General features: G+C 69.8%; 41 protein-coding genes (2 of these 41 cut by a window edge). 24 read left to right on the top strand and 17 right to left on the bottom strand.

All coding sequences use genetic code 11. The annotated features are described in order from the left end of the window. The 6 genes in view from G4D83_RS24120 to G4D83_RS24095 are tightly spaced (at most 19 nt apart) and all read left to right on the top strand, a layout consistent with a single transcriptional unit that may run on beyond the window. Positions 1-430 carry the final stretch of a putative metal-binding motif-containing protein gene (locus G4D83_RS24120; protein ID WP_163867165.1) on the top strand. Its footprint begins 1532 nt before the window's first position, so 430 of the gene's 1962 nt are visible here — the last part of the coding sequence; its start codon lies off the left edge, out of view; its stop codon occupies positions 428-430. 19 nt (positions 431-449) lie between these two features. Continuing rightward, positions 450-1148 (top strand): ABC transporter ATP-binding protein, encoded by a 699-nt coding sequence (locus tag G4D83_RS24115; protein WP_163867164.1) that lies wholly within the window; start codon positions 450-452, stop codon positions 1146-1148. Beyond that, on the top strand, positions 1145-1951 hold the full coding sequence (locus G4D83_RS24110) for an MlaE family ABC transporter permease (protein ID WP_240356531.1): 807 nt from the start codon (positions 1145-1147) through the stop codon (positions 1949-1951). The genes G4D83_RS24115 and G4D83_RS24110 overlap by 4 nt, the downstream gene beginning before the upstream one ends. After that, complete coding sequence (locus G4D83_RS24105) at positions 1948-2694, top strand: MlaE family ABC transporter permease (RefSeq protein ID WP_163867163.1); 747 nt, start codon at positions 1948-1950, stop codon at positions 2692-2694. Before G4D83_RS24110 ends, G4D83_RS24105 begins: the two co-directional genes overlap by 4 nt. Continuing rightward, positions 2691-3449: an ATP-binding cassette domain-containing protein gene (locus tag G4D83_RS24100; RefSeq protein ID WP_163867162.1), complete on the top strand. Its 759-nt coding sequence runs from the start codon at positions 2691-2693 to the stop codon at positions 3447-3449. Before G4D83_RS24105 ends, G4D83_RS24100 begins: the two co-directional genes overlap by 4 nt. After that, positions 3442-4452: an MlaD family protein gene (locus G4D83_RS24095; protein ID WP_163867161.1), complete on the top strand. Its 1011-nt coding sequence runs from the start codon at positions 3442-3444 to the stop codon at positions 4450-4452. Before G4D83_RS24100 ends, G4D83_RS24095 begins: the two co-directional genes overlap by 8 nt. Here G4D83_RS24095 and G4D83_RS24090 read toward each other — a convergent pair. The 6 genes from G4D83_RS24090 to G4D83_RS24065 all read right to left on the bottom strand — a co-directional run bounded on the left by G4D83_RS24090 (position 4449) and on the right by G4D83_RS24065 (position 12002). Continuing rightward, a complete protein-coding gene (locus G4D83_RS24090; protein WP_163867160.1) occupies positions 4449-7478 on the bottom strand; it encodes an efflux RND transporter permease subunit in 3030 nt (1009 codons plus the stop codon). The genes G4D83_RS24095 and G4D83_RS24090 overlap by 4 nt on opposite strands. Further along, positions 7475-8548, bottom strand: a complete 1074-nt coding sequence (locus tag G4D83_RS24085; protein ID WP_163867159.1) for an efflux RND transporter periplasmic adaptor subunit — start codon at positions 8546-8548, stop codon at positions 7475-7477. The genes G4D83_RS24090 and G4D83_RS24085 overlap by 4 nt, the downstream gene beginning before the upstream one ends. Further along, a complete protein-coding gene (locus tag G4D83_RS24080) occupies positions 8538-9734 on the bottom strand; it encodes a TolC family protein (RefSeq protein WP_163867158.1) in 1197 nt (398 codons plus the stop codon). The genes G4D83_RS24085 and G4D83_RS24080 overlap by 11 nt, the downstream gene beginning before the upstream one ends. Positions 9735-9971: 237 nt before the next feature. Further along, positions 9972-10724, bottom strand: a complete 753-nt coding sequence (locus G4D83_RS24075; protein WP_163867157.1) for a carboxylesterase family protein — start codon at positions 10722-10724, stop codon at positions 9972-9974. Positions 10725-10852: 128 nt separating this feature from the next. Next, the gene (locus G4D83_RS46930; RefSeq protein WP_205522700.1) at positions 10853-11362 is read right to left on the bottom strand and encodes a hypothetical protein; all 510 of its coding nucleotides are present in this window, start codon (positions 11360-11362) and stop codon (positions 10853-10855) included. A gap of 139 nt (positions 11363-11501) precedes the next feature. Next, on the bottom strand, positions 11502-12002 hold the full coding sequence (locus G4D83_RS24065; protein WP_163867156.1) for a hypothetical protein: 501 nt from the start codon (positions 12000-12002) through the stop codon (positions 11502-11504). Between the two features lie 405 nt (positions 12003-12407). Between G4D83_RS24065 and G4D83_RS24060 the strand changes: the two genes are divergently transcribed. Continuing rightward, positions 12408-15164, top strand: coding sequence for a phospholipase D-like domain-containing protein (locus G4D83_RS24060; protein WP_163867155.1), 2757 nt, complete (start codon positions 12408-12410; stop codon positions 15162-15164). A 15-nt stretch (positions 15165-15179) separates the two neighbouring features. On the opposite strand, the gene G4D83_RS24055 is transcribed toward G4D83_RS24060, so the two are convergent. After that, positions 15180-16640 carry a hypothetical protein gene (locus tag G4D83_RS24055; protein WP_163867154.1) on the bottom strand — a complete coding sequence of 487 codons (1461 nt, stop codon included), beginning with the start codon at positions 16638-16640 and terminating at the stop codon, positions 15180-15182. Between the two features lie 192 nt (positions 16641-16832). Between G4D83_RS24055 and G4D83_RS24050 the strand changes: the two genes are divergently transcribed. Further along, positions 16833-17681, top strand: coding sequence for a metallophosphoesterase (locus G4D83_RS24050; protein ID WP_163867153.1), 849 nt, complete (start codon positions 16833-16835; stop codon positions 17679-17681). Between the two features lie 65 nt (positions 17682-17746). Then, positions 17747-19537: a DEAD/DEAH box helicase gene (locus tag G4D83_RS24045; protein ID WP_420826655.1), complete on the top strand. Its 1791-nt coding sequence runs from the start codon at positions 17747-17749 to the stop codon at positions 19535-19537. Positions 19538-19543: 6 nt separating this feature from the next. On the opposite strand, the gene G4D83_RS24040 is transcribed toward G4D83_RS24045, so the two are convergent. The 5 genes from G4D83_RS24040 to G4D83_RS24020 all read right to left on the bottom strand — a co-directional run bounded on the left by G4D83_RS24040 (position 19544) and on the right by G4D83_RS24020 (position 25798). Further along, a complete protein-coding gene (locus G4D83_RS24040) occupies positions 19544-20224 on the bottom strand; it encodes a Fe2+-dependent dioxygenase (RefSeq protein ID WP_163867151.1) in 681 nt (226 codons plus the stop codon). Between the two features lie 17 nt (positions 20225-20241). Next, the gene (locus G4D83_RS24035) at positions 20242-22548 is read right to left on the bottom strand and encodes a TonB-dependent receptor (RefSeq protein WP_163867150.1); all 2307 of its coding nucleotides are present in this window, start codon (positions 22546-22548) and stop codon (positions 20242-20244) included. Positions 22549-22684: 136 nt separating this feature from the next. Beyond that, positions 22685-24304 carry a PepSY-associated TM helix domain-containing protein gene (locus tag G4D83_RS24030; protein ID WP_163867149.1) on the bottom strand — a complete coding sequence of 540 codons (1620 nt, stop codon included), beginning with the start codon at positions 24302-24304 and terminating at the stop codon, positions 22685-22687. Positions 24305-24312: 8 nt separating this feature from the next. Next, positions 24313-25173 carry an energy transducer TonB gene (locus G4D83_RS24025; protein ID WP_163867148.1) on the bottom strand — a complete coding sequence of 287 codons (861 nt, stop codon included), beginning with the start codon at positions 25171-25173 and terminating at the stop codon, positions 24313-24315. Positions 25174-25309: 136 nt separating this feature from the next. Beyond that, the gene (locus tag G4D83_RS24020) at positions 25310-25798 is read right to left on the bottom strand and encodes an NUDIX hydrolase (protein ID WP_163867147.1); all 489 of its coding nucleotides are present in this window, start codon (positions 25796-25798) and stop codon (positions 25310-25312) included. A gap of 313 nt (positions 25799-26111) precedes the next feature. On the opposite strand from G4D83_RS24020, the gene gltB reads away from it, so the two are divergent. The 5 genes from gltB (at position 26112) to rnk (ending at position 36461) form a co-directional block, all read left to right on the top strand. Continuing rightward, entirely contained in the window at positions 26112-30671 is a 4560-nt protein-coding gene (gene gltB, locus G4D83_RS24015) for a glutamate synthase large subunit (protein ID WP_163867146.1), read from the top strand. Positions 30672-30674: 3 nt separating this feature from the next. Further along, a complete protein-coding gene (locus G4D83_RS24010) occupies positions 30675-32135 on the top strand; it encodes a glutamate synthase subunit beta (protein ID WP_163867145.1) in 1461 nt (486 codons plus the stop codon). A gap of 456 nt (positions 32136-32591) precedes the next feature. Beyond that, entirely contained in the window at positions 32592-32999 is a 408-nt protein-coding gene (locus G4D83_RS24005) for a hypothetical protein (protein ID WP_163867144.1), read from the top strand. Between the two features lie 137 nt (positions 33000-33136). Next, a complete protein-coding gene (locus G4D83_RS24000) occupies positions 33137-35941 on the top strand; it encodes an ELWxxDGT repeat protein (RefSeq protein WP_163867143.1) in 2805 nt (934 codons plus the stop codon). A 103-nt stretch (positions 35942-36044) separates the two neighbouring features. Continuing rightward, positions 36045-36461 carry a nucleoside diphosphate kinase regulator gene (rnk, locus tag G4D83_RS23995; protein ID WP_163867142.1) on the top strand — a complete coding sequence of 139 codons (417 nt, stop codon included), beginning with the start codon at positions 36045-36047 and terminating at the stop codon, positions 36459-36461. Between the two features lie 57 nt (positions 36462-36518). Here the strand turns inward: rnk and G4D83_RS23990 are convergent, their stop codons facing one another. Further along, positions 36519-37283 (bottom strand): ParA family protein, encoded by a 765-nt coding sequence (locus G4D83_RS23990; protein WP_205522699.1) that lies wholly within the window; start codon positions 37281-37283, stop codon positions 36519-36521. Between the two features lie 300 nt (positions 37284-37583). Between G4D83_RS23990 and G4D83_RS23985 the strand changes: the two genes are divergently transcribed. The 3 genes from G4D83_RS23985 to G4D83_RS23975 all read left to right on the top strand — a co-directional run bounded on the left by G4D83_RS23985 (position 37584) and on the right by G4D83_RS23975 (position 42503). Then, entirely contained in the window at positions 37584-38417 is an 834-nt protein-coding gene (locus tag G4D83_RS23985) for an MBL fold metallo-hydrolase (protein WP_163867141.1), read from the top strand. Between the two features lie 15 nt (positions 38418-38432). Continuing rightward, positions 38433-40031 carry a sigma-54-dependent Fis family transcriptional regulator gene (locus G4D83_RS23980; RefSeq protein ID WP_163867140.1) on the top strand — a complete coding sequence of 533 codons (1599 nt, stop codon included), beginning with the start codon at positions 38433-38435 and terminating at the stop codon, positions 40029-40031. Between the two features lie 138 nt (positions 40032-40169). Then, positions 40170-42503, top strand: a complete 2334-nt coding sequence (locus G4D83_RS23975; protein WP_163867139.1) for a hypothetical protein — start codon at positions 40170-40172, stop codon at positions 42501-42503. A 9-nt stretch (positions 42504-42512) separates the two neighbouring features. Here the strand turns inward: G4D83_RS23975 and G4D83_RS23970 are convergent, their stop codons facing one another. From G4D83_RS23970 to G4D83_RS23960, 3 genes are all read right to left on the bottom strand, one after another. Beyond that, positions 42513-43427: a hypothetical protein gene (locus G4D83_RS23970; protein WP_163867138.1), complete on the bottom strand. Its 915-nt coding sequence runs from the start codon at positions 43425-43427 to the stop codon at positions 42513-42515. 225 nt (positions 43428-43652) lie between these two features. Next, positions 43653-46088 carry a serine/threonine-protein kinase gene (locus tag G4D83_RS23965; protein WP_163867137.1) on the bottom strand — a complete coding sequence of 812 codons (2436 nt, stop codon included), beginning with the start codon at positions 46086-46088 and terminating at the stop codon, positions 43653-43655. Beyond that, a complete protein-coding gene (locus G4D83_RS23960; protein ID WP_176435800.1) occupies positions 46085-47746 on the bottom strand; it encodes an adenylate/guanylate cyclase domain-containing protein in 1662 nt (553 codons plus the stop codon). The genes G4D83_RS23965 and G4D83_RS23960 overlap by 4 nt, the downstream gene beginning before the upstream one ends. Before the next feature lie 207 nt (positions 47747-47953). Between G4D83_RS23960 and truD the strand changes: the two genes are divergently transcribed. From truD to G4D83_RS23925, 7 genes are all read left to right on the top strand, one after another. Then, positions 47954-49807, top strand: a complete 1854-nt coding sequence (truD, locus tag G4D83_RS23955) for a tRNA pseudouridine(13) synthase TruD (protein WP_163867136.1) — start codon at positions 47954-47956, stop codon at positions 49805-49807. A 122-nt stretch (positions 49808-49929) separates the two neighbouring features. Further along, on the top strand, positions 49930-50499 hold the full coding sequence (locus G4D83_RS23950; protein WP_176438189.1) for an RNA polymerase sigma factor: 570 nt from the start codon (positions 49930-49932) through the stop codon (positions 50497-50499). After that, entirely contained in the window at positions 50496-50999 is a 504-nt protein-coding gene (locus G4D83_RS23945) for a hypothetical protein (protein WP_163867134.1), read from the top strand. Before G4D83_RS23950 ends, G4D83_RS23945 begins: the two co-directional genes overlap by 4 nt. 7 nt (positions 51000-51006) lie before the next feature. After that, a complete protein-coding gene (locus G4D83_RS23940) occupies positions 51007-52512 on the top strand; it encodes a DUF8173 domain-containing protein (RefSeq protein WP_163867133.1) in 1506 nt (501 codons plus the stop codon). Between the two features lie 204 nt (positions 52513-52716). Continuing rightward, positions 52717-54063, top strand: a complete 1347-nt coding sequence (locus G4D83_RS23935) for a 2Fe-2S iron-sulfur cluster-binding protein (protein WP_163867132.1) — start codon at positions 52717-52719, stop codon at positions 54061-54063. Further along, a complete protein-coding gene (locus G4D83_RS23930) occupies positions 54060-55547 on the top strand; it encodes an FAD-dependent oxidoreductase (protein ID WP_163867131.1) in 1488 nt (495 codons plus the stop codon). Before G4D83_RS23935 ends, G4D83_RS23930 begins: the two co-directional genes overlap by 4 nt. 360 nt (positions 55548-55907) lie before the next feature. After that, on the top strand, positions 55908-56702 hold the full coding sequence (locus tag G4D83_RS23925; protein ID WP_163867130.1) for a trypsin-like serine peptidase: 795 nt from the start codon (positions 55908-55910) through the stop codon (positions 56700-56702). A gap of 114 nt (positions 56703-56816) precedes the next feature. Here G4D83_RS23925 and G4D83_RS23920 read toward each other — a convergent pair whose 3' ends face one another. Continuing rightward, a protein-coding gene (locus G4D83_RS23920) for an SDR family NAD(P)-dependent oxidoreductase (RefSeq protein WP_163867129.1) crosses the window boundary here: on the bottom strand, positions 56817-57671 show its 3' portion. 9 nt of this gene lie beyond the right edge of the window; only the last 855 of its 864 coding nucleotides appear in the window; its start codon lies beyond the right edge, outside the window; its stop codon occupies positions 56817-56819.

Raw genomic sequence — 57671 nt, 5'->3', positions numbered from 1 at the left:
GACGGTGAGCGGAGTGCCGCGCCCCGTGGTGTATCGCGCGTCGGCGAATGGGACGACGTGGACGAAGGAGGACCTGGGGGTGTCGAACGCCTCGGGCTTCCTCAACGGCGTCCAGGTCCTCACGCCTCGGCTGGCCTATGTGGCGGGTGACGGCGCGCTGTTGTTGGAGCACTCGCGGGACGCATGGACTCGCCTGCCGGCGCCGACGGTGGCGGGCGGGGCCACTCCCAACCTCCGAGCGCTCCGGGCCTTTGGTCGCACCGCGCTCTACGCGGTGTCGTCCGAGGTGAACGACGTGCACTTCTTCAACGGGACGACGTGGAGCACCGTCACGCCGTCTCCGGCGACGCTGAATGCGCTGGGAGGCTCGGGGCCCGGAGATGTCTGGGCCACGGGGCACCACGGCACCCTGCTTCGCTGGACGCCGTGAGACAGAGGACCCACGGCCCATGGACCTGCGCGCGGAAGCCCTGACGGTGAAGCACGGCGCGCGCACGGTCCTCGCGGACGTGCGCTGTGCGGTGCCACCGGGGACCCAGGCGCTGCTGCTGGGGCGCTCGGGCTCGGGGAAGACGACGCTGCTGAAGTCCCTGGCGGGCCTCGTCGCTCCGTTTGGCGGACAGGTGCTGTGGGATGGCCAGGACGTGGCGCGCCTGTCTCCCTCGGCGCGACGTGAGCGGCAGGCCTCGTTCGGAATGGTGTTCCAGACGGATGCGCTGTTCGACTCGATGACGGTGCGGCAGAACGTGCTCCTGCCGCTCGTCCGACGACGGGTGCCACAGGCGGAGGCCGAGGCGCGCGCGGACGAGGTGCTGCTCGCGGTGGGCCTGCGCGACGCCGCGGACACGATGCCGGAGCGACTGTCCGGGGGCATGAAGAAGCGTGCGGGCCTCGCGAGGGCGCTGGCGGCGCGGCCTTCGGTGCTGCTGGCGGATGACCCCTTCGCGGGGTTGGACCCGGGCACGGCCCGGCAGGTGGCTCGTGTGCTTCTGGAGGTCTCCCGGGGCAGTACGTTGATTGTCGCCGCGCCCGAGGCCCCGCTGGACGTTCCCCTGCCCCGCTGGCTCTATCTGCGCGGTGGGCGCTTGGTGTACGACGGGCCTCCCGCGCCGGAGTTGGAGCGCGAACAGGACGAGGTGCTCCCGTGAGCCCACCGCCGCGCGTCGCGAGCCTCGGGCTGAAGACGGTGCGCGGCGCGGGCAGCCTCGGACTGGAGGCGGTGCGAGGCACCGGGGCGCTCGCGCTGGTGGCGGCGCGCACGGTGCTCGGCCTCCCCCGACTGGAGCGGCGCGAGCTGGTGCGGGCGCTGGTGCAGTTCGGCTACGACTCGCTGCCCCTGGCCCTGGCCACGGCGGCGCTCGCGGGGGTCATCGTCGTGTTGCAGTCGGGGCTCTACATCCAGCGCTTCGGCGCGCGGGCGTTCCTCGGCTGGGCCGCGGGCTACGGGGTGCTGTGGGAGTTCGGTCCGCTGCTGCTGGGCCTCATCATGTCCGCGCGGATTGGAGCGAGGAACGCGGCGGAGCTGGCCACCATGCAGGTGGGTGGACAGATAGAGGGCCTGCGGGGCATCGGCTTGGACCCGTTCGCCATCCTCGTGGCTCCGCGCGTGGTGGCGATGGAGCTGAGCATGCTCGCGATGAGCACCTTCACGTTCCTGGTCGCCATCCTCTTCGAGTCCGTGGCGGCCCTCTTCACGCTCGGCCTGCCGCTGCGAATCTTCTTCGGCACGTTCGCACAGATGTTGAGCCCGCTCGACATCCTGGGAGGCGTGGTGAAGACGGGGGCCTTCGGCCTGGCCATCTCCCTGGTGTCCACGTCGGTGGGGCTGTCCGCGCGAGGTGGCGCCCAGGCGGTGGGGCGCGCGGCGGCGAGCGCGGTGGTGCAGGGGTGCGCCGCCATCTTCGTCATCGACTTCCTGCTCACGCTCGCGCTGGCGGGGTGGATGGCATGAACCGGGTGCTGTCGTTCTTCGGAGCCCCGGTGGTGCTCTTCGCGCGCACGGTGCGCGCCGGGGCCCGCGAGGGCGTGTCCTGGCGCGAGTGCGCGGTGCAGCTCCATGAACTGGGTGGGCGCAGCGTGTGGCTGGTGGTGTCGGGCATGGCCTTCTTCGGCGCGGTGCTGGTCACCATCGCCAACAGTCAGGCGCGGCGATTCGTGGGCAACGTGGCGGTGCTCGGGCCCGCGTACTTCGAGCTGCTGATTCGCGAGCTGGGGCCCGTGGTCTCCGCGCTGCTGACGGCCTCGCGCGCGGGAGCGGGCCACGCGGCGGAGCTGTCCACCATGAGCGTCAACGAGCAGGTGGAGGCGCTGGAGATGTCCGCTGGAGATCCATACGCGGACCTGGTGGCACCGCGCATGGTGGCGGGGCTCCTGGGCGTGCCGCTGTTGAGCACGCTGGGGACCGTGGCCGCGACGCTGTCGGCGGCGTTGGTGGCAAGCCTGGTGTTCGGCGTGGACGGAAGGGCCTTCATGGACCCCCGGTATGTGGATGGCTGGGATTTGCTGGCGGCGGGGATGAAGGCGGTGGCGTGCGGGCTGTACATTCCCCTGGCGGCGGCGGTGGCGGGCCTGAGGGCCCGGGGTGGCGCGGAGGCCGTGGGCCAGGCCACCACCGAGGGCGTCGTGGCCGCGAGCCTGGGGTGTCTGTTGATTGACTTTGGCGTCTCCCTCGCATTCCAACTGCTGCGCCTGTGAGCACGACCGACTCCCCCACGAGCCCCGAGGACACGCTCCGCTTCACGGACGTGCGGGTCGCGTTCGAGGGCGGGCGGAACGTGCTGGACGGGGTGACGGCGGAGGTGTCGACTCGTGAGCTGACGTTCATCGCGGGGGCGAGCGGCTCGGGCAAGAGCGTGCTGTGTCGGATGGCGGTGGGCCTGTTGAAGCCAGACGCGGGCAGCGTGGAGTTGTGGGGCGAGCGGGTGGACACGCAGCCTGAGCGCGAGCTGGTGCGCCTGCGCCGTCGCGCGCCCTATCTGGTGCAGGGCCCTGCGCTGCTCGACTGGCGGACGCTGCGGGAGAACGTGCGTCTGGCGGACCCGAAGGCGCCAGAGGACGCGGTGGACTCCGCGCTGGCGCAGGTGGGGTTGTTGGAGTGGGCGGACCGGCTGCCACCGGAGCTGGGGCCTGGGGCGAAGAAGCGAGCCGCCATTGCCCGGGCGCTGGTGTTGAAGCCGCGATATCTGCTGCTGGACGAGCCGACCACGGGGTTGGACCGGCGGGCGGCGACGCAGGTGGAAGAGGTCATCGCGTCGCTGCGGACGCGGGGACTGGGAGGGTTGGTGGTGACGCATGACTATCGACAGCTCAAGGGGTTGGCGGACCGGGTGTTGGTGGTGGCGCGAGGCCGGTGTGCGTACCTGGGGCCTCCGGCGGGTTTCCTGGAGTCCTCCGCGCCAGAGCTGCGGGTGTTGACGGCGCCGTTCATGGAGGGTGCGACGGATGGATGAGCGACGGCTGGAATTGAAGGTGGGCGCCCTGGTGTTGGCGGCGGTGGTGGGCGTGCTGGTGTTGCTGTGGTTGATGGGGGAGCTGTCATTGGGCTCGTCCACGGTGCTGCCGGTGGACTTCGGGCACACGGGCAACGTGGTGGAGGGCGCGCCGGTGAAGCTGGGCGGCGTCCAGGTGGGACGGGTTCAGGCGATTCGACTGCAGCCGGAGCGCAGGGATGCCCGTGGACAGCCCTTGCCCGTGCGCATGGAGCTGGCGGTGACGCCGGAGTCGCTGGCGGCGCTGCGCTCGGATGCTCGGGTGACGGTGGCCTCGGTGGGCCTGTTGGGCGAGCCCTATCTGGAATTGAATCCCGGGGTTCAGCCGGGGCCCTGGCCCGCGGGAGAGGCCTTGCGGGGAACGGATGCTCCGCGTCTGGATTTGCTGGCGGAGCACCTGTCCAAGTTCGTGGAGACGATGTCTGGGATGTTGGAGAAGGACCCGGAGGCGGTGACGGGGCTGGTGACGAATATCTCCCGGCTGTCCAGGACGCTGGATGAGCTGCTCACGGAGAACAAGGGCGACGTGAAGGTGCTCATGTCGGAGCTGGCCGCGGCGTCGAAGGACATGCGGCAGCTTGCGCAGCTCGCGAGGGAGTCACTCCAGCCGGGAGGCAAGGCGGCGCGGTTGTTGGACGACGCGGCGGCCTCGGCGGCGGTGCTGCGCAGCGAATTGCCCGGGCTGACGAAGTCGGCGGGGACGACGCTGGATGGACTGGCGGCCGTCACGGGCGAGCTGGGCCCGGAGGATGGAAAGCGCGTGAAGCTGGCCCTGGAGAGGCTCACGACCGCCGTGGGGCAACTCGACAGCATCGCGGCCCGAGCGGACCGCGTGCTGGCGAAGATTGAGGCCGGCGAGGGCACCGTGGGCGCGGTGCTCAAGGACCCGACCCTCTACAACGAGCTGCGCACCCTGGTGACGGACCTGCGCAAGCATCCGTGGAAGATGCTGTGGAAGGACTAGCGTGGCGCAGGGGGAGTCGCGGGCCGGCGCACCAGCACATACGCGGCCGGGAGCCCCACCAGGACCATCAACGTGGAGAGGGACAACCCTCCCAGCACGGTGATGGCCAGCGGGCGTTGCAACTCCCCGCCCTCTCCCAGGCCTAGCGCGAGCGGACCGAGCCCCAGCAACGTCGCGAGTGTCGTCATCAGGATGGGGCGCAGGCGAACCGCGGCGGCGCGCGCGATGGCCTCGGCGGGGGCCAGCCCCTCGGCACGGCCCACTTCCGCGCGGTCCAGCAGGAGGATGCCGTTCTTCACCACGAGCCCCACCAGCAGGATGCAGCCCATCAGGGACGAGACATTGAGTGGCGTGCCGGTGAGTCGCAGGCTCGCGACCCCCGCGGCGAGGGACACGGGGACCGCTCCCAGGATGAGCAGCGGCAACACGACGCCATGAAAGTGGAAGGTCAGCACCAGGAAGACCCCCAACGTGGCCAGCACCAACACGAGCACCAGGGCCTGGAAGGACTGACGCTGGCTCTCGCGCTGTCCTCCCAACCGCACCTCCACCCCCGCGGGCGGGCTCAGCGTGGCGAGCTTTGCCTGGACATCCGCCGTCACGCTGCCCAGGTCCCTCGCCTCCAACCGTCCCGTCACCGCCACGAGCGGACGCAGGTCGTCGGACACCAGCTCCGCGGGCTGGCACTCCTGGCGCAGGCGCACCACCTGCATCAGTGGCACTACCTGCCCCGAGGCGGTCCGCAAGCGCAGGTGCTGGAGGACCTGGGAGTCCAGGCGGTCGGCATCGCGAAACCGCACGCGGACGTCCATCTGTCGCCCCGCGCGAGGAATGGCGCCGACGACCTCCCCCAGCAGGGCCGTCCGGACCTGCGTCGCCACGTCGCGTGGCGTGAAGCCCAAACGTCCCGCGCGCACCAGGTCCACGTCCAGGTGGGCTTCCGGTGTGCATCCCGCGACGCCGTCGAACAGGTCCACGAGGCCTGGGATGTCTTGAAGCCGCTCGGCCACCCGTGGCGCGAAGTCGCGCAGCACCTGGACATCCTGCCCCAGGAGTTTGACCTCGACGGGGTCCGGAGAGCCTTCGAGGTCTGAGAGCACGTCCTGGAGCAGCTCGATGAACTCCAGTCGCACGCCCGGAAGCGCGGACTCGGCCCGCACCCGCGTCTCCTCGATGATGACATGACCGTGACGCTTTCGCAGCGGCGACAGCGACACGGTGATGTCGCCGCGCGAGGACTCCGTGGCCGCCGGGGGCCCCAGCTCCGCGCCCAGACGCCGGCTGGTGCCGACCACCTCGGGGACCTCCGCGAGCAACGACTCCAGCGACCTGCCCAGGCGGTCCGCCTCGCTGACGGAGGTGCCCGTCGGCGTGAAGTAGTCCACGACGAAGGCGCCTTCATCCAACTCGGGCAGGAACCCCGTGGCGACGCCGCGCCCCAGCAGCGCCAGCACCACGGTGACCAGCGCCACGCCCGCGACGAGCACACCGGGCCTCCGATGCCACAGCGTCCACAAGCGCCGTGGAACGCGCGGCTCTGGCGCATGATGGGCACCGCGCGCGACGAGCAGCCACCCACACAAGAGGGGCGTCAACGTGACGGCCAGCAGCAGGGAGAACAACACGGCGGAGCACAGCGTGAAGGCGAGCGCGGAGAAGAACTGGCCGGACACTCCTGGCAGCAACGACAGTGGCGCGAAGACGACCACCGTGGTCAGCGTGGAGTTCGTCACGGGCCAGGCAACCTCCCCGAGGGCCTCCGCGGTCGCCTGCCACCGTTCCACTCCCGCCGCGACCCTGCGGTACACCGCCTCCACCACGACCACGGCGTCATCCACCACCAACCCGATGGCGACCGCCATCCCGCCCAGCGACATGAGGTTGAGCGTTCCCCCTGTGAGCCAGAGCGCGCCGAAGGTCATCGCCAGCGCGGCGGGGAGCACCAGGGCGGCGGCGACCATGGCCCGCCAGGAGCGCAGGAAGAGGCCCACCACCACGAGCGTGAGCAGGCCGCCCAGGACGACCTCGTCGCGCACATGCGCCACGGACCGGGCGATGAGTCCCGCCTGGTCATACGACAGCTCGACGTCGATGCCCGGCGGCGCACCGGCACGGACCTGGTCCAATGCAAGTTGGATGTCCCGGGCCAGCGTGACGGCATCCGCCTGCGGTCTGCGGCCGATGTTGACGAGCACCGCGGGCCGGCCATTCGCGTACGTCAGCGACAGCCGGTCCGCATGGCCCTCCTCGATTTTCGCGACGTCGCCCAGGCGCACGGGAGCATCGGGCGTCCCGCCCACCACGAGCGCGGCCAGTTGGTCCGGGGAATCCACCGGCCCCTGCACCACCACCAGCTCCTGCTGGTAATGAATGTCCACCCTGCCCGAGGGCTCGAGCACGAGCGCGCTGCCCACCGCGGTGGCGAGCGCGGACAGGTCCAGCTTCGCCTGCTCCAGTCGCCGTGCGTCGACGGTGATGGTCAGCTCACGCACGTCCCCGCCCACCACATCCACCCGTCCCACGCCCGCCAGGCTCGCGAGCGCTGGACGAAGCGTCGACAGGGCGAAGTCGCGCAGCCGCGTTGGCTCCACCGTCCCGGTGACGGCGAGTGTCTGGATGGGAAAGGACGACGGAGTCAGCCGCTCCGCGGTGAGCACCACGTCCGGTGGCAGCGCGGCGCGCACTTCGCCGAGCCGGGAATTCACCAGCCCCAGGGCCCGCTCCATGTCCGTGCGCGAGTCGAACCAGAGCGAGATTTCGCACGCCGCGCGGATGGTGCGGGAGCGCACCTGTCGCACGCCGATGACGGTGGAGAGGCCTTCCTCCACCGGGCGCGTCACGGACAACTGCATCGTCTGCGCGCTGGCGCCATTCAGCGTCGCGGCGACGACGATGCGCGGAAACGTCACCTCCGGATAGAGCCCGCCAGGGAGCTTCGTCGCCCCGTAGACTCCCGCCAGTGACAGGGCCAACAGGAGCACCACCACTCCGGGCGCGTTGCGCCGCAGCAGTGCGAGCCACGTCACTTCAGGACCTCCACCCCGGCGTCGTCAGGCAGCGAGTAGCCACCCTCCACGACGACGGACTCCCCCACCGCGAGCGGGCCCTGGATGACCGCGCGGCCCTGGTCCTCGGACGCGACGTGGACGGGCACGGTGTGGACGCGGCCCTCCACGACCCGCGCGACGGCCACACCCCCATCTTCCAGTGGCAGGAGCGCGGAGGAAGGCACGGCCAATGCGGGGCCCAGGTCCTCCAGGACGACGTGGGCTCGCGCGGCCGCCCCCAGTCGCAGCTCTCCCTTCGGGTTGGCGAAGCGCAGGCGGACCGACACGTTTCCGTTCTGCGAGTCGACGGAGGGGGCCACCGCGACGACCTCGCCGTCACGCGTTCCCTCCAGGCCGTCGACCGTGAGGCTCGCGCGCTGGCCCGCGTGGAGCGACGCGGCTTCTTCCTGGGTGACGAACGCGCGCAGCTCCAGCGGGTCCGTCGCCGAGACCTGGACCACGCCCGGCGCGGTCCCATCCACCATCTCCCCCTGTCTCACCCACACCGTCGTCACGACGCCATCAAAGGGAGCCTGGAGCGACGTGCGCCCCACGCCACGCTGGGCCAGGTCCAGGGCACTCCTGGCCCGCGCCCGGGCCGCGCGCGCGGCTGCCTCCGCGCTGTGGTCCTGCTCCGACTCCTGGCGGGCCGCCACCCCGCGCTCGACGAGGAGGTCCGTGCGCTCCCGCTTCTCCCGCGCGGCCGCGAGCGCTGAAGTGGCCTCGCGAAGGGTGGCCTCCGCTTGTTGGAGTTCGGCGGTGGCGGGGCCCGTGTCCACCTGCGCGAGGACCTGTCCAGCACGCACCCGGTCGCCCTCCGAGACATTCAACAGCGACAGTCGACCGGGCGCCGGAGGCGCGAGCCTCACCTCTCTCCCAGGCAGAGCTGACAGCAGGCCCGTGACGCGCAGCCCGCGCACGGCCTGCCCTTGGGCCACGGGGGCCACCCGGACGCGTGGGAGTGGTGGCGCGCTGTTCTCGGGCGGCGTCCGCCAACATCCCGCGCCGATGGCCAGCAGACAGGAGAGCAGCGCGAGTCTAGGGCTCATCCAGCGGACCTCCCACGGCGAGTTCGAGGTCGGCGAAGGCGGACTGGGCGGCGAAGGTGGCCTCGATGGCCTGGGTGCGTGTATCGGCCGCCGCCTGGAGAGCGGCGGTGAGCGCGACCAGGGGACTGCGACCCGCGCGATAGGACTCCAGGGCCATGCGCTCCGTCCGCGCCACGTCGGGGAGGATCTGCTTCGAGTAGAGCGCGGCGCCCGCGAGCGCGGCGGCCAACCGGGCATGGGAGGAGACGACCTGTGTCTGTCGGGAGCGTCGGTCCTCGTTCTGGGCCGCGAGCGCGACCTCGCGCGCGGCCGAGGCACGCACCGTCTCACCGCGTCCCAGGCCTGGCAGGGACAGGTCCAGGTCGAGCGCACCGCGGAGAAACGCCGCGCGCCCACCCGGGCCATCCCCCTCCACGGAGACGCCCACCACGGGGACAGGCCAACGCTCACGCCGCGCGGCCCGCAGCGTCGCGTCGGCCGCCTCCACGTCCGCTGTGCGTGCCTGGGCGAGTGGCGAGTGCGCGCCGCGCGCCAGCACGTCGTCCAACGAGACCAGCGGAGGAGGAGGCTCGATGGCTGGCACCAGCAATGTGCCCGGCGCCCGCCCCAGCAACAAGGCGAGCGCCGCCGACTCCGTGGTCAGCTCCGCCTGGCGTGTCAGCAGTTGGACTTCCACGGTGCCGCGCGCGATGCGGGCCTGGAGGAGGTCCAGCTCTGGAGCCGCGCCGGTCTCGAAGAGCAAGGCGGCGGCCGCCTCGGATTCACGCGCGAGCAAGAGGGCCCGCTCGGAGACTTCCACGAGCTGCCGGGCTCGCATGAGGGAGAAGTAACCGCGTCGGGTATCCGCCCGAACCGTGGCCTCGCTCGCGCGCCGTTCATCCTCGGCGCTTCGTGTCGTCAGCTCGGCGGCGAGGACGCGTGCGGCGCGGGCCCCTGGAACCGGGAGTCTCTGCGTCAGTCCCACGGCCCAGCGAGGATCATTTCCGCCGCCGGCCACCGAAAAGGTCAATGGAGCGAAGGTCCGAGTGACCTCTTCTTCTCCTCGGGCCACCGCTTCCTGTGCGCGTGCCCGTGCGAGCGCCGGAGCCTGCGTCCGCGCCTCACCGAGCGCCGCGCGCAACGTGAGCGGCTCGCCCATGGGGGCGAGTCCACGAAGCACCAACAGGGTGACGACGATGGGCGACATTCTCCTCTCGTGCGCGGCAAAGGGCGGAGATTACGGCAACCGCCATCGCCCAATGCCTCTTCGCGCACGAGGCATCCAGAAGCATGCACGGCCTTGCCATGCAGTCGTGCGGGGTGTCGGCGCGCCATCACTTCCCCATGGCATTTCCGACACAAGGCGCGACTTCGCCCTGGCCCCCCCAACCACTTCAGGTCGAGAGCCAGGGCGTGGTCATCGATTGGAGCCATCAACGACTGCTCAGAGCGAGTGGCTCAACATCCATGTGTAGATGTCATGACCCGCGGAGCCGTTGTAGGTCCGGGACCAGGAGTCATGTCCCACGCCCGGGTACAGCGTGAGCTGCGCGGGCGGATTCGCCGCCGGATTGCAGACGTTGTTCAACTTGTTGACCGGCTCGATGGACCCATACTGGGACACCGTCGCATCCACCGTGCCGTGGAAGGCCCACACCGGGACGTTCCACATGTCGCAGATGGGAAGCCCGTTGCCGTTCCCCGCGATGGGAACAATGGCGGCGATCTTCTGCGGGAACGCCACGGTGTAGGACCAGATGACGATGGCTCCCGCAGAGAGCCCCGTCAGGTACACGCGGTTCGGGTCGACGCGATAGCGCGTCTTCGCGAACCCGATGATGCCGTCGATCTCGCTGTTGCCCCACCACGCATTGAAACGCTGGGGCGAGATGAGGATGAACGGGAAGTGCCGTCCGTTCCGGATGAGTCGGGGCGGCGCGGTGACCTCCATCAGCTTCTCCAGACCCGTCGCCGAAGCCGTTCCATCACCCTCCTGCCCCAGACCGCCCAGGAAGATGACCAGCGGATGGCTCGCCTGGGAATTGTCATCGTAGTCCTGCGGCAGGTACTCCCAATAGCCGTAGTTGATGCCTGGCACCGTCGTCCTGGGACGCGCGAGAATCTGCCCCTGCGCGGCCCACGCGCCCTGCGCGAAGAGCAGGACACAACCCAACAAGATGCGCTGCGATGCCGACATGGCAACTCCTCTTCAACTTGGGGGGAGCCGATACTTTAGCCACCGAGTTGCATCACATCCAGCGTCCTCATGATTTGCAGTCTAAGCAGATAAATCAAGATCGAGACGTCACGCCTCCGTGACACGCCTCACCCTGGCCTCCATGTGGGGAGACCAGGGCAAGCGCCGTGTCTCACTGCCTGCGCAGATCGACGCACTCCATGTGGATGAAGTTGGCGCCGTTCTGGGCCGGGGCCTGCGTGTGGAAGCCCAGCTCCAGCGTGCCTCCGGTGGCAGGCCCCGGACCGCGCTCCGTTGTACGTCTCGATGAAGGCCGCCCACTCCGTGCCATTGGGGGACCACGTGGACCAGCCCGTCATGCCCGACTCGAAGCTGGGGTTGGTGAGCGGAACGGTGGTCGGCGTGGAGCCCCCGTTGAGGATGGCCTCCGCCTGGGTGACCTGGAGCGCGACCAGGTGATGGAAGGCCTGGTCCAGCTCGGCCTGCCTCGTCGCGTTGCCGGCGTGCTGCTTGCGCTGCTGGTAGAGGGGGTTGATGAGCTCCAGCTCGCGCTGCGAACAGGGCACGCCCAGCCGCTGCTGGAGCATGGTGAGGAAGCCGTAGCCGAAGGTGTGGAAGCCCGGGTAGGCCACGCCCATCGATTGGACTTCTTCTGGCGGTGTCCCTGTCCCTCAACACGACATACGTCGTCCAGGTCGCAACGCGGCAGGGGCAGAGTTCGGCAACCTCGGTCCCCTGTTCGGCACGCCTCTGGGGCAACTCCGTGATGCGGCCACGCTACTGGCAGATCACGATCAGGGATGTGATTGCCGTGCAGTATCGGGTCACGGAGAGGGGGCTCGGCTCAGAGGTGCCGGTCACCAGGCGGGTCGTGATGGGATGACTCACACCCATCCAGAGCAACGGCGGGGTCGCCATGCTCCTGAAGGAGACGCCCGAGCCCTGCGTAACGGAGTCCACGTCACAGGTGACGACATTTCCCGACACAGAACAATTTGGATCGGCGGAGGAGAGCACCCAACCCGCGGGGTAGATTGTCTCCACCTGCCCATAGAACTGCGTATCAGCCGGGAACCCCGCGTCATTCACGAACACCTCTGGCCCTACTTCGATGGCCACAATCCCCAACGCGGTAACCTCGAGCCTGACGGTCAAATCCACGACGCTCACATCAGGCACGGGGATTCGAATTCGGAGCTGAGCATGAGCCTGCGTGGACACGAGCCCCACACTCAACGCCGCCGCCAGGACAAGAACACGAACTCCAGTCGACGTCATACGATCTCCAATGCCCGCTCAGGCGAAATAAATCACAGAGAGCCGGGCAACTCCCTGGCTGAACCGTAGGAGCCTGCTCAAATCATCACAACTCAAGATTCAAGACCCCTCTGACGAGTCAACACACTCCTTGTCCCCAAGGACAATCACCCTCTCGTCCAATCCGGATGACAAGGCGATTCATGCCGACACTGAAACACCGTGCCCGCAAATCACAGACAAACCACATGCTCGATACTGATATCGGGTCCCCGCATGAGAGCACTCGCTGCGGGGCACGACGGGGACAGCCCCCATCAGGGACGCCACCCGGCCCCAACTCCGGCATGATGGTTCCCGGGTCGACCGATGGAGCCGTGAGTCGGTGAAGGCGGGCGACCGGATACTCCGGGAACCGCGCGCGCCATGTTCCGTCGTCTGATGATCGTCTTCGATGCCGGCTCGGAGTCCGAGGTGGTGCTTCACGCCGCGAGGCGGCTGAGCGCCGCGCCCGAGGCCGTCTACCTGTACGGCCTGGTCCCCGAGCGCAGCGAACTGGAAGCCCCTCCTCCCGCCAGCCTCACCGTGCTGGACCGCCTCCGGCACGCGCTTCGCGACTGGAGCCCCTCCATCGACGTTCGCGGCTCTCTCGAAACGCACCTCGACACCAGCGCCGTCGTCCAGGCCGCCACGCAGCACGGCGCCGACCTCGTTGTCCTCGGGCCCCACCTCGACACGTCCCCACGCGCCCGCGTCGGGGCCATGCTGATGCTCGCGCTGAGGGAGCACATCCCCGTGCTCTCCATCGGGCGGGTGCCCTCCGCTCCTCTGGCGACGCCGTCACGCATGGCCGTGGCCATCACCCCGGACGGGCGAGGCCTCGGCGCGATGGCCACCTTCCTCTCCCACTGCCCCCTCCCCTCCGAGCTCATCGCCCTCACCACGGGCTCGGCCCCGGAGCAGGCCTCACGCCTCCAGGCCCTCTCCCTCGCGCTGGGCATCTCCCAGACGCTTCACGTCGAAGCGCTCACCGAGAACCCCGCCGACAGCCGGGTCGAGGCCTTCGACGTCGCGGCCGTCCGCTCCGGCGCGGACCTGCTGGTCATCCCCGCCGACGCGCTCGCGGACATGGAGGCGCTGGTGCTCGGGATGCTCGGCGCCAAGGCGCTCCAGAACGCCCGCGTCCCGACGCTGCTGCTGCCCCGCACGCAGACCTCGTCCGTGTTGTTCGAGGACCACTACGCGGTCTCCGACTCCGTGGCCGTCCCTGGCCTCGCGCCCCGCTTCTCTGTCGAGCGCGTCGGCTTCATGTCGAACATCTCCGTCCCCGAGGCGGGCACGCTGTCCGTGTTCGAGGGCGGTGTCTCCCTGGGGACCACCCCACACGAAGGAGGCACCGCCGCGCTGAGCGAGTCCTGGCTCGAGCACGTGCGCGGACTCCATCCGCTCGCGTTCTCCTTCTCCGGCACCACCGCGCCCAGGGATTTGTCGCCGTGCTACGTGCTCGGGCCCGAGCAGCCGCTGCTCCTCGTGGACAGCCTGCTCGACGAGGACTCGCTCGCCGCGGCCCATGCCTTGGCGATGGACCGCTATCACCTGGTCTTCGTCCGGCTGCGCGACACGGACTCGCTCGACGCTCAGCGCGCCCACCTCCGCGAGCTGCTGCCCGAGACGCCCTGGCCCCTGCTGCTCGATGCCAGCGCATGGCTCGACGACGCTCGCGCCGATGACGTGCCCCAGCAGGTCGATGGACAGCGCCTCCTCCGAGTCGCCACGCGTCTTGCCACCGCGGGCATCGCCATCGCCGCCGTCGTGACTCGAGAGGAGCTCAAACCCGTTCACCCGCTCCTTCGCACGCTGAGTCCCCAGGAATGCCTGGCCCTGCCCAGAGCCACCCTCCTGGAGCCCCTCCCCATTCCGGATGCGCCGAACACCTGGGCTCGGGAGCTGACGCTCGCGGGATGCAGCCCTCGCCTGGAGGGGCACGACATCGACTTCGAACTCGACAACGGCCTGGCGCGCGAGTCCGTGCTCGCGGCCATCGACGCGGCGCGCACCTCAATCCATTGGCAGTGCTACATCGTCGAGGACGACAGCGTCACCGCCCGCATCACCGACGCGTTGAAGCGAGCCGCCGCGCGTGGTGTCCTGGTGCGCTTCCTCGCGGACGCGCTCTACAGCGGCCATGACTCCTTCGGCGCGCTCAACCCCGCCCTCGTGACGCTGTCCAAGACACCCAACGTCGAGGTGCGCGCCATCGCGCCCCTGGTCGGCGTGCCCAGCCTCTCCGAGCTCAAGCAGCGCAACCACCGCAAGCTGACCGTCATCGACTCCGCTCGCGCCTTTGTCTCGGGGAGAAATCTCGGCGCGCCCTACTACACGGGCTTCGACGAGGTGGGCCTGCGGCGGACCTCCCACTACCGCGACATCCCCTGGCTCGACTGTGGCGCGCGCCTGGAGGGACCGCTGGTCAGCGTCCTCGAGAGCGCGTTCCTGGCCGAGTGGACTCGCGCGGGCGGCGAGCCCTACGCCTTCCCGCCCACCGCCCCCGTGGGGACGATGGCGGCCCGCGTCGCCCTGCACGAAGGACTCAAGGACACTCACACGCTCGACACGCAGCTCGCGCTCATCCGCCATGCGCGCTCACGGCTCGTGCTGGTGAACACCTTCCCCCTGCTGCTGGAGCTTCAGAACGCGCTCATCGCCGCCGTGCGCCGAGGCGTCCGCGTGGAGGTGCTGTTCGGCAGCGTCCGGCCGCATTACGGCTCCGCGCGGACGTACTTCCCCGGTGGCGCGCTTCGGGAGGTCGCCGACCGCTACGTCCGCAGTCGGCTGGACGCCGTCATCGAGGCGGGCGGCATCGCCTACGAGTGGGCCCTGCCCGCCATGCCGGAGTGGGAGCCGGAGCTGGAGCAGCTCTTTCCCCACGTCCACGCGAAGCTGCTGGTCTGCGACACCACGGCCGTCGCCATTGGCAGCGCCAACCTGGACGTCACCGCCGCCTACTGGGAGAGCGAGGCGCTCCTCGTCGTGGAGGACGCGCCCTTCGCCGAGCGGCTGCTCACGGCCCTCGAAGGACTCTTCGCCACGTCGCGAAGAATCGACCGCGAGGACCGGAGCTGGCGCGACGAAGTCGAACAGCGCGCCTGGGTCGGCCGCAACTGGCCCTCGCTCGTCGGCTGAGCCTCGCCCGCTCGACTACCCCGTCCTCGAGATGCGGTCCGGCGCTTCCGGATGCCTCGGGGCGCGGTCCAGGTCCTTCTCCTTCACCTTCTCCTCGGGGCGGGTGTGCATGCTGTTGAGCCGGCTGAGGAACTCATCCTTCGGCATGCGCTCGGTGCGGCCCCAGGGGTTGGTGTACTCGACGAACTCGGCTCCCGTCTCCGGGTCCACGCCCGTGCCCGTCACCACCACCTGGTGGCCTCCGGTGCTCCAGGTCATTCCCACCGCCACCGTCTCACCCGCGGCCGTGCGCTCCTGGATGAGGTCCCACGCTTCCGCCTCCTCCTCGGGCCCGCCAATGCCAGACACCGTGTCGACCTTCCGGTCGAACACCGCCTCCGCGAGCCTGTCGAACTCGACCGGGTACAGGCCGCTGTGCGTCTCCTTGCCGTCGATGTAGTGGGCGTCCGGCTTGTCCTGGTAGTCCAACTCGCCACCGTTCGCGACTTCCATGAACGCCGGCGCGATCAGCTCCTGGCTCTCCGAGCGGACGTCCTCGCCATCCTTGACCTCGGCGCCCAGTTCCTCGCGCTTCATCACCGTCTTGCCGTCCGCCAGCGTCACCTCGCCCGAGGCGCTCGCCAGCCCCGCGACGAGGCGCACGTACTCCGCCGGATTCTCCAGGATGAGCTGGATGGACGCCGCGGTGGCCGCGCACGTGCCCTTGTTGCGCTGGTTGACGGACTCGGGCGTCGCCAATTCCTGCACCACGTCCGACAGCAGCGCGCCCCGGTCAATCCCCTCGCCCAGCTCCTGCGTCTGCAGCGTGTGGAGCTGATCCAGCAGATTTCCCTCTCCGCCGATCGCCTCCGCCCCCGGCAGCTTGCCCTCCAGGAGCAGCTTCTGGAGCGCGAGCGCCGCCACCGGATCGCCCGCGGGCGCCACCGCCATCAACCCGTCGCGCACCGCCTGGTACTGCTGCTGCTCCTCGGGAGAGAGGTTCTGAAGCGCCTCCTGCTCCAGGGCCGTGTTGGCTTCGACTTCGGCCAGGGCCGCCTGGTGGCGCGCCGACGTCGGGTCCGTGTCCGCCGCGTCGTTCACGTCCTTGGCGTCACGGAGGATGGTGGCCCCCTGCGCGGTCTCCCGAAAGCGCAGGAAGTCCGCGCCACCCAGGAGGCGGTCCGCGTTGGCCAGCGCGTCCTCGCGCGTGCGGGGGGTGGTCTCGCCCTCGTGGAAGCTCTTGACGTTCGACTGCTGGCGGAGCTTCTGGACGTCGAGGTCGTTGTAGACATCCCGACGCGTGGGCCCTGGAACGAACTCATCCGGGTTGATGGCCACCGCGGCTCGCTCCAGGCCCTTCTGCGTCGGACGGGAGAAGCTGTCTTGAGACGCCACCACGGCGTTGCGAACCTCCGGCTTCGGCTGCGCCACGGGGACGGACGTCTCGCTGCGGGACGCACGGGGGGGCGTGCTGCCAGTGGAGGAAATGCGCGTCATGGGAGGAGCTCCGGAGGTCTGAATGGCGGCCGGGCGCCAGGGACACCTCGGCCGCGACTTCTCAAGGGGATTATCTCCGCACCCTCGGAGAAGTTGCGAAACCCGGACAACTCCCACTCCCGGTCAGCCGTCACCCCAGGGTCACGTCGCTGCGCCACTCGACGCCAGGACGCGTCATGCTGGGAGGCGACCATGGCCCTGGGCTCCGCTGGTTTCTATTTCGCCGCCGTGGGCGACGTGCACGGACGGATGAACCGGATGGTGTCCTTCCTCCAGGCCTGGACGAAGAACGCGAACCGCCCGCTGGCCTTCGTCCTCCAGGTCGGAGACTTCGAGCCGCACCGAGACGAGGCGGACCTGGAGACCATGGCCGCTCCCGCCCGCTACAAGCACCTGGGCGACTTCGCGGACTACCACCAGCACCGCCGCCGCTTCCCGTGGCCCGTCTACTTCATCGGCGGCAACCACGAGCCGCATGGCCACCTGGACACCACCCCCGAGGGCGCCCTGGTCGCCACCAACTGCCAATACCTGGGCCGCGTGGGCGTCATCGAGCCCAGGGGGCTGCGCGTCGTCGGCGTCTCCGGCATCCACGACGAGGCCGGCTTCCAGAAGCCGCATCCGCCCCTGTCCCTGCTGGGCACTGTCTCCTCCAAGGACTTCACCTGCTTCAACGAAGAGGACATCGACCGCGCGCTGTCCCTGGAGCGGGCGGATGTCCTCCTGGTGCATGACTGGCCCTCCGGCATCATCGCCACCGAGGACCGCGGGGACTTCGAGCAGCAGCGCCGCAGTCCCAACGCGGAGGCCGTGGGCAATGACTACGCGCGGCTGGTGGCCGAAGCGCTCGAACCCCGGCTCGTCCTCTGTGGACATCTGCACAAGCGCTACCGGGGCACGCTCACCCACGCCTCGGGTCGTGTCTCCCAGGTGTGTTGTCTCGCCAGCGTCGAGCAGGGCGCGGACGGCTTCGCCGTCTTCCACGCCACCCCGACGGGGCTCCACGAGGTCACCCGGCTCGGGGCTCCGGAGCAGGGTTGAGGCCCTCGCGGGAGGGGCTGCTCGCGGCCCCGCGCACCCACCAACGCCCACCAGGGCCGCGATAGATGTGGGACAGAACGGTGATTCTTAGATCCACGAGGGTGGACGCCGGTGGTACAAGCCCCGACGTGACTTCCGCACCGCCGTCTTCGCCCCCCGTCGCCTCCTTCGAATCCCTGGGCCTCAAGCCCCAGCTCGTGGAGGCGCTCAGTGCCCTCGGATACGAGGAGCCCACGCCCATTCAGCTGGCAGCCCTTCCCCCCTTGCTCGAAGGGAAGGACCTTCTCGGTATCGCCGCCACCGGCACCGGCAAGACCGCGGCCTTCGCCCTCCCCCTCCTCCACCACCTGACGCCGGGAGAAGCCGGCCCCCACAACACCTCCGCCCTGGTGCTCGTGCCCACGCGCGAATTGGCCATGCAGGTGTCCGAGGCCATCCACCGCTACGGCCAGAAGCTCGGCGCCACCGTCCTCCCCCTGTACGGCGGTCAGGTCATCGGCCAGCAGCTGCGCGTGCTCAAGCGCGGCGTGGACGTCGTCGTCGCCACCCCGGGCCGCGCCCTGGACCACCTGCGCCGGGGCACGCTCCAACTCGAGAACGTCCGCACCGTCGTGCTCGACGAGGCCGACGAGATGCTCGACATGGGCTTCGCCGACGACCTGGAGGCCATCCTCTCCGGGACGCCCGAGAACCGTCAGACGGCCCTCTTCTCCGCCACCCTGCCTCCGCGCATCGCGAGCATCGCCGAGCGCCACCTCCACCAGCCGGTGCGCGTGCGCATCGCCAAGGAGAAGGTGGAGCCAGGTGAGCTGCCTCGCATCCGGCAGACCGCTTACGTCGTCCCGCGCTCGTTCAAGATCGCCGCGCTGGGCCGGCTCCTGGACGTGGAGTCCCCCACCGCCGCCATCATCTTCTGCCGCACCCGCACCGAGGTGGACGACCTCACCGTCTCCCTCAACGGCCGGGGCTGGCGCGCCCACGCGCTCCATGGCGGCATGACGCAGGAGCAGAGAGACCGCGTCATCAAGCAGCTCAAGTCCCATGGCACCGACCTGCTCGTCGCCACGGACGTCGCGGCGCGCGGCCTGGACATCCCCCGCCTGTCGCACGTGGTGAACTTCGACGTGCCCAACGCCCCCGAGGCGTACGTGCACCGCATCGGCCGCACCGGCCGCGCGGGTCGCGAAGGCGTGGCCATCACCCTCGTCGAGGCTCGCGAGACTCGCCTCTTGCGCAACATCGAGAAGGTCACCGGCCAGCGAATCACGGTGGCCACCATCCCCACCGTGGCGGACCTCCGGGCCCGGCGCCAGGAGCTGATGCGCGCCACGCTGCGCGAGACGCTGGTGGCCGGTGGACTGGAGTCGCTGCGCAGCACCGTGGAGGATCTGGCCGGCGAGTTCGAGCCGCTCGACATCGCCGCGGCGGCCGTGAAGCTGCTCCAGGACTCACAGGAAGAAGGCCGCGCGAAGGAAGAGGAGGAGATTCCCGCCACCGCGCCGATGACGGAGCGCAAGGAGCGGACGAGCCGCCCCGGCGGCCCCTCCAGCGGACCGGGCTCGCGTCCGGCGCGCACCGAGCGAGGCCCCAAGCGCCCCGCGGGTCCTCCGTCGTGGGACACCACCCGGCTGTGGATTGGCGCGGGCCGAGTGGCGGGCATGCGTCCCGCCGACCTGGTGGGCGCCATCGCGGGAGAGGCGGGCCTGGACTCGTCGCAGATCGGCGCCATCCAGATCACCGACGCGTTCTCGCTCGTGGAAGTCCCGGAGCCGGATGCCAACCGCGTCATCGCCGCGCTGAAGGCTGCGACGATTCGCGGTCGCAAGGTCGTGGTCCGCAAGGACCGCGGTACCTGAGGTCCGTCAGGGCTCCGCCCACTGGCGGAGCAGGTTGTGGTACACGCCCGTCAGCATGACCAGTGAGGGGCTCTTGGGCACCTCCTGGTTGAGCTGCATGATGGCGGTGTCCAGATCAAACAGCAGGGCGCGCTGGGACACGTCGCGCACCATGCTCTGAATCCAGAAGAACGAAGCCAGCCGCGCACCCCGAGTCACCGGGGTGACGTGGTGCAGGCTCGTCGACGGATAGAGGATGAGGTCCCCCGCGGGCAGCTTCACCGCGTGGTGGCCGTACGTGTCCTCGACGACGAGCTCTCCGCCGTCGTAGCTGTCCGGCTCGGAGAGGAAGAGCGTCGCGGACACGTCGGTGCGCACGCGCTGCCCCGTCCCGGGAAGGAAGCGGATGGCGCCGTCCACGTGCGAGCCGAAGGACATGCTCGTGTCGTAGCGGTTGAACAGCGGAGGAAACACGCGCTGCGGGAGCGCGGCGGAGATGAAGAGCGGCGTGCGCTCCAGCCCCGCGAGCACCAGCTCCCCCAGCTCCCGCGCGGCGGCGCCGCCCTCGGGGAGCTGGAGGTTCTTCTTCACCTGGACGGACTGGTGGCCGGCGGTGACTCTGCCGTCCGTCCAGTCCGCCTGTTCCATCACCGTGCGGCAGCGGGCGACCTCGGCCGCGGTCAGGACATTGGGAATGTGCAACATCATGACCGCGAGCCTTTCGCCTAGAAGCGGTAACGCGCCGTCAGCAGCGCCGACACCCCATCCGCGGGGACGGCGTGACCGCCGTAGTACTGGTCGTAATACAGCGTGTCGGTGAGGTTGTAGACGTTGAGCTGGACCTGTGCCTTTCCGAACGCGTAGCTGGCGAAGGCATCGAAGCGCCAGAAGTTCGGCACGTAGCTGGTGGCCGTGGTGGCCGCCGTGGGATTGCTGACGCTCGTCACGTCCTGGTAGACGGCGCCGCCGCCCACGGTGAAGTCCTTCAGCGGCGAGTACGTCGTCCACAGGGAGAGGCTGTGGCGCGGCGTGTTGGGCAGCCGCTGGCCTACGAGGAACGCGTTGGTGTGCTCCAGGATGGCGGAGTCCATCAGCGTGTAGTTGGCGAGCACCTTCCAGCGCTCGACGATGGTGCCGGCGATGCCGACGTTGAAGCCCTGCACGCGCTGCTCACCCTCGAGCACCTGCGGCGGCCCCTCCGGGTCCGTGTTGGGCACGCGCGCGTCCGTCTTGGTGATTCGGAACACCGCGCCCGTCAGCCCGAGCCGCCCGTCGAGCAGGTCCGCCTTCGCGCCCGCCTCCAGGATGGCGTTCTTCTCCGGGTCCAGGCTCACGGTGTCCGCGGACACCGAGCCCAGCTCCGCGGAGGGGCTGGAGGAGGTGCCGTACATGCCGTAGACGCTCACCTTCTCCGTCGGGTGCAGGACGGCGCCCGCGCGCCAGTTGAAGAGGTGGTCGCTGCTGCGCAGGCGCGACTTGGCGCCGGTGTTGCCCGTGGTGGAGTAGTCCGTGTTGAAGACGTCCCAGCGCAGCGAGCCCACCAGCTCCAGGTATTGACCGAGCTGCACCTGGTCCGCGGCGAAGAGGCCGAGCGTGCGCTGGATGCTCACGTTGGAGCCGGAGAACACCGGCGACACCGCGGACAGGTCCGGCTCCGCGTCTGGCTCGAACAGGTCCGCCGGGATGTTGGGACCGGTGGGCAGACCCACCGCGTTGAGGTTGTCACGGGACTGGCCGCGCTTCTCCCACGACAGCTCCACGCCCGCGTTCGCGGTGTGCTTGACGAAGCCCGTCTCCAGCTCTCCGCCCACGGTGGCCTGGTTGGAGACGAAGGAGTTGTCCGTCTCCGTCTGGAAGCGCTGCCGGCCGATGGTGGTCGGCGCGCCCGCCGGAGTGAGCCCGCGCGGCGCGGTGGGGCTGGCGAAGCGGTCCACGCGGCCGAAGCGCAGCGTGTTGGTGAACTGGAGCTGCTCGCCCAGTCCCTGGGAGAGGCGCGCCGTGGCGACGTGGGCATCCACGCGCTCGGTGTCCGCCGTCACGCCGTAGAAGTTGCCGCGCGGCACATCCAGTGTCTCCGTGACGGGCTTGCCGTTGAAGTAGGGCACGCCGTAGTCGGGCAGGCCGTCTTCACGCTGGAAGAGATAGTCCAGTTCCAGCGTGGTCTGCTCCGCCACCTTGAAGCGCAGCGAGGGCGCGAGGCCCAGCCGGTTGTCGTGAACCTCGTCACGGCCCGCCGTGTTGGCGAGCTGGCCCATGAGGTTGAGGCGCGCCTGGAAGTTCTCCGACACCGCCTCGTTGAGGTCCGCCTCGACGCGGCCCGACGGCGCGGTGCCGCCGCTCACGGCGACTTCCTGGAAGGACGTGCGCTTGGGCTTCTTCGTCACCAGGTTGATGGCGCCGCCCGTGGAGCCACGGCCGAAGAGCACGGAGGAAGGACCGAAGTACGCCTCCACGCCCTCCAGGTTGAACGTGTCGCGGGTGAACCAGCCCAAGTCCCTGGCGCCGTCACGGGAGACGTCGTTCTGCGCGGAGAAGCCACGCATGATGAAGGCGTCGCCCTGCCGGCCGCCTTCGCCGGCGCTCATCGTGATGCCGGAGACGTTGCGCAGCGCGTCCCGCACCGTGGTGGCCTGCTGCTCCTCGAGGACCTCCTCGGGAACCACCGTCACGGACTGCGCCGTGTTCACCAGCGCGCGCTGGGCGCGAGGCAGCGAGCTCTCACGGACCTGATAGCCCTCTGACTCTCCCTGGACCTGCACGGTGGGCAGCGTGAACTGTCCCTCGGTGCCCTGCGTCTCGGGGCTGGCCTGCGTGGCCTGGGGTTCCACGGGCGCGCCTTCCACCGGCGCGGCCTGCGCCTCCGCGGACACCGGAACCTGCTGCGCTGGCTGCTCCTGCGCCACCGCCCCACCGGCCGCCAGCGCCGACGCGAGACCCACGGCGGGGCCCCAGGGCTTCAGCGCGGAACGAATTCCACCGGTGTGACCCGCGCTCGTCCGGATTCCAGGGCTGCGTGACTTGATGAACGACATGACTCTCTCCAACTCCCCGGCCCCATGGGGCCCGTTCCAAGTAGATTTGCGAATGACTTCGATTTTCAAAATCAACTGAATCCAGGAGACGCCCCGAGGGCGTCGCGGGGACCTCGCCCGCCCGTTTCGAGGTGTCCTAGGCGGGGGTCTCCGACGAGCTCGCGGGCGCGGGCTCGGGTGCTGCTGACACAGGCGTCGAAGTCTCGGGCCGGCGCTTCGGGAAGAAGCGTCGCCACGACAGCGCGAGGCCAGTCCACACGAGGAAGGCACCGCCCAACGAAGCGAGGGCCGCGATGAGCTGGCCCACCCAACCGAGTGCTTCTCCGGTGTGGAGGAAGCGCAGCCAGGTCCGCAGCTTGCGTCCGGTGTTGAAGTCCGCGAAGCCCTCACGCTTCGCGACGGCGCCGGAGAACGGGTCCACCGAGAACTGCGTGGACGCGAATAACGGCCAGGCGTCCTGCTGCTTCACGGCGAAGGTGACGGCATCGACCTTGCCGTCGGAGTCGCCCTTCCCTCCGCGTGACGTGCCCTCGCCGCGACGCTCACCCTCGCCGCGACGCTCGCCTTCGGCACGAGGCGCACCCTCGGCACGGCGCTCGCCTTCAGCGGGACGCTCACCTTCGGCGCGAGGTGCACCCTCGGCACGGCGCTCGCCTTCAGCGGGACGCTCACCTTCGGCGCGAGGTGCACCCTCGGCACGGCGCTCGCCTTCAGCGCGACGCTCACCTTCGGCGCGAGGTGCACCACTCTCGACAGTGCGCTCAGCCTCACCGCGCGCGGGACGCGCCCCCTCTCCACCAGGAGTCGCGGTGCGAGAACCCGCCTCGCCCTGCCCTGCTCCCGCTGACTGCGCGGCCGGCGTCTCGGACGGCTTGCCTTGTCCACCCGGCCCACCGGCTCCTCGGGGCGGCGACGGCAGCCGATACGTGATGCTCGCCCAGTCGGGCGCCTGCGCCTGGACCGTCGCGAGGAGCACACCCAACTCCTTGCGCTGCGCTCCGCCCTCCGGCGGCGTCACCTTCACGCCAGCGGACCCCGGAGGCCCCTGCGTCGCGGGCGCCGGGCTTCCTGTCACCGTGTAGACGAAGTCCGAAGCCCACTTGTACGAGATGACCATGCCCGACGCCGTGAGCACGACCAGCACCGGCATGCTCCAGAGCCCGATGACGTTGTGCCAGTTGAAGTCGCGCGCCTTGCCCTTCAAACCACCGCGAAACCACACCACCGGGCGCACCGTCTTCAGCGTCCACTTGCGCGGCCACCACAGGTAGAGCCCCGACAACGCCAGGAAGAGGAACCCCGCGTTGGACGCACCCGTGATCGCCTTGCCCACGGGGCGACCGTCACCGCTCGTCGCGAGCCACCGGTGCCACTCCTCCATCACATGGAAGAAGTCGCGCCATCCCTTCGCCCCACCCTCCCGCACCTCGCCCGTGTACGGATTGACGAAGACGACACCACTGCGCCCCAGCGCCACCTGCGCGGCGGCCGTCGCGGACGGATACACCGTGACACCCGACACCTGGGCCTCGGGCTTCGCCTCACGTACCTTGGCCACCAGCTCCTCGATGGACAGTCGCCGCGCCTCCGCCACTGGAGCCGGCACGGTGCGAGCGTCGGACTCCGCCCACTCGAGCACCTGGGATTCGAAGGCGATGGCCACCCCCGTCACCGACATGATGGCGACGACGATGCCAACGACGACACCGACGACCAGGTGAATCCAGAAGAGCGCTTTGCGGAACGGGAGGACCATGGCCTGCTTCACTTCAAGGAGAACTGGACGGGAAGCTCGAGGATGACACGCACGGGCTTGCCGTGACGTCCGATGGCCGGCGAGAACCGCCACCGATTGACGGCCGCGATGGCCGCCGAGTCGAGCATGGGAATGGAGCGGATGATCCGCGTGTGCTCGGCCTCCACCTCACCGTCGGTGCCGACGATGATGCGGACCAGGACGAGCCCCTGGACGCCGTCGACGCGAGCCCGTCGGGGGTACTCCGGCGTGAGCTGCTTCAGGACGGACGGAGGCCGCAGCACCAACCCCAACCCCACCGCCTCCCCCATGCCACCCGGCGCGCCCACGATGCCGCCCTGCGTGCCACCCGCCACGCCCCCAGCGACACCACCCGGCACGCTCGGCGCCGAGGCGTCCTCGGAAGTCGACTCCGCGGCGGCCTCGGGCTCGCTCGTCGGCTCAGGTGCGGCGGGAGTCTCCTCGGGCGGCGTGGGCTCGACGACCTCGGGCTTCGGCGCCGGTGGTACCAGGGCCCGAGGAGCCATCACCGGACGCGACATGCGAGGACGGGCCTGTCGCGAGGCCCGCTCGGCCGAGGCGGGGCGGGACGGGCCTCCCGGCGCGGGAGGCGGAGGCGCGAAGGAGAGGAACACCAACTCCGGCTCTTCCTCCACCGGGGCCTTCTCCGCGCGCGCGGGCAGGGCCAGCCCCACCGCGACTCCACCCACGTGCACCACCGCCGCCGCGACGAGCGCCCAGCCCCAGCGCACCCAGAGACCTTCTCTTTCCGACGACTCGCCCAGACGGAACAACCGCCCGGACGACTCCGCGCTCCGCTCGGCCGGCGGGCCACCCTCCACGGAAGGCGTATCGAAACTGAGAATCATTCTCATATTCGGATGCACCTAGAACTACGCCGACAAGCCAGGGCTCGTCAACGCGCACGGTCAACCCGAGCACATTGTTTTCATCACAGTCTCAAATACACGCACTGTCCGCGCGGCAACCCAGACACCACGTGATTCAGAGTCGCGTGTAATTCCAGCTCAACGCGCGTCCCCCGGAATACGGCATGACGCCGTGAAACGGCCGGGGGTCCTCGTCGAACACGAGCGGCAGGAAGTGCCTGTCTCCGTCCCACATGGGCAGGTGGGGCAGCTCGGTGAGCGGCACCCAGGACAGCGAGCCCTCCGCGTTGCGCTCCAGCGGCGTGCCCTCGAAGGCGTCGATGCGGAAGACGAAGCCGAGCCAGTCCTCCCCGTGTTTGCCGAAGCCGGGCCAGGACAGCGTGCCGCGGAGGACCATGCGGGTGCATTCAATGCCCGCCTCCTCGCGAATCTCGCGGCGCATGCATGCCGCCACGTCCTCGTCGCGCTCCATCTTCCCGCCCAGCCCGTTGTACTTGCCCAGGTGCGCATCCTCGGGCCTGGCGTTGCGGTGGATGAGCAGCACCCGCTGCCGGTCCGGCGACATCACGTAGCCCAGGGTGCCGATGATGGGGGTGTAGGGCATGGCGCGGTCCTCATGACGCCGTGCGAGAGAAGCTCGCGCGGGCGCCGCTTCATAGCGAATCCCGGCCGCGCCCTGTCTACCCACCACGGCGGGCTCCTCCCAAGACATGTCGAGGCAGCCCCTCCCTCGAGGGCAATCGACTGCCCACCCATTGACGAAAGCCTCCGGCTTGGGGGTGGCCGGCAAGGCCCCTCGGTCCACCGCCCGACCACCGGCCCCTCGCCCGCGACTTCTTTACGGGAGTCAACGCGTCGCGTTAGCGTGTAGCGACAACAGCGACGACATCCCGCGTCACGCGGGAAAGGGGAAGTTGATGACCGCGACCCTCCCCCCTGGCCGGTACGGCCTCTATGAGCCTGAGACCGAACACGACGCCTGCGGAGTGGGCTTCGTGGCTCACCTGCGAGGTGAGCGCTCTCGAGGCATCGTCGAGGACGCCCTGGAGCTGCTCAACCGTCTGAGTCACCGGGCGGCGGCGGGGAAGGACCCTCGGACGGGAGACGGCGCGGGCATCCTCGTGCAGCTCCCGCACCGCTTCTTCGAGCACGAGGCGCCGGAGCTGGGCTTCGAGCTGCCTCCGCGCCGGCAGTACGGCGTGGCGCAGGTATTTCTTCCGCAGGAAGTGGAGGCGCGGGCCGCGTGCGAGGCGGTGCTGGAGGAGGTCGTCACCGAGGAGGGTCAGCGCGTGCTCGGCTGGCGCGACGTCCCGGTGGCGCCGGAGCACCTGGGGCCGGTGGCTCGCGAGGCCGCGCCCGTCATCCGCCAGTTGTTCATCGCGCGGAGACGCGTGGTGCCCAGCGCCTTCGAGCGCAAGCTGTACCGCATCCGCAAGCTGACGGAGAACCGCGTGCTGGCGCGCGGCGTGGACCCGAAGGGCCGCTTCCACCTGGCGAGCCTCTCCTCGGAGACGCTCGTCTACAAGGGCCTCTTGCTCCCCGCGGACCTGCCGCGCTTCTACCCGGACCTCCAGCACACGGAGTTCGTCAGCGCGCTGGGGCTGGTGCACTCGCGCTTCTCCACCAACACGTTCCCCACGTGGGAGCTGGCGCAACCGTTCCGCTTCATCGCGCACAACGGCGAAATCAATACCCTGCGTGGCAATCGCAACTGGATGACGGCTCGGCGTGGGCTGCTCCAGACGGCGCGACTGGGCGGGAGCCTGGAGCCGCTGTGGCCCATCATCGTCCCGGGCAAGAGCGACTCCGCCCAGTTCGACAACATGGTGGAGCTGCTCTACCTGGGCGGCCGCACCCTGCCCCACGCGATGATGATGATGATTCCGGAGGCGTGGGAGGGCGACGCGCACATGGCGGACGAGAAGCGCGCGTTCTACGAATACTCCTCCGCGCTGCTGGAGCCGTGGGACGGGCCCGCGGCCATCGCCTTCACGGACGGGCAGCTCATCGGCGCGACGTTGGACCGCAACGGCCTGCGTCCGGCGCGCTACCTCGTCACGGAGGATGACCGCATCATCCTCGCCTCGGAGACGGGCGTCATCGACGTGCCGCCCTCGCAGGTGCGCCGCAAGGGTCGCCTGACGCCGGGCCGCATGCTGCTGGTGGACACCACCGAGGGACGCATCCTGGAGGACGAGGAGGTGAAGCGCGACATCAGCACGCGCTGGCCCTACCGTCGCTGGCTTCAACGCAACGTCTTCACCTTCGATGACTTGCCCACCGTCGCCGCGCCGGAGCGACTGCGCGGCGATGAGCTGACGCGGCTGCAGGGCGCGTTCGGCTACACGGTGGAGGACATCCGCTCGGTCATCACCCCGATGGCGGAGACGGGCAAGGAGCCGGTGGGCTCCATGGGCACGGACACGCCGCTCGCGGTGCTCAGCGACCAGGCCCCCAGCCTCTTCTCGTACTTCCACCAGCTCTTCGCGCAGGTGACCAACCCGCCCATCGATCCGCTGCGCGAGTCGCTGGTGATGACGCTGGCGACGGCGCTGGGCCCGGAGAGCAACACCTTCGAGGAGACGCCGGAGCAGTGCCACCGGCTCTCGCTGCCGGGCCCCATCCTCACCAACGGACAGCTCGCGCGGCTCGCGTCCATCCACGGCGAGGGTCTGTTCGAGACGAAGCGCGTGTCGCTGCTCTATCCGCTCAACGGCGGCGAGGGCGCGCTGGAAGTCGCGGTGGAGAAGCTGTGCGCGGCGGCCGTGGACGCGGTGGATGCGGGCGCGAGCATCCTACTCTTGAGTGACAGAGGCGTGGACGCCGCGCACGGGGCCATCCCCGCGCTGCTGGCCATGTCGGCGGTGCACCAGCGCCTGGTCCGCGACGGCATCCGCATGTACACGGGCCTGCTCTTGGAGACAGCGGAAGCGCGCGAGGTGCACCACTTCGCCTGCCTCTTCAGCTACGGCGCGGCGGCGGTGAATCCGTACCTGGCGCTCGACACGGTGAGGGCACTGGCGGACGGGGGCGAGCTGGGCGTGGACGCGGAGAAGGCGCAGGAGCGCTTCATCCACGCCGTGGAGGAAGGGCTGATGAAGGTGATGTCCAAGATGGGCATCTCCACGCTCCAGTCCTACCGGGGCTCCCAACTGTTCGAGGCGGTGGGGCTTCAGCGCGGCCTGATTGAGCGCCACTTCACCGGCACGTCCTCCCGCGTGGAGGGCGTGGGCCTGCCCGAGCTGGGACGCGAAGTCGCCGAACGCCACGCGCGAGGCTTCGAGGCGGCGGAGGGTCAGGTCCCCGTGGGTGGCCAGTACCGCTGGCGGAGGCAGGGCGAGCGACACAAGTGGAACCCGGCGACGATTGCCAAGCTCCAGGCGGCGGTGCGTGGCAACGACGCGGCGCAGTTCGAGGAGTACTCAAAGCTGGCGGATGACGAGACGCACGAGCACTGCAACCTGCGCGGTCTCCTGGAGGTCGTCACCGAGGGTTGTCGTCCCATCCCGGTGGAGGAGGTAGAGCCGGCACTGTCCCTGGCGCGCCGCTTCGTCACGGGCGCCATGTCCTTCGGCTCCATCAGCGCGGAGGCCCACGAGACGCTGGCCATCGCGATGAACCGGCTGGGTGGCAGGTCCAACAGCGGAGAAGGCGGCGAGGAGTCGCGGCGCTACCAGCCGGACGAGCACGGTGACTTGCGCCGCAGCGCCATCAAACAGGTGGCGAGCGCGCGCTTCGGCGTCACCACGGAGTACCTGGTCAACGCGGACGAACTGCAGATCAAGGTCGCCCAGGGCGCCAAGCCCGGCGAGGGCGGACAACTGCCGGGTCACAAGGTGGACGAGCGCATCGCCAAGGTCCGCTGGTCCACGCCGGGCGTGACGCTCATCTCCCCTCCCCCGCACCACGACATCTACTCCATCGAGGACCTGGCGCAGCTCATCTACGACCTCCAGTCCACCAACCCGAAGGCCCGGGTGAGCGTGAAGCTGGTGAGCGAGGTGGGCGTGGGCACCATCGCCGCGGGCGTGGCGAAGGCGGGCGCGGGCTGCGTCGTCATCTCCGGCTATGAGGGCGGCACGGGAGCGTCCCCCATCTCCAGCATCCACCACGCGGGCCTGCCGTGGGAGCTGGGGCTCGCGGAGACGCAGCAGGTGCTGGTGCACAACGGGCTGCGCGAGCGAATCCGCGTACAGGCGGACGGAGGCCTGCGCACCGCGCGCGACGTGCTGGTGGCCGCGCTGCTGGGCGCCGAGGAGTTCGGCATGGCCACCGCGAGCCTCGTGGCCGTGGGCTGCGTGATGCTGCGCAAGTGCCACCTCAACACGTGCTCGGCCGGCATCGCCACGCAGGACCCCGCGCTGCGCGCGCGCTTCCAGGGCAAGCCGGAGGACGTGGTGAACTTCTTCCTGCTCATCGCGGAGGACCTGCGGCGCAAGATGGCGGCGCTGGGTGCCCGGACGTTGGAGGAGTTGGTAGGCCGGGTGGACCTGCTGCGCCAACGCGCGGCGGTGGACCACTGGAAGGCGCGCCGCGTGGACCTGTCCGCGCTCCTGGCCGCACCCGCTGCGCCGGAGAGCGAGCCGCGCCACTGCAAGGTGCCCCGCTCCAAGGATGTGTCGGACCACCTGGACCACGAGCTGCTTCGCGACGCGAAGGCGGTGCTGGACGGTGGTCCCCCCATGCTGTTGACACGGCCGGTGAGCAACACGCACCGCGCGGTGGGCGCCATGCTCTCGGGCGAGATTGCCAAGAGGCACGGCGCGCGAGGGCTTCCGGATGGACGGCTGCACATCCGGATGAAGGGCTCGGCGGGCCAGAGCTTCGGCGCGTTCCTCGTCTCGGGCGTGACGCTGGAGCTGGAGGGCGATGCCAACGACTACGTGGGCAAGGGCCTCTCCGGCGGACGCATCATCGTCTACCCGCACCAGTCCAGCCGCTTCGTGGCGGAGGAGAACGTGCTGGTGGGCAACACGGCCCTCTACGGCGCCACGGCCGGCGAGGTGTACCTGCGCGGACTCGCGGGCGAGCGCTTCGCGGTGCGCAACAGCGGCGCGCAGGCGGTGGTGGAAGGCGTGGGAGACCACGGCTGCGAGTACATGACGGGCGGCGTGGTGGTGGTGCTGGGCGCCACGGGCCGCAACTTCGCGGCGGGCATGAGTGGCGGCACCGCGTACGTGTTGGACCGGGAGACGACGTTCCGGCAGCGGTGCAATCTGGAGATGGTGGAGCTGGAGTCGCTGGTGGACGAGTCGGAGATCTGGCTCGTGCACGGGATGATTGAGCGACACCAGCGGCACACGCACAGCGCGCTGGCTCGGCGGATCCTGGACAACTGGGAGCTGATGGTGCCCCGGTTCGTGAAGGTGATGCCGACGGACTACAAGCGCGTGTTGCAGGCGCGACGCGCGGCGAAGAAGCCACCGGAGACCCAGGTGGGGGCGCAGCTCCAACACGTCGTCGGCGGGAGGGGCTGAACCATGGGCAAGCCGACCGGATTCATGGAGTGGGACCGCGTCCACCCGCACAAGCGCGAGAAGCAGGAGCGGCTGGGCGACTATCGCGAGTACGCCCTGCCCCTCGCGCCCGAGGAGGCGAAGCGACAGGCCGGACGCTGCATGGACTGTGGCGTCCCCTTCTGTCACCAGGGATGTCCCCTGGGAAACCTCATCCCGGACTTCAACGAGGCCGTGTATCGGGGCCGCTGGCGCGAGGCATACGACATCCTCTCGCGCACCAACGGCTTCCCGGAGATGACGGGCCGGCTGTGCCCCGCGCCGTGCGAGGCCGCGTGCGTGCTGGCCATCGACAGCGACGCGGTGACCATCGAGCAGATGGAGAAGGAGATCTCCGAGCGCGCCTTCGCGGAGGGCTGGGTGAAGCCCCGGCCTCCCACGCGGCGCACGGGGCGCACCGTGGGCGTCGTGGGCTCGGGGCCCGCGGGACTGGCCGCGGCGGCGCAGCTCAACGCGGCCGGGCACAGCGTCACCGTGTACGAGCGCGACGCTCGGGCCGGTGGACTGCTGCGCTACGGCATTCCGGACTTCAAGCTGGAGAAGTCCGTGGTGGACCGGCGTATCGCACTGATGGAGGCGGAGGGCGTGGTGTTCCGCACCGGCGTGGACGTGGGTGGCTCGGTGAGCTTCCGCGAGTTGCGTGGGCGACATGACGCGCTGCTGCTGGCGATGGGGGCTCGACGGGCTCGTGAGCTGGAGGTGCCTGGTCGCGAGCTGAGCGGCGTGGTGCAGGCCATGGAGTACCTGGAGCACCAGAACCGGCTCGTGGGTGGGCATGGCGAAGAGCAGGCGCGACTGAACGCCGCGGGCAAGCGCGTGGTCATCCTGGGCGGTGGTGACACGGGCTCGGACTGCCTGGGCACGGCGCTGCGGCAGGGCGCGAAGAGCGTGCAGCAGATTGAGTTGTTCCCCGCGCCTCCGTCCGTGCGCGCGCTCGACAATCCATGGCCCCGGTGGCCCGTGGTCTTCCGCACCTCGTCGAGCCAGGAGGAAGGCGGCGAGCGCGGCTTCGCGATGCAGACGAAGCGACTGGTCGGCACGGACGGGAAGCTGGAGACCCTGCACGCCGTGAAGGTGGAGGTGCAGCGCGCCGTCGGAGGAGGCCCGAGGTTGGTGGAGGTTGCAGGCTCCGAGACGACGCTCGAGGTGGACCTGCTGATTCTGGCGATGGGCTTCACCGGCCCGGAGACGACGGGACTGGTGGACGACCTGGGCGTGGCGCTCTCGCCTCGCGGCACGGTGCAGGTGGACAAGCGCTTCGCCACCTCGGCGGACGGCGTCTACAGCGCGGGGGACGCCAGCCGGGGCGCGAGCCTCATCGTCTGGGCGCTGTCCGACGGACGTGAGGCGGCGAAGTCCATCGACGCATACCTGTCCGGCGGCGTGTCGGTGTTGCCGACGCGCGGCGCGGACAGTCCGTTCTGAGCGTTCGTGGAGCCCCCCGCGAGGCCACACGACAGTCCTGACCTGGAAGAGGCTGGGACTGCGGGCCCACGACAGCCTGGCGCGCATCAACTGAAGTGGGTTGGTATTGGATGGGCCCCGAGGAGAGAGGGGCTCCCGGGGTGGGCCGCCCTGCGCTGGAGCGAGTGGTGCCCGTGGGTCGCTTCCGCTGCACAGCGTGCAGAGGCACGTGCACCGTCTGCTCTTGGGAGGTCCTGACGACGCGATTGTATCCGGCGACAGCCATTTGACCGAGGCGGGCCCCTCCCCTCTACTCTCATCATCGCGTTCATTCGTTTTGCCTATCTGCCCGAACGCGAGGCCATGCCCGACCCGAGAGGACATATGCAGCGAGCCATGTGGAATGTGATGCTGGGGGGAAGCTGTGCGCTGCTCGTGGCCTGTAGTGCGGATGAGGTCACAGGACAAGATGCGGGCGTGACCACGTACGCCGTCCGGGTTTCCGTCCCCCTGGCGACGGACCCCTGCGGTGTCGTGACGGCGACGGCGTCTGTGCAGGGACCGGTTCGAGCCATCGGTCCCGTGTCCCTCGATGTGACGAGCGACGCCGTTCGTGGCGCAATCACGGATGTCCCCGTGGGGCTGCAACACCAAGTGTTCGTGAAGGCATACAACGCCAGCGGCCTGGAGGTCTATTCGGGGACCTCGACCGTGGACGTCAACGAAGGAGGTGGAGGGATGGGAAGCGCAAGCATCTTCATGTACAGCCACAGCGAGAACTGCCCCGCGGGGGGCACGGAGGGAATCCGGCTCCACGGCAGCCTGGAGTCGGTCACCATCGATACGGCCCTTGCCCCCATCTCATCCGCCAGACCGAGGTTCTGAAGCAATCACTCACGGATTCAGACAATCCAATTCCAGATGGTTTTCTACCCTCGGAGGGAGGCTTCTCACGAGGCCGGAGCGAGCCACCTTTGGCGCCCACTCGCGCGAGCAATGTCGCGCGAAGAACGGTGTCTATCATGGCGTTGCCGCTCCTGCCTTTGTCATTATTCCTCACGCTGCTGGTCTCCGCCCTCTGTTGTGGAGGTGGAGACGCGGACACCTTGTCGACGGGAAGGCTGGGTGCCACCCCCGACGTGATGGACTCGCCGTACCCCGTGGACGACATCGCGGGAGGCCGCCTCAGCTCCGGTCCGCGCGAGCTGACCGACGTCAACGGGCTCCTCTTCTTCGTCGCCACGGACCGCTCGCGAGGCGCAGAGCTCTTCAAGAGCGACGGCTCGGACCGGGGCACCCTGCTCGTCAAGGACCTCCGCCCAGGTCCCCTCGGCTCGGAGCCTCGCGAACTCACCGCCGTCGGGAACACGCTCTACTTCGTCGCCCATGACGGCGTGCACGGAGAGGAGCTGTGGCGCAGCGACGGCAAGGCCTCGAACACCCGCATGGTCGTGGACCTGCGGCCCGGCACACTGGGCTCAAATCCAGAGAGCCTCATCCAGCTCGGCGAGCACCTCTTCTTCCTCGCCCATGATGGCCAATCCGGTATCGAGCTGTGGCGCACGGATGGCACCGAGGCGGGCACCGCGCTGGTGAGGGACATCGCGGAAGGTCCCTCTGGCGCCTACCCCTCTCCGCTCGTCGCGGCGCAAGGCCGGCTCTACTTCTTCGTCGACCGCGTCCTCTGGAGCAGCGACGGCACCACTGGTGGCACCGTCGCCGTGAAGGGCATCGACGCCCCGCCTGGCGTCATCGTGCGCCCCAGGGCGCTTACCGAGGTGAACGGACGCCTCTTCTTCTTCGTGAGCTACGAGCAGGACGAGGACGTTCCCGGCGGCCCCTCGACACTCGCGCTCTGGACGAGCGACGGCGGAATGAACGGCACGGTGCGACTCAGGGACATCCCGTTCCCCTCCTACGATGGGCCCTTGAGAGTGCGCGCCGCTGGCAACCTCTTCTTCTTCGTCACCAGCTTCCCCGACCACGGCGATGAGCTGTGGCGCAGCGATGGCTCCGTGCTCGGCACCTTCCCCGTGCGCGACATCGCGCAGGGCCCCGCCAGCTCCAACCCCCGTGAGCTCACCACAATGGAGGGGCGCCTCTACTTCTCCGCCTGGACTCCCGAGCACGGCGACGAGCTGTGGCGCACGGACGGCACGCCCGAAGGCACCGTGCTCGTCAAGGACATCGTCCCCGGCTCACGGGGCTCCGCCCTCGCATTCCTGCGCGAAGCCAAGGGCCGGCTCTACTTCTCCGCGCACGAGCCCGGGAAGGGACACGAGCCCTGGAGCAGCAATGGCTCCGGACGCGGCACCTCCCGACTGGAGGACCTGGCCCCAGGTGCATTCTCGTCCGCCGCGCGCGACTTCACCGTCAGCGGTCGGCGCGTGTTCTTCACCGCGAACGAGCGAGGCACCGGCGCGGAGCTGTGGGCGCGAGACGTGGGCTACGACTTCCGCGTCGCCACCCGGCGCCTGCTGTGGACGGGCGATGACGAGGACACGCTGCAGTCCATCCCCTCTGCCCGGCTCATCCAGGACCTCTTCCCGGGGCCGGGCGGCGCCAACACCCGCGCGTGGACGACCCGAGGCGACACGCTCTACTTCGACGCCGACGACGGCAGCATCGGCCAGGAGCCGTGGCGCACCAACGGGACGCCCGAGGGCACCGTGCTCATCAAGGACCTGCGACCCGGCCCCCTGGGCTCCGAGCCCTCCGACTTCTTCGTCGTCGGCCCGCGGGTCCTCTTCTTCGCGGACGATGGCATCCGCGGCCGCGAGCTGTGGCGCACCGACGGCACCGCCGAAGGCACCGTGTTGGTGAAGGACCTGCGACCCGGCTCCGGCAGCAGCCAGGGCGAAGGGACGCCCGTCGTGCTGGATGGCTTCGCGTACTTCAATGCCCGCGACGCGAGCCACGGCGAGGAGCTGTGGCGCACCGACGGCACCACGGCGGGCACCACGCTCGTCAAGGACCTGGCCCCCGGCGCGGAGGACAGCTCGCCGCGCGCGCTCACGGTGGTGGGCTCGCGCATCTTCTTCCTCGCGAACTTCCCTGGCCTCGGCTGGGAGCTGGGCGTCAGCGACGGCACCGAGGCCGGGACACACGTGCTGAAGGACATCTTCGTGGGTCCGGTCGGCTCGTTCCCCACGTCGCTCACCGCGCTCGGTTCGTTGCTCGTCTTCACCGCCAACGAGGAGGAGCACGGCGAGGAGCCCTGGGTCAGCGACGGCACCGAGGCGGGCACCCGGCTCCTTCGGGATATCTGGCCGGGCCCGAGCAGCTCCTTCGCGGACACCTTCACGGTGGCGGGAGACCGCGTCTTCTTCGCGGCGGCGGACCCCGACACGGGCCGCGAGCCCTGGGTCAGCGACGGCACCGGGAGCGGCACCGCGCTCGCCTTCGACGTGCAGCCAGGTCCGGAGGGTTCCTATCCCCTCTGGTTCGGAGCGCTCGGTTCGAGCGTGCTCTTCAGCGCCGATGACGGCACCCATGGCATCGAGCTGTGGCGTACTGGCGGCGCTCCGGGCAGCGCCTTCCTCGTGAAGGACATCCATCCGGGCCCCGCGCACTCGGAGCCTCGCTGGATGACGGGCGTGGGCACGACAGCGCTCTTCCACGCGGACGACGGCATCAACGGCGCGGAGCTCTGGGAGACCGACGGCACCAGGCCAGGCACGCGGTTGCGACAGGAGCTGGCGCCGGGACAGCTCGGCTCGTTCCCGTACTTCTTCACGCGCGCGGAGCGGAAGGTCTTCTTCCTCGCGGACGACGGCGCGCAGGGAATCGAGTGGTGGGTGCTGAAGCTCCCGGACGACGGCGGCTGAGCCCCCGAATGGCTCTCCGGGCTCGCCGGGAATAGATGTTTCCGCCAGCCGTTGCCGACGTGTTGACCCTATTCTCGTTCTCTATTTTCACGGAGCCATCGACATGACCAGCGAGCAGTCCCTCATCGTGACTGAGACCGACCTGGAGCGTCTGCGCCAGGTCATCGACCACCATGGAGGGGGCCGCACGGCCGAGCTCGCGGAGATGCTTGATTCGGAGCTGTCCCGGGCCCAGGTGGTGGCCTCGGAGACGGTTCCCCCCAGCGTCGTGACGATGAACAGCACCGTGCTGTTCGAGGACGAGCAGACCGGCGAGCAGCGTCAGGTGACGCTCGTCTACCCGAGGGACGCGAAGAGCGACGAGGGCCGCATCTCCGTGCTCGCCCCCATCGGCAGCGCCCTCATCGGCCTGTCCGTGGGGCAGTCCATCGCCTGGCCGCTGCCGAGCGGGCGCACCAAGCGACTGCGCATCGTCGCCGTGCCCTACCAGCCCGAGGCCGCGGGCCACTACCACCTCTGATTTGATTCGAGCGAAGGCGCCCGTCCCGTGCTCCCGGGGCGGGTGCCCACGCCAGGGTCAGCGCAGGCCCACGCGCTTCGCCAGCTCCTGCGCCAGGGCCCGCAGCTCCTCGACACCCGGCGCCGTGGGGCTCGTGTCGAAGACCACCTCGTAGCCCAGCCCCGCTTGATTGATGGACTCCGAGCGCGGAATCCGCGCGCGCAGCACCGGCACCGTCGAGTCCTTCAGTGCCTCCTCCATCGCCTCGTTGGTCGCCGTGGTGCGCCGGTCCCACAGGTTCACCACTGCCACCAGTTCGCCGCCCTGCTGCTCGCGAACGTCGCGCCACGCGGCCTCGATTTCCCCCAGGCCCTGGAGCGCGAAGGCCCCCGTGGGCACCGGCGCCACGACGAGGTCGGAGAAGCCCAGCACCGCCTCCGTGTACGCGCCGAGGCTCGGCGGCGTGTCCGCGATGATGACGTCCGGCGTCCAGCTCAGCGTCTTCAGCGCGCGGGGAATCGCCTGGAGGCGGTGTCCCCACTGGAACAGCTCGCGCTCCATCGCCGCCATGCGCGGCGCGGCCGGAGCGATGAAGAGCGTGGGCCGCTTCGGTGACGCCACCACCACCTGGTCCAACCGGTACTTGGGCCGCGCGCCCAAAGCCTCCGCGACACACGGCCCCTCGCGACTCTCCAGCCCCAGCACGAGCGACGCGTGTGCCTGCGGATCCAGGTCCAACAGCAGCACGCGCTTGCCCATGTCCGCCATCGCGGAGGCCACGTGCGCGCAGAGCGTCGTCTTCCCCACGCCGCCCTTGATGGTGCAGAACGCAATCAACGCCATGGCTCCGTCCTATACCGGATCTCCCACGCGGGCGACCGGCCCCGGAGCCCTCGGAGGACCCCGCTGCCGCGTCAGGAGGGCCTCGCTCCACCCCATTCGTTAGTCGGAACTCCCGATAATTCCGGACGCTCCGGAATGGTACGGCCGCACCATCCAGGGGCGCTCCAGAATGGTGCGGTGCCCCGCAATGTCAGACCTCCCGTCAATAATTACAGCCACTTGGACATGGCATCCCACGTGCTCAAGCACGGGGGCATCAGGGCGTCCTCACGGAGGCCCTCCAAATTTCAGGAGGTCGTCATGGATATCCGGTTCTACGGCGTTCGAGGGAGCATCGCGGTCTCGGGTTCACGCATCGGCGGCAACACGGCGTGCGTCGAGGTGACGAGCCAGGGTCACCGGTTGATCCTCGATGCGGGCACGGGCATCCGGGCGCTGGGTGAGGTGATGATGCGCGAGGGCCCGCCGCACAAGGTCGCGATGTTCTTCTCGCACCTGCATTGGGACCACGTGCAGGGCTTCCCCTTCTTCACGCCCGCGTACCTGCCCACCACGGAGCTGACGATGTACGGCCCCGGCGCGAATGGCGCGCAGGCGCTCCAGTCGGAGCTCGCGGCGCAGATGCAGCCGCCGCACTTCCCGGTGCCGCTGAGCATCATGCGCTCGCGGATGGACTTCCTGTCCGCGATTCACGGCAAGACGGTGGAGGTCGGGCCCTTCAAGGTGACGCCCATCGACGTGCCGCACCCCCAGGGGTGCCTGGCGTACCGGGTGGAGGCGGATGGGCATTCGTTCATCTACGCCACGGACGTGGAGCTGTGCCGCAAGGACCTGACGCCGGAAGTCGCGCGCTGGTTCGAGGGCGCGGACGTGCTGTGCCTCGACGCGCAGTACACGCCCGAGGAGTACGACGGCCGCAAGGGAATCCCCAAGAAGGGCTGGGGCCACTCGACGATGATGGACGCGGCGGACGTGGCGAAGACGGTGGGCGCGCGGCGGCTGTGCCTGTTCCACCATGACCCGGCGCACACGGACGAGACGCTGGAGGACATGGCCGAGCAGGCGCGCACCCTCTTCCCCGTGTGCGAGCCGGCGCGCGAGGGCCAGCGACTGGTGTTGGGCCGAGCGGCCTGAGAGGTGGGCCGGACGATGGCACTCGAATGCTATGGTGACGCGTCGGCCTTCATCCTCCCGCCCCTGCCCACCATGCCCCCTGCCGCGGACATCACCCAGGTCCTCCTCCCCTTCGGGGCGCTCGTCGGGAGGGAGGTGGACCTGGATGCGTTCCTCCAGACGTTGATGGACCGCATCGCCGCCACCATGCAGGCGGACCGGGGGACGCTGTGGCTGTTGGACCCGGCGCGCCGGGAGCTGTTCAGCCGCGCCGCGCACCTGCCAGAGGTGTCGCAGATTCGCGTGAAGCTGGGCCAAGGCGTGGCGGGCACCGTGGCCCAGGAAGGCCACCCCATCAACGTCCCGGACCCGCGCGGAGAGCAGCGCTTCTTCGCGGACATCGACCGGATGACGGGCTACCGCACCACGAGCCTGCTCGCGGTGCCCCTGCGCGACGCGGACGGCGCGCTGTACGGCGTGCTCCAGGTGCTCAACCGCCGCGGAGGAGATCGCTTCACCCCGGAGGACACGGAGCGGCTCGACGCGATTGCCTCGCAGGTGAGCACCGCCCTGCAGAGCACCAGCCTGTACCAGGAGCTGCAGCGCGCGAAGGACCAGCCCCAGGCGCCCGTCGGCTACTTCTTCAACCGCATCATCGGCGAGTCCCCGCAGCTCCAGGCCATCTACCGGCTGGTGCGCAAGGCCGCGCCCACCGACGCCACGGTGCTGCTGCGCGGAGAGAGCGGCAGCGGCAAGGAGCTCTTCGCCCGCGCGGTGCATGTCAACGGGCCCCGCCGCGACAAGCCCTTCATCAAGGTCGACTGCGCCGCACTGCCCGCCACGCTCATCGAGAACGAGCTGTTCGGCCACGAGCGCGGCGCCTACACCGGCGCGGACCACCGCATGCCCGGCAAGTTCGAGGCGGCGGACAACGGCACCGTCTTCATCGACGAGATTGGCGAGTTGCCCCTGCCCGTGCAGGGCAAGCTCCTGCGCGTCATCCAGGACCGCGAGTTCGAGCGCGTGGGCGGCACCCAGGCCATCAAGGTGGACGTGCGCATCGTCGCGGCCACGCATCGAGATTTGGCGCGCATGGTGGCGGAGGGCCGCTTCCGCGAGGACCTCTACTACCGCATCAAGGTCGTCGAGGTCGTCCTGCCCCCGCTGCGCGAGCGCGGCGCGGAGGACATCGAGCGCCTGGCCCGTCACTTCGTCGCCACCGTCGCGCGTCGTCACCGGCTGCCCGCGCCCCGACTCAGTCCGCTCGCGCTGGAGCGCCTCAAGCGCTACCGCTGGCCCGGCAACGTGCGCGAGTTGGAGAACTGCATCGAGAGCGCGGTGGTGCTGTGCGAGGGCGAAATCCTCGAGGAGCACCTGCCCCTGCCGGACATGGACCGACTGCCTCCCACGGGCGCGGCGCCCCAGTCGATGGCGGACCCCGCTCGCACCATGGCCAGCCCGTCCTCCTCCGCCGAAGCCTCCCTCCTGCCACTGTCGGAGGTGGAGCGCCTCCACATCCTCCGCGTCCTGGACTCGGTGAAGGGCAACCGCACCGCCGCGGCGAAGGTGCTGGAGATTGGCCGCAATACGCTCGCCCGGAAGCTCAAGGAATACGGCCTCGGCGACGAGGTGTGACCTCCCGCGCCGCGCGCTCACACCCGCTCGCCCAGGCGGCCAGCCGGGGACTCCACCTCGAAGCCGACAACACGTGCCTCCCGGGATAACCTGGAGCATGCTGGGTCGGCACTTCCATGCAGGCCGAGGGGGATTCACATGAAGGTGATTGAGACGCTGGCGAATCTGCCGGCGGAGCTGGCCGAGAAGATTCCGGACGTGAAGCTCCAGGACCAGGACATCCGGGTGACGCTGGCGCAAGAGGGCCTCACGCGTGAGGGCATCCTCCCGCCCAAGCTGAACCTGGGCGACTTCGCGCTCTCCTTCGAGGCCAGCGCCGAGGCCACCGTCCGCAACTTCAACTCCCCCGGCGACGTGGACGAGAACGGTATCGTCGGTGAGGCCGCCGCAGCGAATGCCCCGCCATCGGACTCGGCTCGGCCCCAGCTCATCCTGGGCGGCGACAAGGGGTGGATGCGCTACCAGGCCACGGGCCTCGTCAAGGCGGGGGCCTCCGGCCGCTACTCCTTCGTCTCCGCCAACGGGAAGACGGAGCTGTCCGCCTCGCTGAGCGATTACCGCGCGCATCCGCTCGCTCGCAACATGCGCGAGGCCGCCAAGGAGGACCTCGCGTCGCCGCGCCTGCTGGTGAACTCGACGGACCTGACGAAGCTGGGGACGGGTGACGCGCTGTCGTGGCGCGTGCGCGGCATGCTGGAGACGGGGTTGGACCTGGGCTGGGCGGACCTCTTCACCACCAACCTGGGGGACCTGTCCTTCGTCCGCAGCAGCGAGCTCATCGAGCTGAAGACGTCCATCGTCGCGCTGGTGCGCGCGCGCGTCTCGCTCACCGACGACTACCAACTGAGCTTCTCCCGTCCGAGCCCCGGGCGCCTCCAACTCGCGGTGCGGAAGGCGAAGTCCCACGAGGCCTCGCAGGGCGCGGGCCTGGGCATCCAGGTCGCCTTCGCAGACCCCGAGGCCGTGCAGGCCCGGCTCAAGGAAGTGCTCTCCGCGCTCGCCGGACAGGCCGAGGCGAAGGTCGAGGAGCTCATCGACAAGGCCATCCAGAAGGTGCTGACTCCGGACCAGCTCGCACTGCTGCGCTCGGTGCTGGAGCGGCTGGGGTTGGACCCGGAGCTCGTCAACCTGGACCACCTGAAGCAGGAGTGGGAGGAGCTGAAGCAGAAGGTGGAGGCCGCGCTGGAGAAGGTGGTGAAGGCGCGCATCGGCGCCGCCTTCCAGTACGAATACCTGCGCATCTCCGAGTCCTCCACGCTGCTGGAAGTCGAACTGGACGAGGCCACCGCGCTGAACTTCCACGGCCAGTTGGTGCTCGGCAACCTGGTGGATTTGATGTCGTGGCTGCGCGCGCCGGAGAACGCGGGCAGGTTCACCCTGAAGAACTACCTCAACACCGCGTCCTTCACGCTCCAGCAGACCGTCGGCTTCTCGCTGAGCCTGGGCACCTTCGAGGTGTTCAAGGCACGCGGCTCGCTCAAGCAGACCTGGGTGTCGCAGGAGAACACGCAGGGCGCGCGGCGGCAGGCGTTCCTCGGACAGCGCGCCTACGAGGACGCGCTGATGGGCCACCGCAACCGATGGGCGGTGGACTTCCGGGCGGACATGGAGTCCTTCGCACCGGCCCCGGCCGCGTCGGACTTCCGCTACGGCCTGCACATGCTGCTGTGGGGGCAGAAGAAGAAGCTGACGAAGCAGGAGCTTCAAGCCGCGGTGGACGACGCCGTCGTCTGGGGCGTGCTGGATGCCAATGACGCGGCCAGCGTCACGGCGAAGCTCGACGCGCACCTGGGCAAGACGGATGTCCAGACGCAGGTCGAACTCAAGATATCCGACGAGATGCTGCGCGAGCTGGTGCCCCGGCTCCAGACGTTCGACATCAAGCTCTTCTCACGGGCGCTCGCCCGCGCCATGCCGTGGAGCGAGCAGACAGCGCGCGTGACGCCGGAGTTCCGCAAGCTCGTCTACGCGCCCATCTGGGAGTCGTACCTCACCGAGGTGATGAACAAGGGCAGCTTCCTCTCCGGAGACCTGTCCCCCACCCGCGCCGCGCAGATCGCCGCGTGGTTCATCGAGAAGGACTCCACGGTGAAGCAGCTCGCCTCGGGCCTGCTGCTGCGCGAGAAGACGTGGCAGCCGCCCGGCGGCAACTTCAGCTTCGCCGAAGTCACGGACAAGAACCGCAACACGCTGGCCAAGTGCCGCCGCTTCGTGGATGGCCTGGTGCGCCTGCGCCGCTCCATCGAGGAGCGCCGCAGCGGCGAGGAACTGCGCACGGTGCACAGTGACTTGGAAGGCCTCTGGAACACGGGCTTCCACCTGCGCACGGCCGGCGCGGTGCTGGCGGAGCTGGCGAAGGGCACGGCTCGAGGCCTGGGCGGAATCGAGCGGACCTTCACCGTGCGGCTCGCGGACAGTCAGGAGCAGCTCGTGTTCTCCACGGCATGGGGCCCGTCCACGCCCACGCCGTAGCGCGTTCGCTCACATCGAACGCGACAGCATCAACGCGGCGGCCATGGACATCGCTCCGGCCGCCGCGAAGTGCTTCCACGCCAGGCGCGCCAGCGTGCCTCGCGTGACGTCCGCGTCCGTGCCCAGCACCACCATCGCCGCGCCGCCGTGCCGGCCGCGCAGCTCGTAGGTGCCCTCGCTCGCGCCGCGCCGCAGCTCGCCCACCACGAAGCAGGTGTCGCCCGCGCTGCCCACGCGCTCCCAGGAGAGCGTCCGGGGTTCGTCGACCAGCTCCCCCGCGCCCGACAGCTCGCTCCCCTCCGGACCCACGGGGACCTCACCGAGCCAGGAGGGCGGCGACATCAACGACACCGTCCGGCAGCGACGAGGCCGCACCGGCGCCATCAACGACGCGGGAGAGAACTTCACGCGAGCCCTGACGCGCGCGCCTCGCAACATCAGCGTGGGCGAGTAGGCCCGCTCTCGCGACAGCAGCGCGCCCTTCCGTCCGTCCGCCGCCACCTCGCGAAGCTCGGCTTCGAAGAAGGTGCAGGGAACGCCGCCCGGGGACGTGAGCACCTCCTCGGCATCGAGCGTGCCCTGGTACACGCCCCAGCCCGGCGACTCACCGGAGCGCAGCGCCGCCACGGCCTCGTCCAAGGACTTGGGCACCGTGCCCCGCAGCAGGTCCGCGCCCGAGCGCACCCGGGTGCCCCGCACCGCGAGCAGCGCCGCGACCACCAGCAACGCGAGCCCCAGGGACTTGCCCACGGACTCGGCCGAGACGAGCGCGAGCGCCCCCAGGGCCAGCAGCCCGAACCAGAGCAGCGGCAGTCTCGGGACGTTGGCCCGCGAGCCTCGCCGTCCAAAGGTGAACGCCGCCACCACGAGCGCCGCCAGGAACGCCACATAGATGGGCGCCAACACGACGCGCCAGAATTCCATCCCGTCCCCCGGCAGCTCGAATGGAGCCCCAGGGCCCCGAACACCGGAAGAAAGTGGGACGCCCGTGAAGCCCGCGCAAGGTCGCCCGGGGCAATGGCCTGTCCCCTCGAGGACAACCTCCCCCAGGGAACAGTGACCCGACGTGGCCCGCTCCGGGGGAATGCCCGAGAAGTGTCGGAAACAGGAGACTGACACGAGGGCCCGACGAGCCGGGCCCGGAGAGGACTACTGCTCCTGGCCCACGGACGCCTGCCGGGGCGGACGTTCCTTCAGCTGCCCCCGGACCGCCAGGTCATCGAACGTACAGGCCAGGTTGCGGCACCCGACGGCCACCTTGCCAACGCGGTTCTTCAGGCCCGGCAGCAGCTTCCGGGCGAAGCGCTGCTTGCCGAGGAATCCCTCCGCGAGCACGACGCCCTCCGCCTTCGGGCTCAACTTCAGTCGCACCAGGTAGGGCCCCGTCGCGGGCAGCGGCATCTCGTCCTCGACGAGCCCATCCGTGTCCTGCGCGCTGTTGCCCACCACCTCGTGGCCATCCTCGGTGAAGTAGCGCCACGCCAGGCGCATCCCCACTCCCGGAATGGCGAAGGCCGACACCTGGAGGTCCTTGATACGGAAGGACAGCTCTCCATAGTGCTGGGCATCGAGCTCCTCCGGGTACTCATCCCCCAGCGGCCGGACATCCATCATCACCTGCGCATCGAAGTCGTCGGCCGCGAAGTAGCGGTGCGCCACGTACGCGCGCGGCACCAGCCGCCGCCCCGAGGCATCCTGGCCACCCTGCCACGCCCTGAGCTCACCGTTCTCAATCACCCACCGACCGCTGTGGAGGTTGAGCTCCTCGGTGCCCTCGCCCTCGAACGTGACTCCAAACCGGGCCTCCCCGCCGGGCTTCGGCGGCACCACCACGTTCGCCGTGGTGAAGGTCTCACCGTACGTGTTCGGCGGAAACGGCCGGGTGGGCGTGCGCGTCTTCGTGCCCTGCCCGGGCCTGTCGCGCTCATCGCCCCGGTGGAGCACCGGGTCCACCGCCCAGCGGGCCGCGAAGCCGAGCACCGCGAGCCCACCGACGATGGACAGCCCGCTGCGCACCCGGCGCCAGCCCAGACGCAGGCGGCGGGTGATCTGGCTCGTCGTCGGGGCGCGTGCCGTCACCAGTTGCCGTGCAGGCTGGAGGCCCGTCATCAGGCCCGGCGCGGACGAGGAGGAGATCATCGTGTCCAGCGCCGCGCACAACTCCCCCGCCTTCTCGTAGCGGGACTCCGGGTCCGTCTCCAGCAGGCGCTCCACCACCAGGTCCACGCGCGGGTCCAACCCCGGCACGCGCTGGGACGGCAGCTTGAAGCGCCCCAGGGGAACTTCCCCGGTGAGCAGTTCGTAGAGCACCACGCCCAGCGAGAACAGGTCGGCGCGCCCGTCCACGTTCTTCGCGTCGCGCCGCTGCTCCGGGGCCATGTAGTTCAGCGTGCCCATGGCCACCGCCGTCGCGGTGAGCTGCAACCGGGACTCCGACTGACGGAAGCCCGCCAGCCCGAAGTCCGCCACCTTCACGTTGCCCCGCCCGTCCAGCAGGATGTTCTCCGGCTTGAGGTCGCGGTGGATGATGTCCTTGTCGTGCGCGCACTCGACGGCGCGCGCCACCTGGAGCATCAGCTTCAAGCTCTGCTGCGGCGACAGCGTGCCCGTGGAGATGGCCTCTCGCAGCGAGCGCCCCTCCACGAACTCCATCACGAAGTAGTAGTGCTCGCCCGCGACACCCCGGTCGATGATCTGCACGATGTTCGGGTGGTTGAGGGCGGCCAGCGCGGTGGCCTCCTTCTCGAACCGGGCCACGAACTCCGGGTCCTTCGCCAGCTTCGGCGGCAACAGCTTCACCGCCACCGTGCGACCCAGCGACGTCTGCCGCGCGAGCCACACCTCGCCCATGCCGCCGCGACCGAGCAGCTCCAGCAGCTCGAACCCCGGCAGCGACACCCGCGCCGCCGCCACGAAGGTGTCGACCTCGTGGACGTTCAAGTCCGAGTCCGGATTGCCACGTCCCGTTGGCGTCGATGACCGAACCACCGTTGCACCCACGGGGACCTCCAGGTCTGGTGTGGAGGACGGCAGCGCCACACCGCTCGGCCCGATGTTGGCGTTATTGAGGTTGGCGTTGTTGAAGGAGGGGGCCACGTCCACGCTCGGAAGTGGGACCCCGGGCAGCGCCATGTCACTGGGGGAAGCGCCGGTGCTCGACGGCTGCACCGCGCCGAAATTCACGCCCAGCACTTCGATTCCGCTCGACCGCGGCCCCCGGGGCTCCGCGGCGCCGCCCACCATCGTCACGCGCCCGTGGACCGAGCCGGGCTCGTCACGCGGGGGCTCACGCTCCTCCAGCAGCGAGGCATCCCGGAGCGCCCCGCCGTTCGCGTAGCTCGTCGTGCTCTTGGGGGCGCGCTCGTCCGCGCCCAGCCCCGGCACCACGGTGTCGCGGGTGTTCTCGGGAGCGCCCTGTGCGCGGTGCGGGGCAAACGTGATGTGGGACGCCGCGCGAGCGCCGTTCGCGTCCTGACGCCGCACCTCGAAGCGGATGCCACAACGGCACGTCACCTTCTGGCCCGTGACATAGACCCGGGTGTCGTGCTGAATCCCGCAGTTGGGGCACTCCTGGGTCGTCGTCATGCGCGGCGCGGGGAAGCAGCGGTCGTGTGTTCCACGCCGTGGACGCGATACGTGGGAACGGCCTTCTCCTTGCCCTTCACCTGCATCGCCGGCAGCTCCTCCACGTCGAAGCCCGGCCCCGACCTGCGGACCGTCGACTCCGACGCGAGCACCTCGCCGCTCTTCGCCATGCCGCACAGCCGAGAAGCCGTGTTCACCGTGTCCCCGATGGCCGTGAACTCATGCCGCTCCGCGCTGCCCATGTAGCCGACAACCGCCTGGCCCGTGTTGATGCCGATGCCCACCTCGATGGGCTTCTTGCCCATCGCGACGCGCTGACGGTTGATCTCCTCCACCGCGTCCTGCATCTCCAGCGCCGCCCGCAGCGCCCGCGCCGCGTCGTCCGGGTGCGAGAGCGGCGGACCCCACACCGCCATCACACAGTCGCCGATGAACTTGTCCAGGTTCCCCTCGTAGCGGAACACCACGTCCGCCATCGCCGAGAAGAAGCTGTTCAGCATCGACACCACTTCCTGCGGCGACTCGTTCTCGGAGATGGTGGTGAAGCCGCGGATGTCCGCGAACAGGCAGCTCACCTCCGCCAGCCGACTCTGCCTCAAGTCCTCCGTCTCGCCGGAGATCACCGCGTCCGCCACCGCCTTGGACAGGAAGCGGCTCAGCTCCGCGCGCGTCACCGCCTCCGCGCGGATCTGCTCGCCCAGCGACACGTTCTCCAGCGCGATGCTCGCCTGCGAGGCGATGCCGGAGAGGATGTTCAGGTCCTTTTCCGAGAAGGCGTTGATCTGCTGCCGGCTGTCCAGGAAGAGCACCGCCTTGATCTTCGCGTTCACCATCAGCGGCACCGCCATGGCGGAGCGGATGCCCTGCGCGACGATGCTCTCCGCCGCGGAGAAGCGCTCGTCGATGATGGCGTCCGCCGTCAGCACCGCCTTGCCCGTCTCCACCACCCGCTTCAACACGGTGTCGGAGAGCATGACGTTGACGGGCTTGCCGGTGCGGTGGTGCACCGCCGCCGGGATGAACTCCCCGTCCCCGGCGACCTTCAGGATGACGCCGTGGTCCGCGGCGAGCAGTTGGAAGGCCACCTTGAGGATCTGCTCGAAGAGGGCCGTCTGGCTGCCCTGCAGACCCACCTGCCGGTGGAACTCGTGGGCGATGCGCAGCTTCTCGTAGTCGCGGCGCAGCGCCTCCACGTCCGTCATCAGCTCCACCGGACGGAAGTTCTGCGGCACCTGGTCCATCTGCGCCAGGAAGGCGGGCATGGACACCGACTGGGCCACCACCGTCACGCCGGGCGCGGTGGGCGCGGTGTGGTTCACCGCCGGCTCGCCGCTGTGGAAGATGAGCCGGGAGGAGCCGAGGGCTATCTCGTCCCCGTCCTTCAGCTTCAACTCCTTCACCCGCTTGCCGTTGACGAACGTCCCGTTCGAGGACCCGAGGTCCTTCAGGACGAAGTCCTTGCCCAGCCGCTCAATCGTCGCGTGCTCCTTGGAGACCTCCCGGTCCACCAGGCGCAACGTGTTGGACGGATGGCGGCCGAGTGACGTCAGCGGCCCCAGGGGAAACTCCCCCAGAGTGCCGTCCGCGAACCGCCCGGTCAGCCGGGGGCCGCGAAGCTGCCCGGATTTAGGAGCGAATGGGGCGGGAACCTGGCTCACGCGCGAATCCTCACCGGCGCGGACACTACCATTGCCTCTCCCTCCCAGGGAACGTCTGGTGCAGCTGTCCGTCCCGAAGGGCCTTCGAAGGGCTGCACGGCTGGTCAGCGTCCATTTCCTGGGACGGCGCGTCACCCGAGGGGTCCACCCCCCAACCGCCCCTCCGCCCCGCTTCTCTCCCGAGGCCTACACTGGTAAGGGGGGCCCGTGAGAATCAAACAGAAGCCCGAAGACTTCAGCGTCAAGGAATCATACCGCTTCGACGAAGTCGATGGAGGGCGTTTCCGCGTCTACCTGATGGACAAGCAGAAGCTGTCCACGTTCGACGCCGTCACCCGCCTGCGGGATGCATTCGGCCTGAAGCCGGGCGCCATCAGTTATTGCGGCCTGAAGGACAAGCAGGGCCGCACCGAGCAGATCATCGCCGTGGACGGCGCTGACGTGGACATGCAGGAGCCCGACCTGCGCCTGAAGTTCCTGGGCCGGACGAACAAGGCCCTGTCCTCGGCCAACATCACCTCCAACCGCTTCTCCGTCACGGTGCGGGCGCTCGGCCCGGAGTCCGTGGGCCCCCTCAACTCGGCCGCCGCCGAGGTCAACCGCCTGGGCGTCGTCAACTACTTCGACAGCCAGCGCTTCGGCTCGCTCAAGCACGGCCAGGGCTTCATCGCCAAGGACCTCATCCGGGGCGACTTCGAAGCCGCGCTGCACAACTTCCTGGCCAAGCCCTCGGAGCTGGATTTCACCGAGGACGCCAAGGTGAAGGCCTTCTGGCGCGACAACTGGGGCCAGTGGGACGCGCGCGTCCCCTTCGAGGGCTCCCGGAAGTACCACCGCGTGCTGCGCTCCTTGAGGGACCACCCCAAGGACTTCATGAAGGCGTTCCTGCAGATCGACTCGGACTACCGGGCGATGCAGCTGTTCACCTTCCAGAGCTTCCTCTGGAACGAGGGCGTGCGGCGCTACCTCCAGTTGCTCCTGCCGCGCGAGTCGCTGTTCCCCATGCGCTACCAGGCCGGCACGCTCCTGTTCCACCGCGACGCGGACGCGGACACGCTGCGCAAGCTGCGCGACGCCACCTTCCCGCTGCTCGCCCCCGACACCACTTTCACCGACCCCAAGGTGGAGGAGGCCGTCCGCTGGGTGCTGGGCCGCGAGAAGCTGACGCTCGAGGACCTGCGCATCCCCGAGGCCGGGCGCATGCTCTACTTCAAGCACGAGGAGCGCCCCATCCTCTCCTTCCCGCACAAGCTCGTCATCGGCCGCACCCAGCCGGATGAGATCAACCGCGGGGACATCAAGGTCAACGTCGCCTTCACGCTGCCGCCGGGCGCGTACGCCACCCTCGTCGTCAAGCGACTGTTCCACTTCGCCTACACCGAGGAGACCGCCGACGACATTCGCGCCCAGCGCGAGCGCACCGCGCGCATCATCGAGGAGGGTCAGGCCGAGGGCGCGCCGTCCAGCCGCCGCGGTCCTCCCGTTCGCGACTCGGACCGACCTGGCGCCACGCCTTCACGCCGCCCCCAGACTCGCGACGAGGAGCGAGCCCGCTCCCCCAGGACCGAGTTCCCCTCCAGCCGCCGTGCATCCTCCTCCCGGAGCGAGGCCCCCGCCCGCCGTGGAGCCGGGGCCGCTCGCGAGGAGGAGCCTTCGTCGACCCGCCGCGCCTCCTCCTCCCGGAGCGAGGCTCCCGCCCGTCGTGGGGCCGGGGCTGCCCGCGAGGACGGGCCTTCGTCGACCCGCCGCGCCTCCTCCTCCCGGAGCGAGGCTCCCGCCCGTCGTGGGGCGTCCCGCGAGGACGGGCCCGCTGCCCGCCGCTCCCCCTCCGAATGGGCGGCGGCACCCGCCCGGAGCCGATCCGCTTCGAGCGACGACGACGTCTCGGAGTCCCCGTCCCGGGGCCGGGCGCTCGCCGACCAGGCGACCGCCCCCAAGGCCCCCAAGGAAGCGCCCCCCGCCCCGCTTGGATTCCGCGAGAAGGCGCGCCAGCGCAAGGCCAACAAGGAAGTCGCTCGCGCCGAGACAGCGGCCAAGCTCCCGAAATCACGGAAGAAGTAAGTCTGCAACGGGGATGAAACGTCTGGACGCAATAGGGGAGCGGGCACGTCGTAGACCAGGACGTGAACGCTCTTGCCCTCGACGACGCCCCCGGGACGCTCGCCCATGCCATCGGGATGCTGATGGCTGACGACGCCGTCCCGCTCCCCTGGAAGGCCGATGTGCAGGCGGCCCGCCGGGGGGATCCGTCCGCCTTCGAGTCCCTGGTGCGCAGCGTCCAGCGCCAGGTCTACGGCCTGGCCCTCCGGCTCCTGCAGAGCGAGGCGGAGGCCGCCGAGGTGTCCCAGGAGGCGCTCCTGCGCGCGTACCAGAATCTCCACCGGTACGACGACGCGCGGCCCTTCGACTTGTGGGTGCTGGCCATCACCCGCAACCTCTGCCTGGACCTGCTCCGGCGCCGCACCAAGGTGCGCACCGAGGAGCTGGAGCCCATGAAGGAGCTCCTCCCCAGCGGCGAGGCGTCGCAGGAGGAAGGCGCCATCGCCCGCGAGGAGCGTCAGTCGCTCGAGGACGCCATGGCGACCCTCTCCGTCGACGACCGTGAAGTCCTCGCGCTCTACTACGTCCAGAAGCGCACGACGAAGGAGATCGCGCAGATCCTCGGGTGCGCCCCTGGCACCATCATGGCCCGGCTCTTCAGGGCCCGAGAGAAGCTGCGCAAGAAGATGACCACCGAGGAGGCCACCCGATGAGCGCGCACCCTTGCCCCGACCTCGAGGTCCTCTTCGCGGAGCTGGAAGAAGGAGAAGGCCCCGCGCTGGACCACGCCGCTGAGTGTGAAGCGTGCTCCGCCGTCCTCGAAGAACACCGGCTGATGGAGCAGGACCTGTACCGGTTGGCGGACCCCCTTCCGCCGCCCACCCTGGTGGCCAGCGTCATGGCCCGAGTGGCGGCCGAGCCCGTACCGCAGCGAAGCGAGGTGTGGTCCGGGCTCACCATCCTCCTCACCTCGCTGCTCGGTGGGCTGGGCTTCCTGGTGATGAACGACCAGGCGCTCGGCCGGTTGGGAACGGGCTTCGCGTCGTTCCTCGTCGAAGGCCGGTTGTTCGCCGAGGGCGTGCTGAGTGGCGCCCGCGCGCTGTGGTCCACCGAGGGTCTGGCCGTGGCGGCCATCCTCGCCTTCCTCCTCCTCACGTCCCTGGCAGGCCTCAAGCGGCTCGCAGGCAGCGCACCCACCCCCTCGGAAGCCTGAGCGACCCATGAAGATCTCCCCTCGATTCCTGCTTCCCGCGTTGCTCATGGGCGCCCCCCTCGCGCTCGCCGAGCCCACCCCGGCCCCCAGCGCCGAGTCCGCGCCGGCCGCGAAGAGCATCGACATCAGCTTCCGTGGCAGCCTGCGCGACGCGCTGAAGACCATCGCCGACAAGGGCGGCCTCAACCTCGTCGCCACCGGCGACATGGACGTCCCCGCCGAAGTACACCTGCGCGGCGTCACCGCCGACCAGGCGCTGCGCACCGTGTCCCGCGCCTACTCGCTGCGCATGGAGCAGGACGGCTCCATCATCACCCTGCGGCCCATGACGCCGGCCGAGAAGGAGGCCACCGCGCAGGGGCTCGCGCTTCCCGCCGCGCCGCCCGCTCCCGTCGCGCCGCCCGCCCCCGCCGCACCGCCCGCTCCCGCCGTGGCGGCCACGCCTCCGTCGCCTCCGTCCCATGAAGAGGCCATGGAGGCGGGCAACGTCGAGGACAACATCGGCGCCAACGCGGAGGGGATGGAGGAGGTCCGAGATCAGATCCGCGAGCAACTCCACCGCACGCGGGACGGGCTGAAGCGCTCTCGCCGCTCCGGCGGTCGCAACGTCGTGGCTCGCGGCCAGTCGCTCGAGGTGAAGGAAGGACAGAACGTCCAGAGCGCGGTGGTGTACGGCGGAAACCTGGTCGTGAAGGGCCACGTGGAGAACGACGCGGTCGCCTTCGGCGGAAACCTGGTCATCGAGGGCCACGTGGCGGGAGACGCGCACGCCTTCGGCGGCAACGTCGTGCTCAAGCCCGGCGCCAAGGTGGAGGGCGACGTGTCCTCCTTCGGCGGCAACGTGGAGCGCGAGGACGGCTCGGACGTGGAGGGCAGCATCAACACCTTCGGCGGCGCGAACATCGGCCGAATGATTTCCGAAGAGCTGAAGGAAGGCCTCAATGAGGCGCGCAGCCCCAAGCCCATGCGCGACCATGACGCCGACGATGAGGACGACAACAACAACGAAGGCGGGCTTGCCACCTTCATCCTCACCTTCGCGGTGCTGTTCGGCCTGGGCTTCCTGGGGCAGATGTTCTTCCCGGCGCGCATGAAGCAGCTCGGCGACGAGATTCGCGCCCGTCCGGTGCAGAGCGGCCTCACCGGCCTCTTCGGGGTGGTGGCGATGATTCCCCTCACGGTGGTGCTGGCCGTCACCATCATCGGAATCCCCGCGGCGCTGGTGCTGTGGATGGCGGCCCCGCTCGCCGCGGCGCTCGGCTTCGCGGCGGTGGCGAGCGAACTGGGCACGCGGCTGCCGGTGATGCGCGGACGCAAGACGCAGGCGGTGGTGCTGGCGATGGGCTTGCTGGTCTTGCTGGTGGTGGGCGCAATCCCGGTGTTGGGCGCCATCGTCTCCACCCTCGTCGTCCTGGTCGCCCTGGGCGCGGTCATCCGCACCCGCTTCGGGTACCGGCAGCGCGGCAGCGGGATGCCGGAGCCCATCCATCCCCACACCGAGCAGCCGGTTTAACGCACCGCACCCAGAAGTATCCCACCGGGGATCGCCACGAGCCTGCACGGCCCGTGACGGTCCCCGGTGTCGTTTCGGTGGCGGTCTTAGAGAAGTTCCAGCGCGCCATCACCGCGACTGTCGGATGGGGCCCATGACCGGGGTGCGTCATGCCTCGACAGTCTTTGACCCCTCGGTCCGGGTACGCCATTTTGCGCGGCACCCATGCGACGCCTCCCAGACGCCTCGTTGCGCGGCAGGGCCATCACCGTGGACCTCGAGGGCGAGAGCATCCCCGCCATCGAAGGCGAGCCGGTGGCGTGCTCCCTGGTCGCCGCGGGCGAGCCCCTGCTTGCCCGCTCCGTGAAGTACCACCGCCCTCGCGGGCCCTACTGTTTCGCCGCCGCCTGCTCGCACTGTCTGATGCGCGTGGACGGCCTGCCCAACGTCTACACGTGCCGCACGCCCGCGCGAGAGGGCATGAAGCTGGAGCGGCAGAACGCGTACCCCTCCGCCAAGGTGGACGTGTTCGAGACCATCGACTGGTTCTTCCCCAAGGGCCTGGACCACCACGAGATGTTCGCCGGCGTCCCCGTCGCCGAGCAGGTGATGGCCAAGGTCGCCCGCCAGCTCGCGGGCCTCGGCATCCTTCCCAAGGAGGCCGCCCCCGCTTCGCCGGAGTCCCGCACGCTGCGCACCCGCGTGGCCGTGGTGGGTGCTGGCGCCTCGGGACTCGCCGCCGCGCGGGAGTTGACCGAGCGCGGCGTCCCCTTCCTGCTCTTCGAGCGCGAGGACCACGTGGGTGGACGGCTCGCGCATGGAGCGCCCGGGCAGGACGCGCCCTCAATCACGGACGTGGCGACGCTCGCTCCGGACAGCCTCGTCACCCGCGCCACCGCGCTGGGCCTGTATGACGACGAGGCGGGGCGCTTCCTCGTGGTGGGCGCCTGGGAGCCCGCGGGTGTGCGGCTCCTGAAGGTCTACGCGGAGCGCTTCCTGCTGACGCCCGGGGGACACCCGCCGATGGTGCCCTTCGAGAACAATGACCTGCCCGGCGTCTACGCGGGGCGCGCGGCCAGCCTGCTCTTGCGCCGGCATGACGTGGCTCCAGAGGTCGCCGCGCTGGTGGGCTGGGGCGAGGAGCTGTACGGCCTGGCGAGGCTCCTGGAGGAGCGCGGCGTGAAGCTCGCGGCGGTGGTGGACCTGAAGGGCCCGCCTCCCGCTGGAGCCCACCCGCTGGCGGTGGCGGGCACGGAGCCCAAGGCCCACGGCATGCGCCACGTGCGCGCGTTCAGCTTCACGCCTCGCGAGGGCGACCGGCGCAAGGTGGCCTGCGACGCGGTGCTGGTGTCCGTGCCGGTGAGCCCCAGCTTCGAGCTGGCGCGCCAGGGCGGCGCGAGGGTGACCTTCGACGCGGGGCACGGCCTGTTCAAGGTGGAGGCGGACGCGGACGGCCGCACCGAGGCCGGGGACGTGTTCGCCGCGGGCGACGTCACCGGAGGCGGCAGCGCGAAGGACGCGGCTGTCGCGGGACGACGGGTGGCGCAGGCGCTGGTGGGAGGGCTGTCATGAGCAAGTCGATGATCTGCTCGTGCGAGGACGTCACCGCCGACGACGTGCGGCACGCCGTCTCGCGCGGGTATTGCGACGTGGAGTCGGTGAAGCGCTACACCGGCTTCGGCACCGGCATCTGCCAGGGCAAGAGCTGCCTGTCGGCGGTGGCGGCGCTGTTGGAGCAGGAGAAGGCCCTCAAGCCGGCCGCGGTGGTGCCCTTCACCCCGCGCCCTCCCCTGTTCCCCACCGAGCTGCGCCTCTTGGCCACCGCCCCGGTGGACGAGTCGCAGCCTCCCGTGGGCGGCCTGCCCCAGGACGTGGACATCTTCGCCAGCGCGCTGCGGCCCGAGGGTCCCCTGCCCGCCAAGGCCAAGGTGGTCATCATCGGCGGAGGCGTCATGGGACTGGCGCTCGCGTACAACCTGGCGCGCGAGGGTGAGACGGATGTCGTCGTGCTGGAGCGCGGCTACCTGTGCGCGGGCGCGTCCGGCCGCAACGGCGGCGGCGTGCGCATGCAGTGGGGCACTCCGGCGTTGTTGGAGCTGGCCAAGCGCTCCATCGACTTGATGAAGACCTTCGCCCGGGACATGGGCATCAACGTCTGGCTGCGCCAGGGCGGCTATCTGTTCCTGGCCCGGACGGACGCGGTGGCGAAGCGGCTGGAGCGCAACGTCACGCTGCACAACCGCCACGGCGTGCCCACGCGGCTCGTCACGCCGGACGCGGCGCGCGACATCGTCCCCGGCCTGACGATGGATGGCTGCGTGGCGGCCTCCTTCAATCCCGAGGACGGCGTCATCTTCCCCTGGCCCTTCCTGTGGGGTTACGCGCAGGCCTGCAAGAAGAAGAGCGTCCGCGTGGAGACGTATACGGACGTCACCGGCTTCGAGGTCAGCGGCGGCCAGATTCGCAAGGTGAAGACGGACCGGGGCGACATCGCCTGTGACACCGTCGTCCTCGCGTCGGGGGCGTGGAGCCCCGAAGTGGCGAAGCTCGTCGACGTGCAACTCCCCAACGAGCCGCACCGTCACGAAATCCTCAGCACCGAGCCCCTCAAGCCCTTCCTGGGGCCGCTGGTGTCAGTGCTCGACTCGGGCCTCTACTTCAGCCAGTCCATGCGCGGCGAAATCGTGGGCGGCATGGGGGACCCGAAGGAGCCCGCCGGGCTCAACATGGGCAGCACCCTGCGCTTCGTGTCCCGCTTCGCCCGCGCGCTCATGGAGCAGATGCCCCACGTGGGCCACGTGAAGGTGCTGCGCCAGTGGGCCGGCTGCTACGACGTGACGCCGGACAACAACCCCATCCTCGGCCGCACCCCCGGCCTGGACAACCTCCTCCAGATGTCGGGCTTCGTCGGCCACGGCTTCATGATGGCCCCCGCCGTCGCCGAGCGGATGGCGAAGTGGATGGTCACCGGCGAGTCCGATGAGCTGTTCACCCGCTTCAACCTGCGCCGCTTCTCAGAAGGGGCCCTGGAGCGCGAGGACATGATCATCGGCTGAGGCGCCCTCGCGAGCCCTCTCACTCCGGCTTCGACGGGCCGCGTTCTCCTCCTTCGCCGGAGTGAAACGCGGCCCGTGGATTTTTCCGCCCCTGTCCTGGCTCGGGACACCGCGCTCCGCGAGTGACCACGAAAACGACACTCCGAGAAAAAATAGCAAATCACGAATATCACGAGACTTTGTCCCGGTCGGCGCGAAGGGCCTTTACACGCGTCCGCTTGAGAGCGGAGCACGCGCGCACCACCTGGAGCGGGGCGGGCGCGGGCCCTCCGAGCGGGAGTGTCCCGGACGTGACGCTGGCACGGGGTGTGCCTGGGCCCACGCGGCGCGCAATCCCGCGCGTGGTGGAGGAGTCCCCCGATGATCGCGAAGAGCATGCGTGCGTTGTTCCTGGTGGGTGCCCTGTCGGCTTGCGGTACCGAGCAGGCTCCGGACGTTCCTGACGCGGACGGCACCGAGCCGCTCCAGTCCCAGGAGTCCAACGTCATCGTCGGCTCGGTGAACTGGGTGGGCGCCACCACGCTGACGGGCACGCAGCGCACGCGCTCCAGGGCGGTGGGCTACCTGTCCATCCCCGCGGTGGGCAGCCGCTGCACGGCGTGGCTCGTGTCCGCCGACGTCATCATCACCAACAACCACTGCATCGGCAGCGCGTCCGAGGCCGTGGGCGCGCGCGCGTCCTTCAACTACGAGGACGGCGTCGCCTCGGCGGATCGCGTCTGGTACAACTGCGCCACGTTCATCAAGACGTGGTCCGGCGATGACATGACGGCGGTGCGCTGCTCGGCCACGAATGGCCAGCTCCCCGGCAACGTCTACGGCTGGCTGACGGTGTCCACCACCAACGCCGCCGCCAACGCGAGCCTCTACGTCGTGCACCAGAACTGCGACTACTACACGACGACCGGCTGCGTCCCGACGAAGAAGTCCTCGCCGGGCGTGGTGAAGAACGCGAACTACTCCACCACGGACCTGTCCTACGACGCGGACACGCTGGGCGGCTCCTCGGGCTCGCCGGTGATTTCGTCCTCCACGCACCAGGTGGTCGGCCTGCACCACATCGGTCTGGGCGGCAACTCGTCCGGCCGCGGCACGGCCAACACCGGCGTGAAGGCCACCCGCGTGAAGGCGCGCCTGACGGAGATCGGCCTCTAATCCGTCCGAGCTGAATCCGTTCAGGGGGGTAACGACGCCGAGGTCCGGGTTTTCGGCCTCGGCAGTGGTCAGCCCTGACGGAATCTGCTCCGACGGGCTCGGTCGTCCGTCACGTCACGCCGGAGTGGGCTCGCGCGCCAGCAGCACCGGTGACGCGAGCCCCACTGGCAGGGCCTCGGGCGCGGCCAGCACCTCGCGCCGCACCCCACGCAGCGCCAGCCGCCCCAGGCTCCGCTTCACCCCGCGCGGCAGCAATGGCAGCAGCCGCATCACCCACCGGTGGCCCCAGCCCGGATACACCAGGGCCTCGCCCCGCTCGAACGCCGCCAGCGCGGACCGCGCGCAGCGCTCCAGTGAAATCTGGAAGAAGGGCACCTCGCCCGCGTCCTCCGCGCCCGTGTCGCCCACCGGCCCGGGGGCCACGCGGGTGATGACCACGCCGCGCCCCTCCACCTCCAGCCGCAGCGACTCCGTGAAGCCATCCAGGAAGCGCTGCGTGGCGGCGAACATCGTCGAGCCCGGCAGGAAGAGCTGCGCGGCGCCCGAGCCGATGTTCAGCACCCCGCCCCGCCCCCGCTCCAGCATGGGGGCGAGCAGCCGGTGGGTCAGCAGCGCGGGCACCCAGACATTCGCTCGCAGCAGTTCCTCCAGCCCGCCCCAGCGCGCCTCCGCGTACAGCCCGCGGCGCCCCAGCGCGGCGGTGTTCACCAGCACGTCCACCCGGACGAACTTCGCCTCCAGCGAGGCCACGAGCGCGTCGACCTGGCGCGACTCACAGACGTCGCACTGCTCGAGCAGCACGCCCAGGGTGGGATAGAGGGCCAGCAGTTCCTCGCGCAGCGGCTTCAGCCGCGCCACGTCGCGGTCCACGAGGACCAACGTGCGAACGCGCCGGGACAGCAGCCGGGCAAGCTCCCGGCCGAGCCCTTCTGAAGCGCCGGTGATGAGGACCGTGCCCTGGTCAATGGG

The sequence above is a fragment of the Myxococcus eversor genome, assembly GCF_010894455.1.
In the GTDB taxonomy this organism is placed as follows: Bacteria; Myxococcota; Myxococcia; order Myxococcales; family Myxococcaceae; genus Myxococcus; species Myxococcus eversor.
The sequence above is the reverse complement of the archived record's forward strand: the minus strand, read 5'-3'. Positions and strand labels throughout refer to the sequence as shown.

What these genes read in the sequence shown, in the direction of transcription:
- G4D83_RS24115 (WP_163867164.1), top strand. Translation starts at nt 450, where the DNA reads ATGGACCTGCGCGCGGAAGCCCTGACGGTGAAGCACGGCGCGCGCACG.
- G4D83_RS24105 (WP_163867163.1), top strand. Translation starts at nt 1,948, where the DNA reads ATGAACCGGGTGCTGTCGTTCTTCGGAGCCCCGGTGGTGCTCTTCGCG.
- G4D83_RS24095 (WP_163867161.1), top strand. Translation starts at nt 3,442, where the DNA reads ATGGATGAGCGACGGCTGGAATTGAAGGTGGGCGCCCTGGTGTTGGCG.
- G4D83_RS24085 (WP_163867159.1), bottom strand. Translation starts at nt 8,548, where the DNA reads ATGAGCCCTAGACTCGCGCTGCTCTCCTGTCTGCTGGCCATCGGCGCG.
- G4D83_RS24080 (WP_163867158.1), bottom strand. Translation starts at nt 9,734, where the DNA reads ATGTCGCCCATCGTCGTCACCCTGTTGGTGCTTCGTGGACTCGCCCCC.
- G4D83_RS24075 (WP_163867157.1), bottom strand. Translation starts at nt 10,724, where the DNA reads ATGTCGGCATCGCAGCGCATCTTGTTGGGTTGTGTCCTGCTCTTCGCG.
- G4D83_RS46930 (WP_205522700.1), bottom strand. Translation starts at nt 11,362, where the DNA reads ATGGGCGTGGCCTACCCGGGCTTCCACACCTTCGGCTACGGCTTCCTC.
- G4D83_RS24065 (WP_163867156.1), bottom strand. Translation starts at nt 12,002, where the DNA reads ATGACGTCGACTGGAGTTCGTGTTCTTGTCCTGGCGGCGGCGTTGAGT.
- G4D83_RS24060 (WP_163867155.1), top strand. Translation starts at nt 12,408, where the DNA reads ATGTTCCGTCGTCTGATGATCGTCTTCGATGCCGGCTCGGAGTCCGAG.
- G4D83_RS24055 (WP_163867154.1), bottom strand. Translation starts at nt 16,640, where the DNA reads ATGACGCGCATTTCCTCCACTGGCAGCACGCCCCCCCGTGCGTCCCGC.
- G4D83_RS24050 (WP_163867153.1), top strand. Translation starts at nt 16,833, where the DNA reads ATGGCCCTGGGCTCCGCTGGTTTCTATTTCGCCGCCGTGGGCGACGTG.
- G4D83_RS24045 (WP_420826655.1), top strand. Translation starts at nt 17,747, where the DNA reads ATGTGGGACAGAACGGTGATTCTTAGATCCACGAGGGTGGACGCCGGT.
- G4D83_RS24040 (WP_163867151.1), bottom strand. Translation starts at nt 20,224, where the DNA reads ATGATGTTGCACATTCCCAATGTCCTGACCGCGGCCGAGGTCGCCCGC.
- G4D83_RS24035 (WP_163867150.1), bottom strand. Translation starts at nt 22,548, where the DNA reads ATGTCGTTCATCAAGTCACGCAGCCCTGGAATCCGGACGAGCGCGGGT.
- G4D83_RS24030 (WP_163867149.1), bottom strand. Translation starts at nt 24,304, where the DNA reads ATGGTCCTCCCGTTCCGCAAAGCGCTCTTCTGGATTCACCTGGTCGTC.
- G4D83_RS24025 (WP_163867148.1), bottom strand. Translation starts at nt 25,173, where the DNA reads ATGATTCTCAGTTTCGATACGCCTTCCGTGGAGGGTGGCCCGCCGGCC.
- G4D83_RS24020 (WP_163867147.1), bottom strand. Translation starts at nt 25,798, where the DNA reads ATGCCCTACACCCCCATCATCGGCACCCTGGGCTACGTGATGTCGCCG.
- gltB (WP_163867146.1), top strand. Translation starts at nt 26,112, where the DNA reads ATGACCGCGACCCTCCCCCCTGGCCGGTACGGCCTCTATGAGCCTGAG.
- G4D83_RS24010 (WP_163867145.1), top strand. Translation starts at nt 30,675, where the DNA reads ATGGGCAAGCCGACCGGATTCATGGAGTGGGACCGCGTCCACCCGCAC.
- G4D83_RS24000 (WP_163867143.1), top strand. Translation starts at nt 33,137, where the DNA reads ATGGCGTTGCCGCTCCTGCCTTTGTCATTATTCCTCACGCTGCTGGTC.
- rnk (WP_163867142.1), top strand. Translation starts at nt 36,045, where the DNA reads ATGACCAGCGAGCAGTCCCTCATCGTGACTGAGACCGACCTGGAGCGT.
- G4D83_RS23990 (WP_205522699.1), bottom strand. Translation starts at nt 37,283, where the DNA reads ATGGCGTTGATTGCGTTCTGCACCATCAAGGGCGGCGTGGGGAAGACG.
- G4D83_RS23985 (WP_163867141.1), top strand. Translation starts at nt 37,584, where the DNA reads ATGGATATCCGGTTCTACGGCGTTCGAGGGAGCATCGCGGTCTCGGGT.
- G4D83_RS23980 (WP_163867140.1), top strand. Translation starts at nt 38,433, where the DNA reads ATGGCACTCGAATGCTATGGTGACGCGTCGGCCTTCATCCTCCCGCCC.
- G4D83_RS23975 (WP_163867139.1), top strand. Translation starts at nt 40,170, where the DNA reads ATGAAGGTGATTGAGACGCTGGCGAATCTGCCGGCGGAGCTGGCCGAG.
- G4D83_RS23970 (WP_163867138.1), bottom strand. Translation starts at nt 43,427, where the DNA reads ATGGAATTCTGGCGCGTCGTGTTGGCGCCCATCTATGTGGCGTTCCTG.
- G4D83_RS23965 (WP_163867137.1), bottom strand. Translation starts at nt 46,088, where the DNA reads ATGACGACGACCCAGGAGTGCCCCAACTGCGGGATTCAGCACGACACC.
- G4D83_RS23950 (WP_176438189.1), top strand. Translation starts at nt 49,930, where the DNA reads ATGGCTGACGACGCCGTCCCGCTCCCCTGGAAGGCCGATGTGCAGGCG.
- G4D83_RS23945 (WP_163867134.1), top strand. Translation starts at nt 50,496, where the DNA reads ATGAGCGCGCACCCTTGCCCCGACCTCGAGGTCCTCTTCGCGGAGCTG.
- G4D83_RS23940 (WP_163867133.1), top strand. Translation starts at nt 51,007, where the DNA reads ATGAAGATCTCCCCTCGATTCCTGCTTCCCGCGTTGCTCATGGGCGCC.
- G4D83_RS23935 (WP_163867132.1), top strand. Translation starts at nt 52,717, where the DNA reads ATGCGACGCCTCCCAGACGCCTCGTTGCGCGGCAGGGCCATCACCGTG.
- G4D83_RS23930 (WP_163867131.1), top strand. Translation starts at nt 54,060, where the DNA reads ATGAGCAAGTCGATGATCTGCTCGTGCGAGGACGTCACCGCCGACGAC.
- G4D83_RS23925 (WP_163867130.1), top strand. Translation starts at nt 55,908, where the DNA reads ATGATCGCGAAGAGCATGCGTGCGTTGTTCCTGGTGGGTGCCCTGTCG.